Origin of the sequence: Rhizobium sp. ERR 942, assembly GCF_007828395.1 — a bacterium.
GTDB lineage: Bacteria > Pseudomonadota > Alphaproteobacteria > Rhizobiales > Rhizobiaceae > Rhizobium > Rhizobium dioscoreae.
Genome location: NZ_VIUA01000005.1, coordinates 513,574 through 571,244, shown reverse-complemented (window position 1 = coordinate 571,244; position 57,671 = coordinate 513,574). Strand labels below are relative to the sequence as shown.

Annotated in this window: 47 protein-coding genes (2 of these 47 only partly in view); 14 read left to right on the top strand and 33 right to left on the bottom strand. The window is 60.9% G+C overall.

Annotated elements, in window-relative coordinates; all coding sequences use genetic code 11:
- Nucleotides 1–194: the 5' portion of a (2Fe-2S)-binding protein gene (locus tag FBZ97_RS22775; RefSeq protein WP_113354287.1), read on the bottom strand. The gene continues 295 nt to the left of window position 1, outside the view; only the first 194 of its 489 coding nucleotides appear in the window; its start codon is at nucleotides 192–194; its stop codon lies beyond the left edge, outside the window.
- Nucleotides 195–491: 297 nt separating this feature from the next.
- Between FBZ97_RS22775 and FBZ97_RS22770 the strand changes: the two genes are divergently transcribed.
- The 6 genes from FBZ97_RS22770 (at nucleotide 492) to FBZ97_RS22745 (ending at nucleotide 11,492) form a co-directional block, all read left to right on the top strand.
- Nucleotides 492–791, top strand: a complete 300-nt coding sequence (locus FBZ97_RS22770) for a glycine zipper domain-containing protein (RefSeq protein WP_069612891.1) — start codon at nucleotides 492–494, stop codon at nucleotides 789–791.
- Nucleotides 792–1,093: 302 nt separating this feature from the next.
- On the top strand, nucleotides 1,094–3,019 hold the full coding sequence (locus FBZ97_RS22765; RefSeq protein WP_113354288.1) for an autotransporter assembly complex family protein: 1,926 nt from the start codon (nucleotides 1,094–1,096) through the stop codon (nucleotides 3,017–3,019).
- 65 nt (nucleotides 3,020–3,084) lie between these two features.
- Nucleotides 3,085–7,269, top strand: a complete 4,185-nt coding sequence (locus tag FBZ97_RS22760) for a translocation/assembly module TamB domain-containing protein (RefSeq protein ID WP_145322046.1) — start codon at nucleotides 3,085–3,087, stop codon at nucleotides 7,267–7,269.
- 473 nt (nucleotides 7,270–7,742) lie between these two features.
- Nucleotides 7,743–8,678 carry an arginase gene (rocF, locus tag FBZ97_RS22755; RefSeq protein ID WP_145322044.1) on the top strand — a complete coding sequence of 312 codons (936 nt, stop codon included), beginning with the start codon at nucleotides 7,743–7,745 and terminating at the stop codon, nucleotides 8,676–8,678.
- Nucleotides 8,679–9,043: 365 nt separating this feature from the next.
- A complete protein-coding gene (locus tag FBZ97_RS22750) occupies nucleotides 9,044–9,520 on the top strand; it encodes a chemotaxis protein CheW (RefSeq protein ID WP_095436032.1) in 477 nt (158 codons plus the stop codon).
- Between the two features lie 298 nt (nucleotides 9,521–9,818).
- Complete coding sequence (locus FBZ97_RS22745) at nucleotides 9,819–11,492, top strand: PAS domain-containing methyl-accepting chemotaxis protein (protein ID WP_113354290.1); 1,674 nt, start codon at nucleotides 9,819–9,821, stop codon at nucleotides 11,490–11,492.
- 72 nt (nucleotides 11,493–11,564) lie between these two features.
- On the opposite strand, the gene FBZ97_RS22740 is transcribed toward FBZ97_RS22745, so the two are convergent.
- The 9 genes from FBZ97_RS22740 to FBZ97_RS22700 form a co-directional block, all read right to left on the bottom strand.
- Nucleotides 11,565–13,226 carry an OFA family MFS transporter gene (locus FBZ97_RS22740; RefSeq protein WP_145322042.1) on the bottom strand — a complete coding sequence of 554 codons (1,662 nt, stop codon included), beginning with the start codon at nucleotides 13,224–13,226 and terminating at the stop codon, nucleotides 11,565–11,567.
- A gap of 103 nt (nucleotides 13,227–13,329) precedes the next feature.
- On the bottom strand, nucleotides 13,330–13,596 hold the full coding sequence (locus FBZ97_RS22735) for a formate dehydrogenase subunit delta (RefSeq protein ID WP_113333905.1): 267 nt from the start codon (nucleotides 13,594–13,596) through the stop codon (nucleotides 13,330–13,332).
- Nucleotides 13,586–14,413, bottom strand: coding sequence for a formate dehydrogenase accessory sulfurtransferase FdhD (gene fdhD, locus FBZ97_RS22730; RefSeq protein WP_145322040.1), 828 nt, complete (start codon nucleotides 14,411–14,413; stop codon nucleotides 13,586–13,588). Before fdhD ends, FBZ97_RS22735 begins: the two co-directional genes overlap by 11 nt.
- A gap of 187 nt (nucleotides 14,414–14,600) precedes the next feature.
- Nucleotides 14,601–17,480, bottom strand: coding sequence for a formate dehydrogenase subunit alpha (gene fdhF, locus FBZ97_RS22725; RefSeq protein ID WP_113354293.1), 2,880 nt, complete (start codon nucleotides 17,478–17,480; stop codon nucleotides 14,601–14,603).
- Nucleotides 17,481–17,485: 5 nt separating this feature from the next.
- Complete coding sequence (locus FBZ97_RS22720; protein WP_113354294.1) at nucleotides 17,486–19,042, bottom strand: NADH-quinone oxidoreductase subunit NuoF; 1,557 nt, start codon at nucleotides 19,040–19,042, stop codon at nucleotides 17,486–17,488.
- A complete protein-coding gene (locus tag FBZ97_RS22715; protein ID WP_113354295.1) occupies nucleotides 19,039–19,518 on the bottom strand; it encodes a formate dehydrogenase subunit gamma in 480 nt (159 codons plus the stop codon). Before FBZ97_RS22715 ends, FBZ97_RS22720 begins: the two co-directional genes overlap by 4 nt.
- Nucleotides 19,519–19,678: 160 nt before the next feature.
- Complete coding sequence (locus FBZ97_RS22710; protein ID WP_113333661.1) at nucleotides 19,679–20,575, bottom strand: LysR family transcriptional regulator; 897 nt, start codon at nucleotides 20,573–20,575, stop codon at nucleotides 19,679–19,681.
- A gap of 70 nt (nucleotides 20,576–20,645) precedes the next feature.
- Entirely contained in the window at nucleotides 20,646–20,984 is a 339-nt protein-coding gene (locus FBZ97_RS22705) for a metalloregulator ArsR/SmtB family transcription factor (RefSeq protein ID WP_113354296.1), read from the bottom strand.
- A 102-nt stretch (nucleotides 20,985–21,086) separates the two neighbouring features.
- Complete coding sequence (locus FBZ97_RS22700) at nucleotides 21,087–21,857, bottom strand: SDR family oxidoreductase (protein WP_113354297.1); 771 nt, start codon at nucleotides 21,855–21,857, stop codon at nucleotides 21,087–21,089.
- Nucleotides 21,858–21,954: 97 nt separating this feature from the next.
- Here FBZ97_RS22700 and FBZ97_RS22695 point away from each other — a divergent pair, with 97 nt between their 5' ends.
- Both FBZ97_RS22695 and glpD read left to right on the top strand, forming a co-directional pair.
- Entirely contained in the window at nucleotides 21,955–22,728 is a 774-nt protein-coding gene (locus FBZ97_RS22695) for a DeoR/GlpR family DNA-binding transcription regulator (protein WP_113333658.1), read from the top strand.
- Between the two features lie 114 nt (nucleotides 22,729–22,842).
- A complete protein-coding gene (gene glpD, locus FBZ97_RS22690) occupies nucleotides 22,843–24,354 on the top strand; it encodes a glycerol-3-phosphate dehydrogenase (RefSeq protein ID WP_113421293.1) in 1,512 nt (503 codons plus the stop codon).
- 9 nt (nucleotides 24,355–24,363) lie between these two features.
- Here the strand turns inward: glpD and soxR are convergent, their stop codons facing one another.
- Nucleotides 24,364–24,828 carry a redox-sensitive transcriptional activator SoxR gene (soxR, locus tag FBZ97_RS22685; RefSeq protein WP_113354299.1) on the bottom strand — a complete coding sequence of 155 codons (465 nt, stop codon included), beginning with the start codon at nucleotides 24,826–24,828 and terminating at the stop codon, nucleotides 24,364–24,366.
- Nucleotides 24,829–24,901: 73 nt separating this feature from the next.
- On the opposite strand from soxR, the gene FBZ97_RS22680 reads away from it, so the two are divergent.
- The gene (locus tag FBZ97_RS22680) at nucleotides 24,902–25,477 is read left to right on the top strand and encodes an NAD(P)H-dependent oxidoreductase (RefSeq protein WP_113354300.1); all 576 of its coding nucleotides are present in this window, start codon (nucleotides 24,902–24,904) and stop codon (nucleotides 25,475–25,477) included.
- A gap of 166 nt (nucleotides 25,478–25,643) precedes the next feature.
- Nucleotides 25,644–26,855, top strand: coding sequence for an acyltransferase (locus FBZ97_RS22675; protein ID WP_113354301.1), 1,212 nt, complete (start codon nucleotides 25,644–25,646; stop codon nucleotides 26,853–26,855).
- Between the two features lie 234 nt (nucleotides 26,856–27,089).
- Here FBZ97_RS22675 and FBZ97_RS22670 read toward each other — a convergent pair whose 3' ends face one another.
- Genes FBZ97_RS22670 through FBZ97_RS22660 form a run of 3 tightly spaced genes read right to left on the bottom strand, consistent with a single transcriptional unit; the run spans nucleotide 27,090 to nucleotide 30,879 of the window.
- A complete protein-coding gene (locus FBZ97_RS22670) occupies nucleotides 27,090–28,211 on the bottom strand; it encodes a mandelate racemase/muconate lactonizing enzyme family protein (protein ID WP_113354302.1) in 1,122 nt (373 codons plus the stop codon).
- Between the two features lie 21 nt (nucleotides 28,212–28,232).
- Complete coding sequence (locus FBZ97_RS22665) at nucleotides 28,233–29,732, bottom strand: aldehyde dehydrogenase family protein (RefSeq protein ID WP_113354303.1); 1,500 nt, start codon at nucleotides 29,730–29,732, stop codon at nucleotides 28,233–28,235.
- Nucleotide 29,733: 1 nt separating this feature from the next.
- Nucleotides 29,734–30,879 carry an iron-containing alcohol dehydrogenase gene (locus FBZ97_RS22660; protein WP_113354304.1) on the bottom strand — a complete coding sequence of 382 codons (1,146 nt, stop codon included), beginning with the start codon at nucleotides 30,877–30,879 and terminating at the stop codon, nucleotides 29,734–29,736.
- A gap of 116 nt (nucleotides 30,880–30,995) precedes the next feature.
- Between FBZ97_RS22660 and FBZ97_RS22655 the strand changes: the two genes are divergently transcribed.
- A complete protein-coding gene (locus FBZ97_RS22655; protein WP_113354305.1) occupies nucleotides 30,996–31,895 on the top strand; it encodes a LysR substrate-binding domain-containing protein in 900 nt (299 codons plus the stop codon).
- A 335-nt stretch (nucleotides 31,896–32,230) separates the two neighbouring features.
- Here FBZ97_RS22655 and FBZ97_RS22650 read toward each other — a convergent pair whose 3' ends face one another.
- The 6 genes from FBZ97_RS22650 to FBZ97_RS22625 form a co-directional block, all read right to left on the bottom strand.
- Entirely contained in the window at nucleotides 32,231–32,638 is a 408-nt protein-coding gene (locus tag FBZ97_RS22650; protein ID WP_095436050.1) for a F0F1 ATP synthase subunit epsilon, read from the bottom strand.
- A gap of 77 nt (nucleotides 32,639–32,715) precedes the next feature.
- Complete coding sequence (gene atpD, locus FBZ97_RS22645) at nucleotides 32,716–34,146, bottom strand: F0F1 ATP synthase subunit beta (protein ID WP_069613407.1); 1,431 nt, start codon at nucleotides 34,144–34,146, stop codon at nucleotides 32,716–32,718.
- A gap of 24 nt (nucleotides 34,147–34,170) precedes the next feature.
- The gene (locus FBZ97_RS22640; protein ID WP_015341388.1) at nucleotides 34,171–35,055 is read right to left on the bottom strand and encodes a F0F1 ATP synthase subunit gamma; all 885 of its coding nucleotides are present in this window, start codon (nucleotides 35,053–35,055) and stop codon (nucleotides 34,171–34,173) included.
- Nucleotides 35,056–35,084: 29 nt separating this feature from the next.
- Entirely contained in the window at nucleotides 35,085–36,614 is a 1,530-nt protein-coding gene (gene atpA, locus FBZ97_RS22635) for a F0F1 ATP synthase subunit alpha (RefSeq protein WP_069613405.1), read from the bottom strand.
- Nucleotides 36,614–37,180: a F0F1 ATP synthase subunit delta gene (locus FBZ97_RS22630; protein ID WP_113354306.1), complete on the bottom strand. Its 567-nt coding sequence runs from the start codon at nucleotides 37,178–37,180 to the stop codon at nucleotides 36,614–36,616. Before FBZ97_RS22630 ends, atpA begins: the two co-directional genes overlap by 1 nt.
- 262 nt (nucleotides 37,181–37,442) lie before the next feature.
- Nucleotides 37,443–37,826, bottom strand: coding sequence for a DUF4345 domain-containing protein (locus FBZ97_RS22625; RefSeq protein WP_145322038.1), 384 nt, complete (start codon nucleotides 37,824–37,826; stop codon nucleotides 37,443–37,445).
- Between the two features lie 257 nt (nucleotides 37,827–38,083).
- Between FBZ97_RS22625 and FBZ97_RS22620 the strand changes: the two genes are divergently transcribed.
- Entirely contained in the window at nucleotides 38,084–39,139 is a 1,056-nt protein-coding gene (locus FBZ97_RS22620; RefSeq protein WP_113390815.1) for a nucleotidyltransferase domain-containing protein, read from the top strand.
- 2 nt (nucleotides 39,140–39,141) lie between these two features.
- On the opposite strand, the gene FBZ97_RS22615 is transcribed toward FBZ97_RS22620, so the two are convergent.
- Genes FBZ97_RS22615 through FBZ97_RS22605 form a run of 3 tightly spaced genes read right to left on the bottom strand, consistent with a single transcriptional unit; the run spans nucleotide 39,142 to nucleotide 43,537 of the window.
- The gene (locus FBZ97_RS22615) at nucleotides 39,142–41,373 is read right to left on the bottom strand and encodes a primosomal protein N' (RefSeq protein WP_113354309.1); all 2,232 of its coding nucleotides are present in this window, start codon (nucleotides 41,371–41,373) and stop codon (nucleotides 39,142–39,144) included.
- Nucleotides 41,374–41,430: 57 nt separating this feature from the next.
- Nucleotides 41,431–42,567, bottom strand: coding sequence for an AAA family ATPase (locus FBZ97_RS22610; protein WP_113354310.1), 1,137 nt, complete (start codon nucleotides 42,565–42,567; stop codon nucleotides 41,431–41,433).
- Between the two features lie 25 nt (nucleotides 42,568–42,592).
- Nucleotides 42,593–43,537, bottom strand: a complete 945-nt coding sequence (locus tag FBZ97_RS22605) for a 1-acyl-sn-glycerol-3-phosphate acyltransferase (RefSeq protein WP_113354311.1) — start codon at nucleotides 43,535–43,537, stop codon at nucleotides 42,593–42,595.
- Nucleotides 43,538–43,784: 247 nt separating this feature from the next.
- Between FBZ97_RS22605 and FBZ97_RS22600 the strand changes: the two genes are divergently transcribed.
- Both FBZ97_RS22600 and FBZ97_RS22595 read left to right on the top strand, forming a co-directional pair.
- A complete protein-coding gene (locus FBZ97_RS22600; RefSeq protein WP_113354440.1) occupies nucleotides 43,785–44,720 on the top strand; it encodes a tyrosine recombinase XerC in 936 nt (311 codons plus the stop codon).
- Between the two features lie 148 nt (nucleotides 44,721–44,868).
- Nucleotides 44,869–45,960 (top strand): TraB/GumN family protein, encoded by a 1,092-nt coding sequence (locus tag FBZ97_RS22595; protein ID WP_113354441.1) that lies wholly within the window; start codon nucleotides 44,869–44,871, stop codon nucleotides 45,958–45,960.
- Here the strand turns inward: FBZ97_RS22595 and FBZ97_RS22590 are convergent.
- The 10 genes from FBZ97_RS22590 to FBZ97_RS22545 all read right to left on the bottom strand — a co-directional run.
- Nucleotides 45,944–46,450 (bottom strand): DUF2867 domain-containing protein, encoded by a 507-nt coding sequence (locus tag FBZ97_RS22590; RefSeq protein WP_186449532.1) that lies wholly within the window; start codon nucleotides 46,448–46,450, stop codon nucleotides 45,944–45,946. The two genes, FBZ97_RS22595 and FBZ97_RS22590, sit on opposite strands and share 17 nt — an antisense overlap.
- Before the next feature lie 101 nt (nucleotides 46,451–46,551).
- Nucleotides 46,552–49,413 carry a M16 family metallopeptidase gene (locus tag FBZ97_RS22585; protein WP_145322036.1) on the bottom strand — a complete coding sequence of 954 codons (2,862 nt, stop codon included), beginning with the start codon at nucleotides 49,411–49,413 and terminating at the stop codon, nucleotides 46,552–46,554.
- A gap of 112 nt (nucleotides 49,414–49,525) precedes the next feature.
- On the bottom strand, nucleotides 49,526–50,932 hold the full coding sequence (gene lpdA / locus FBZ97_RS22580; protein ID WP_145322034.1) for a dihydrolipoyl dehydrogenase: 1,407 nt from the start codon (nucleotides 50,930–50,932) through the stop codon (nucleotides 49,526–49,528).
- Between the two features lie 28 nt (nucleotides 50,933–50,960).
- On the bottom strand, nucleotides 50,961–51,599 hold the full coding sequence (locus tag FBZ97_RS22575; protein ID WP_113354314.1) for a LysE family transporter: 639 nt from the start codon (nucleotides 51,597–51,599) through the stop codon (nucleotides 50,961–50,963).
- 17 nt (nucleotides 51,600–51,616) lie between these two features.
- Complete coding sequence (locus tag FBZ97_RS22570) at nucleotides 51,617–52,372, bottom strand: SDR family oxidoreductase (protein WP_069613392.1); 756 nt, start codon at nucleotides 52,370–52,372, stop codon at nucleotides 51,617–51,619.
- Nucleotides 52,369–52,896, bottom strand: a complete 528-nt coding sequence (locus FBZ97_RS22565; RefSeq protein ID WP_233788636.1) for a hypothetical protein — start codon at nucleotides 52,894–52,896, stop codon at nucleotides 52,369–52,371. The genes FBZ97_RS22570 and FBZ97_RS22565 overlap by 4 nt, the downstream gene beginning before the upstream one ends.
- Complete coding sequence (locus FBZ97_RS22560) at nucleotides 52,893–53,642, bottom strand: DUF4241 domain-containing protein (RefSeq protein ID WP_113354315.1); 750 nt, start codon at nucleotides 53,640–53,642, stop codon at nucleotides 52,893–52,895. The genes FBZ97_RS22565 and FBZ97_RS22560 overlap by 4 nt, the downstream gene beginning before the upstream one ends.
- A 15-nt stretch (nucleotides 53,643–53,657) precedes the next feature.
- Nucleotides 53,658–54,905: a 2-oxoglutarate dehydrogenase complex dihydrolipoyllysine-residue succinyltransferase gene (gene odhB / locus FBZ97_RS22555; RefSeq protein WP_069613390.1), complete on the bottom strand. Its 1,248-nt coding sequence runs from the start codon at nucleotides 54,903–54,905 to the stop codon at nucleotides 53,658–53,660.
- 24 nt (nucleotides 54,906–54,929) lie between these two features.
- Nucleotides 54,930–55,256: a YciI family protein gene (locus FBZ97_RS22550; RefSeq protein WP_113354316.1), complete on the bottom strand. Its 327-nt coding sequence runs from the start codon at nucleotides 55,254–55,256 to the stop codon at nucleotides 54,930–54,932.
- Nucleotides 55,257–55,267: 11 nt separating this feature from the next.
- Nucleotides 55,268–57,671, bottom strand: partial view of a 2-oxoglutarate dehydrogenase E1 component gene (locus FBZ97_RS22545; protein WP_069613388.1) — the 3' portion only. It continues 581 nt past the right edge of the window; 2,404 of the gene's 2,985 nt are visible here — the last part of the coding sequence; its start codon lies off the right edge, out of view; its stop codon occupies nucleotides 55,268–55,270.

Here is a 57,671-nt window from a genome sequence, read left to right as displayed (position 1 = left end):
ACGGCCAGGATGGAACAGCTCTTCACCGACTTGCCGTCCATGTGCACGACGCAGGCGCCGCACTGGCTGGTGTCGCAGCCGACATGGGTTCCGGTCAGGCCGAGTTTTTCCCTGATGAAATGGACAAGCAGCGTGCGATCCTCGCACTCGCCGCTGACCGAACGGCCATTCACCGTCAAAGTCACTTTTGCCATATTTTCCTCCTCGCCTCTCCTCCAGAGGCAAGGAGCATCATTTGACTTTTTCGCAATCCAATCAACCTCTACTTTAGAGAGGAGGCTGATTTTATGCTCGCAAAGGACTGTTTTACTCTCCAGGCGCAAGGCCGCCTTTATTCAGCAATAAAAAAACTGACGTCCGCCAATAGACAATCATATTTTGCACGATATTTTCTATCATTGCAGGACTGTAAAGACAGCCCATCGTGGTGGAGCTGAAGAATTGGGACGACGTTGGCCGGGGTTCGGCTTAACTAACGTTGGAGAGAGTAAATGAAGAAAGTTCTTATGCTCGCATTGGTCGGCTTGTCTATCGCAAGCTGCACACCGACAGAACAGGGCGCAGGCATCGGCGCGGCATCCGGCGCGATCATCGGCGGCGCGGTCACCGGCAACGTCCGCGGCGCGGCAGTCGGCGCAGCGATCGGTGGCGTTTCCGGCGCCGTCATCGGCAGCGTCCAGGAACAACCCGGCCAGTGCTACTACCGCGACCGCTACGGCCGTCGCTACATCGACGATTGCCCGCGCGGCGGCTATCGCGGTGGTTATGGCGGCGGTTACGGCGGCTATTGATCGGTTTTTCATAGAATTTCGGAGATCCCGGGCTACAAGTCCGGGATTTTTTTGTTCGGGCTGCAAGACCTTTGATGTCGGTCCCGCTGTCGAAGAATGGCTCCAACCCGCTTTTTTTAGCTCGACTGAACAGGTGGAATTTCGCCGCGAAACGTGGGCTTTTTGCCCGCAAGAGGTTATCTTTTCCCCGTTTTTGACTCCAAAACGGTACACCTGAGGGACTTTTGCCTCTATGGTGGCCGCGCGTTAACTCCCGGGAAACGTCAAACTGAGTAAGTTCTCATGTAACCGTAAAGCGGCGTATGCATAAAAGAACTGAACCGAGAAAGAGTATTGCGTATCGGCGGGCAGGAACCGTGGCAGCGGTTGCGGCAATGCTGGCGCTCGGTCCGGTGTGCGCCAAAAATGCCTTTGCATTCAAACTTTTCGGCATCAAGCTCTGGGGTGAAGACGAAACGGCGGATCAGGTTTCCGATCCCGTCCGCTACACGGTGGATTTCAAGTCCGATAATCTCGACAAGGACCTCAAGGAAGCATTGAGCGATAGCTCGATGCTGATCTCCGACGAAAAGAAGCCGGTATCCGGCGACCTTGGCGTCGTCGTCAAGGCGCGCGACGATCGCGACCGGCTGATAGCAGCGCTTTACGAAAAGGCCCGTTACGGCGGCGTGGTCACCATTGCCGTCAACGGCACGCCTCTCGACGCCTTACCGCCGACGCCGACCTTCAGCCGCGCCAAGCCCGTTGCCGTCACCATCAGCGTCGATCCCGGCCCGGTCTTCAAACTCGGCAAGATCAACCTGCTTGGCGACGCCGCGAGGCTGGACCCGGCCAATTATGGCCTCGTGCGGGGCGGCGATGCCGGCTCATTGACCATTCTGAAGGCAGGCGACAAGATGGTCGTCGACTTCAAGAACGAAGGCCACCCACTCGCTAAACTGGACGAGCGCCAGGTCGTTGCCGATCATTCGACCAATACCGTGGATGTCTTGCTGAAGGTCGAAAGCGGCCCCGTCGCTCCTTTCGGCAATGTCGGCGTTACCGGCCAGAAGTCGGTCGATCCAGACTTCATTAAGCGCTATGCCCGCATCAACGAAGGCAAGCCCTACTCGCCCGACGAGCTGAAGAAGGCCTCGGACCGCCTGAGAAAGCTCGGCGTCTTTTCAAGCGTTACCATTCGCGAGGCCGACAAGCTGGCGCCGGATGGCAGCATCCCGACGACCATCGAGGTATCGGAAGGCAAGCAGCGCTTCTTTGGCGTCGGCGCCCAATATTCCACCATCGACGGCTTCGGGCTGCAGGGCTATTGGGGACACCGCAATCTCACGGGGCGCGCGGATTCGCTGCGCATCGAGGGCTCCATCTCCCGCATCGGCGAAACGACCGATGTTGGCCAGTTCGATTACACGGCCGGCATCACCTATGTCAGACCTGCGACTTTCTATCCTTCGGCGACCTTCACGGCCGGCCTCAAGATGCAGAGCCTGCATCCGGACGCCTACGACGCCAACACTGCGACGGCAAGCGGCAGCCTTGCCTATGAAATCAACGATCAGGATACGGTATCTGCCGGCGGCGAGGTGTCCTATGAATCCGATACCACCGATGCTTTCGGAAAACATAATTACCTGACGGTCGCGATCCCGCTCGAATACATCAGGGACACGCGCGACAACAAGCTGGATCCGACCGAAGGTTATCGTGCCTCCATCAGCGCCAAACCGAGCTATGAAGCAATGGGCGGCACGGTTTTCAGCTCCTTCGAAGGTTCGATCACCGGTTACAAGGGCATAGGCGCCAACAACAACGTGGTCTTCGCCGGCAAGCTTGCCGCAGGCTCGTTGCTGGGGGCAAACAGCATCGAGGACATTCCCGCGACCCGGCGTTTCTATGCCGGTGGCGGCGGCTCGGTGCGTGGTTACAGCTATCAGGAAATCTCGCCCTATAACTCCCACGGCGACGAAACCGGCGGACGCTCCTACGTGACCGCCTCCTTCGAAGCGCGGGTGAAGATCACAGACACGATCGGCGTCGTGCCTTTCGTCGATATGGGTAGCGTCACAGACAGCGTCTTGCCCGACGCGTCCGATCTGCGCATTGGCGCTGGCGTCGGCTTGCGCTACGCTACGCCCTTCGGTCCGATCAGGCTCGATGTCGCCGTGCCGTTGAAGAAATATGACAATGGCACATCTTATGGCATCTATGCCGGCATCGGTCAGGCCTTCTGATAAAACGCAGAGTTGTCGCGGGCCTTTCAGCACACGGTTACGAAATTGAGGTTACTGTCGCTTTCATGAGCATATTGATTCGAATCCTCGGGAAATTGGTGCGCTGGATCGCCTATGCGGTCGTGGCAATCCTTTTGCTCGTGATCGCGGCTGTGCTCGTCGTCGGCCTCGTACCCTCCGCAACCGGTTATGCCGTCGATCAGGTGGCAAAGCTTGCATCTACGCCGGATCGTACCATCGCCATCGCCGCGCCCTCAGGACTGCTGAACGGCAATCTGAGGGTCGGTTCGATCACTGTCTCCGACACGAAAGGCCCCTATGCCAAGGTGCAGAACCTTGCCATCGACTGGTCTCCCCTGTCCTTGCTGACTGGCACCTTCCATGCCGATCGCGTCGCAGCCGACGTTGTCGACTTCGAACGGCTGCCGGTTTCGACGGTCGCACCCGCACCGGCAACGCAGCCGGCAAGCTCCAGCGGTTTCTCCCTGCCCATCGCCATCGATATCGGCGCCATCGCCCTGCCTGATCTTCGCATCGGACAGGCCGTTGCCGGGCAGGACTTCGTTCTCGCCGCCGACGGCAGCGTCAAGGCAAACAACAGCAGCATGGGCCTCGTGATCAATGCCAGCCGCCATGACGTGCCCGATGCCAAGCTTTCCGCCGATATCGCCTTTGCTCCGGCCGACAATCAGCTGAAACTGAAGACACAGATCTCCGAGCCGCGCGACGGCATGCTGGCCGGGCTGCTGCACCTGCCGGGCGGCCCTGCCGTCAATATCGATCTTTCCGGCGATGGCCCTCTCTCCAACTGGGCCGGCAAGCTGCAGGCGTCACTCGATGGCAAGCCGACAGTCGCCATCAGCGGTCACCACAGCCTCTCCAACGACGGCCTGCACCACATCGATGTCAAAGGCGGCGGCGATGTCGATTCCCTCCTGCCGCCGACCATGCGCGCGCTCTTTGCCGGCCAGACCACCATCGATCTCTCCGCAACCTTCGACGGCAAGGGCAAGATCGATATCCAGACTGGCAATCTCGCCACCGGCAGCGCCGTGCTTGCCGCATCAGGCACACTCGATCCCGCCGGCAACAACAGCCTCAATGCCAATCTCATCGGCACCTCCGGCCCCGTCGATTTCCGCTGGCCTATGGAAAACGGCGAGGTCCGCGCCCTGATTTCGCGGGTTGACATCGCGCTGACGGGTGCGGCCCAATCGGTGAAGATCGACGCAAAAGCTGCTCTCGACAGCGCCAGCACGCCGCAGGGCGATATCGGACAGATCAATCTCAGTGCCCGCAGCGATGCCTTCAATCTCACCGGTATGTCCGGCCCGCTGCAGCTTCGCCTGGTTGTCGGCCAGACGGCCTTCGTGAGCCCCGACCTCAATCGCCTCATCCGCGCGCCGATTGCGCTGACTGCGCCGCTGCAGCTCTCGCCCGATACGATCGGCTTCAACAATACGACATTGGAAAGCGCCAGCATCGGCGGCACCGTCAACGGCAAATATACGCTGTCGTCGAAGGCGCTGACGGGCAATTTCAAGCTTTTCGCCCTGCCCGGCGTTCTGCCGGATGGTGTCTCGGACAAGTTCGAAGGCACGATCTCCCTGGAAGGCCAGGTCGCCGGCACGGTGCCGACCAAGATGACGCTCTCCAATCTTGCGGTGAAATCCAATGTCGCCGAAATCAATGGCAATGTCGCGCTCAACGACCAATCGCTGACCACAGATCTATCCGGCAAGGTACTCGACCTTTCCAAGCTCGTCCCGAACGCACAAGGACAGGCCGATATCGGTCTCAAGGCCAAGGGACCGCTCTCTGCACTCGGCATCGACGCGACCGTCAAGGCCGTCAATGTCAAGCTGGCGGGACGGCTGCTCGATACGCTCGATATCGGCGTGACCGGTACCGCCAATCCCAAGGCACCACAGGCAAATATCCAGGCAAATGGGGCAATCGACGGCAAGCCGATCCGCATCACCGCCGATGCCGTTTCCAAGGATGGCCGCACCAGTATCCCATCGCTGGCAGCCGAAATCGGCACCAACAAACTGCAAGGCAAGCTGGATCTGTCACCGAGCTTCGAGCCGACAGGCGCGCTGACCTTCGACCTGCCGGATCTCAGCCTGCTCGCAGCCCTAGCCGGGCAGAAGGCCGAGGGCGACCTCAAGGGCTCGCTCGACATCGCCAGCACCGGCGGCAAGATCGGCCTGAAAGTCAATGCAAACGGCAGCGGCATCCGCCGCGACGATCTCGTCATTAGCAAGCCGGCCGTCGCACTTGCCGTCGATGATCTCAAGGCCCTCTCCGCAAATGGCACCATCCGCGCCGATACGATCGCCTCCGGCGCCAACCGCATCGCCGATCTTAACCTGACCTTCACCCAGCAGGGCAGCCGCACGGATTTCGATCTGAAATCCACATACGACAACGCGCCGCTGACGACACACGGCAGCGTCGAAACGGCTGGCGGCCAGACGACGGTGAGCCTCGACTCGTTTGCAGGCGCGCCGCGCACGATACCGGTGAAGCTCGCATCGCCGACGAAGATCGTCATCAAGGACGGCATCGCCTCTCTGAACGGCCTGACCCTTCAGACCGGTGGCGGTTCAGTGACCGTTGATGGCACCGCCGGGCAGGTCCTGAACATCAATGCGAAGATAGCCAACCTGCCCGCGAGCCTGGCCAATGTCTTTGCGCCGACGCTTGCGGCAGAAGGCGTCATCTCGGGCACGATCGCGGTCACCGGCAAGGCAGCCTCGCCGGCCGTTGTCTTCCAGACCAACTGGTCGGGAGCAGCAACAAGCCAGACGAAATCCGCCGGCCTCGCCGCGCTCGGCATCAAGGCCGACGGCAAGTTCGCCGATAATGTCATCACCATCAACACCAACCTGACCGGCCAGAGCGGCCTGGCGTTGAATGGCGGCGGCACCGTCGCCATTGCCGGCAACAAGGCGATGGCGCTGAGGTTTACCGGTAGTCTGCCGTTCGACGCCTTGGCAGGCCAGCTGGCCGCCCAAGGCCTGGTCATGACGGGTACGGCGAAAATCGACATGCAGATCGGCGGCACGACGGCAGCACCCGCCATTACCGGCTCGATCACCACCGACGGCGCCAAGCTGGTCGATGTACGGCGAAATCTGACCCTCAACGGCCTCGCCGTCACCGTAACACTCGACGGCAGGCAGGCCGTCATCTCGCGGCTGAGCGGCAACCTCACGAGCGGCGGCAGCGTTTCCGGCAGCGGCACGGTCGGCATTACCCCGGATAGCGGCTTCCCTGCCGATATCCAGATGAAGTTCAACAATGCGACCTATGTCGACGGGACCCTGGTCACCGCGACGGTCAACGGCACGCTCGGCATCAAAGGACCGCTGATGACCGCGCCGATGCTGACGGGCAATCTTAGGATCAACAAGGCATCGATCACCGTGCCGCAGAAGCTGCCGGCCTCGCTGTCTGAGATCAACATCAAGCACAAGAATGCGCCGGCTGCGGTCAATGCCCAGTTCAAGGATCAGAAACCGGAGGCGCCGCGCAGCAAATCGACCACCCTCGGTATCGATCTGCAACTCGAGGCACCCTCGCAGATTTTCGTGCGCGGCCGCGGCATCGATGCCGAACTCGGCGGCAACATCACGGTGCGCGGCACGGCAGCAGAACCAATCGTGTCCGGTGGATTCACCATGCGGCGCGGGCGCCTGACCATCTTGAGCCGTCGGCTTGACTTCACCGATACCAGCAAAATCACCTTCGGGGGCGATCTGACGCCGGCGCTCAATATGGAAGCGACGTCGACGGCAGGCTCCACCACCATTACGGTCGACGTCACCGGGCTGGCGACCGACCCGCAGATCGGCTTCTCCTCATCACCGGCCCTACCGCAGGACGAGGTGCTGGCACAGCTGATCTTCGGCCAATCCATGTCGAAACTATCGGCCATGCAGATCGCCCAGCTCGCCGATGCGGCAAGCCAGCTGGCCGGCGGACGCTCCACCTCGCTCTTCGAAGGCCTGCGCAGCCATCTTGGCGTCGACGATCTCGACATCTCGACGGATGCGAACGGCCAGGCACAGGTTGGCGCCGGCAAGTATATCAACAAGCGCACCTATATCGAACTGCAGCAGGGCGCTTCAAACAACACCAAGGCCATCATCAATTTTAACGTCGGTCGCGGCGTGAAGCTGCGCGGTGCGGCGGGATCGGACGGCGCCGGGGAAGCCGGCGTCGTCTATGAGCATGAATATTGAGAAGATCTCGCGCTTTTCTGCTCAGGCCAATGCGCGGCCACCTCGCCCTTCGAGGCTTTGCCGCTTTCGCCGACGCTCAATCGTCAAAGCACCTCAGGGTGAGACGGGGAGAGTTTTGCCGCCACGCATAGAAGATCAGCCCATGCTGAGGTGCGTAGGCTCCTGAGTCCGTCCAAGGGCTGTAGCCTCGAAACACGAAGCATCTCGTCGAACAAGGCGAGATTGCATTAAGATCGTCCATGCGCTTGTCATTCTGCGCAATCGGATTGATCAATCTGTCGAAACCCAGTCGATTTTGGACAATTTTTCATCTTTTTGCTGTCATCCAGACAATCGATAATGCGCGCCAACATAATTCAGACCGGTTCGGCTCTTCATGGATTCTCCGAACTGGTCTATCTCATTTTCATGCCGTCCCGGGCAAAGCCGCTACTGGCTCTTCCGGAAGCGCTCTAACCCTCGGAGCAATGCCGATGAATACGCAATCCACTCCCGTTACCCTGATCGGCGTCCCCCTGGAAGAAGGGTCCGGCCGCCACGGCGCCGGCATGGGTCCGACGGCGCTTCGCATCGCAGGTATCGAAACCACACTGACCGAACTTGGCCATCGCGTCACGGATAGCGGCGACCTGCATCCTGTTCCGGCAGCGGATCTTCCGGACCATCCCCACGCTCACAATCTGAAGATTGTCGGCGCCTTCACGCGTGCGCTGGAAGCGAAGGTCTATGATGTCGCATCGTCTGGCGGCTTCCCGCTGATCCTCGGCGGCGACCACAGTCTCTCCATGGGCAGCGTCTCCGGCATGGCCCGCCATGCGGCGGAGGTCGGCCGCCCGCTCTTCGTGCTCTGGCTCGACGCCCACTCCGATTTCAATTCGCCCGCCACCTCCCCCTCGGGCAATATTCACGGCATGCCCGTTGCATTCTTCTGCGGCGAAGCCGAGATCGAGGGTGTTCTGCCGGCCGGGCGGCCGCTGGTCGACCCGACGAAGGTCTTCCAGGTCGGCATCCGCTCCGTCGACCCCCGCGAGCGCGAGGAAATCCGCGAACACGGCGTCAACGTCTTCGACATGCGTTCGCTCGACGAGCAGGGTGTCGCCGCCATCATGCGCAAGGTGCTCGATACCGTCAGCGAAGCCAACGGCCTGCTGCATGTCAGCTTCGATGTCGATTTCCTCGATCCGGATATCGCGCCGGGCGTCGGAACCACCGTGCCGGGCGGCGCGACCTATCGCGAAGCGCATCTCATCATGGAGATGCTCTCCGACAGCAATCTCGTTTCGTCGCTCGATCTGGTCGAGCTCAACCCGTTCCTCGATGATCGCGGCAAGAGCGCCCGCGTGCTGGTGGAAATGGCCGCAAGCCTCTTTGGCCGGCGCATCTTCGATCGACCGACCCGGGCCGCCTGAGGCGCTGTCCGGCCGGCAGAGAAATCGAACACGCTTCGCCAATGAGCGAACCAGTCCTCACTGGGGCCACCCTCGTCCTTCGACAAGCTCAGGATGAGGGTGGAGTGAGCCCTTCGCTGATAGAGGTACGTTCTTTGGCAGCAAAGGGAGACGATCAGCCGTCATGATGAGGTGGCGCGTGAGCGCCCTCGAACCACGGGGCGGGTGGCCGCTCTCCCTTTACAACCTCCATACTTCCAGCATCTGGCTTTGCCAGCCAATACTATCGAAACCGCTTGCATAGGTTTAGGTTTAAGCAATCTTCTTTCGCTATCGTGCCAATAACGCGCCGCATCGGCGTCACGGGTTCAATGGGAAGAACGTTCATGGCCACGATCAATTCCACCAGCTTCAGCGGCGATACTCTGGAGATCATTGCCTTCCGGCTGCATGATCAGGAATTCTGCGTCAAGACCACCACGATCCGCGAAATACGCGGCTGGGCACCCTCGACGCCGATCCCGCACGCGCCGGCCGATGTCATCGGCGTCATGAACCTGCGCGGTTCGGTCATCCCGATCATCGACCTTGCCTACAAGCTCGGCATGCAGAGCACGGTCGCCAACGAACGCAGCGCCATTGTCGTCGCCGAAGTGCATAACATGGTCATCGGCATGCTGGTCGACCGCGTCTCCGACATCCTGACGATCGCCTCCAGCCAGGTGCAACCGGTGCCGGAAGTGACCGCCTCCTTCGATCGCGCCTATTGCGAAGGCATCATCGCCACGGAGAATGGCATGATCTGCTTCCTGAACCTCGCCAAGATGTTCAAGGAAAACGAAACAGACGAGCTCGCCGCTTAACTTCGCCGCATAGTCCTTTTTAAGAAACCGCCGCTCTCTTGCGGCGGTTTTTTATTATCTCCTAATTTTAGCCAGTTATATTTTATTTAAATTATAATTTCTAATGAGCTAATTTTTACCTAAAATTAAAGGAGGAAACTCCATCATCGATTGTGAAGCGAGGAAAGAAAATACAATCTATACATTCCGACCATCCCTTGCGGAACGTCGTCCTTCGGCGTGCCGACGAGCGCGGCCGCCCGCTTCGAAGCCATTAATCGACGCCCGACAAAGGCGAGCTTTCTAAGAGGGAATGGGAATGTTCAGTCTATCATCCGATGCCAGCCGCATTCTTTCCGCCGTTTCCAAATCGCAGGCCATCATCGAATTCGACATTCAAGGTAAGGTTCTGACCGCAAACGAGAATTTCTGCCGCACGCTGGGCTATGAGCTGAAGGAAATCGTCGGCAATCATCACCGGATGTTCTGTGATCCCTCCTATGTCACAACCCCTGCCTATCAAGATTTCTGGGCGCGTCTCGGCCGCGGCGAACATGATGCCGGCACCTACAAGCGTCATGCCAAGGGCAATCGCGAGATCTGGATACAAGCCTCCTACAATCCTGTCTTCCGCAACGGTAAGCCGATCAAGGTCGTAAAATTCGCTGTCGATGTCACCGAAGCCAAGAAGAAGGCAATCGACGATGCGGGCAAGCTAGAGGCGCTCTCGCGCTCGCAGGCCGTCATCGAATTCCTGCCGACCGGCGAAATTCTGACCGCGAACGAAAACTTCTGCAGCGCAATGGGCTATGCGCTCGGCGAGATCACAGGCAAGCATCACAGCATCTTCTGTGATCCTTCCTATGCCCGCACCGAGGAATACAAGCGCTTCTGGCAGCGCCTAGCGCAGGGCGAGTTCATCGCCAACGAATTCGTCCGCTACGGCAAGGGCGGCAAGGAAATCTGGATCCAGGCGGCCTATAACCCCATCGTCGACGCCGACGGCAAGGTCTACAAGGTCGTGAAATTCGCCACGGACGTTACCTCGCGCATGAGCGCCATCAACGAAATCGCCGGCGCCCTTCGCAGCCTGTCGGAAGGCGACCTGACGAAGACGCTCCAGCGGTCCTTCGTGCCATCCATGGAGCAGCTTCGCCACGATTTCAACGCAACGATCGAGAAGCTTTCCGAAACGCTGACCACCGTCGGCCACAATGCTAGCGCCATTGCCGCCGGCTCGCGCGAGCTCGGCCACTCAGCAGAAGCCTTCTCAAGGCGTACCGAACAGCAGGCTGCATCGGTGGAAGAGACGGCGGCGGCTCTGGAGGAAATCACCACGACGGTCACCGATTCCAGCCAGCGTGCGGAAGAAGCAGGGCGTCTCGTTGCCGAAACCAAACGCGGCGCCGAAGAATCCGGCACAGTGGTCCGCAATGCCGTCGCCGCCATGGATCAGATCGAGAAATCCTCGCGCGAGATCACCAACATCATCGGCGTCATCGATGATATCGCTTTCCAGACCAATCTTCTCGCATTGAATGCCGGTGTCGAAGCCGCCCGTGCCGGCGAGGCGGGCAAAGGCTTCGCCGTCGTGGCGCAGGAAGTGCGCGAGCTTGCTCAGCGTTCGGCCAGTGCCGCCAAGGAGATCAAGGCGCTGATCACGACATCGAGCCAGCACGTCAAGAATGGTGTCGGCCTGGTCGGTCAGACAGGCAGGGCGCTGGAGCATATCGTTACTCAAGTCGCCGATATCAACACCAACGTCGCCGCCATCGTCAAGGCTTCGAAGGAACAGACGATCGGCCTTCGGGAAATCAATTCGGCGATCAATTCGCTGGATCAGACCACTCAGCAGAACGCTGCCATGGTCGAGGAAAGCACGGCCGCAAGCCTCCGGCTCGCAAACGAAGCGGACGCGCTACATACGCTGCTTGCGCAATTCCGCCTCGCCGACTCGATGATCCGCGATATGGTGATGCGGCGCGCAGCTTGACCGCCAAACTTGCTGAAAAGCACGAGGCCGCCCCGAAATTCGGGGCGGCCTCGTCGTCTTACGGAGGATCGTTTAGCCAAACAATGCGTAAGTGCTCTTGATCGTCACCCATACGCCCCAGAGGAGCGGAATGCCGACGAGTGCCCAGGCGATCAGCGCCTTTCCATCGAAACCGCCCGTGCCGATGCCGAAAGAGCCGGTGGGGCCGGCATTGGCGGCGGCGGTCTTTGCCTGCAGCGCCGCCACCTCCTCGTCCGACATGAACCATTTATCCGAGAGCGGCTTGACCAGCGAATTGGCGATCAAGCCCAGAGCCAGCATGCCCGCAAGAATATACATGGTGAAGGTGTAAAGCTGGGCGCCTTCCACGCCTGCCGCCTTCTGCGCCTCGCGGATATAGTTGACGACGACAGGCCCGATGATCCCGGCCGTCGCCCATGCCGTCAGCAGCCGGCCATGGATCGCACCTACGAACTGCGTGCCGAAGATATCGGCAAGATAGGCGGGAACGGTAGCGAAGCCGCCGCCATACATCGATAGGATGATGCAGAGAGCGCCGACGAACAGCACTTTGCTATGGATACCGGCCGCCCAGGGAGCCAGGACATAGAGCGCAATGCCGATGACGAAGAAGCAATAGTAGGTGTTCTTGCGGCCGATCTTGTCGGAGAGTGACGCCCAGAAAAAGCGGCCGCCGATGTTGAAGAGCGACAGCAACCCGGCAAAGCCGGCGGCAATGGCAGCGATGGTGGCGATCTGATCCTTGCTGAGGTCGGCAAATTTCAGATCCGGCAGGCCGATGAGGGCTCCGCCGAAAATCTCCTGCAGCATGGGCGAGGCCATGCCGATGACGCCGATGCCGGCCGAGACATTCAGGCACAATACTGCCCAGATCAGCCAGAACTGCGGGGTTTTGTGGGCATCGCGGAGATGCACATGCTTGGTGGTGATCATCGAGCTCTTGGCCGCGGGCGCCGTCCAGCCCTCAGGACGCCAGCCGGCCGGCGGCAGGCGATAGCCGAAGGCGCCGCCCATCATGAAGACGAAATAGATCGCCGCCATGACGATGAAGGTCTGCCAGACGCCCACCGATCCATCAGTGCGGAAGTGGTTCATCAGCAGGCTCGCAAGCGGCGCCCCGATCATCGCGCCGCCGCCGAAACCCATGATCGCCATGCCGGTCGCCATGCCGCGCCGATCCGGAAACCATTTGATCAGCGTTGACACGGGTGAAATATAGCCGAGACCAAGCCCAATACCGCCGATGACGCCGGCGCCGATCCACATGATCCAGAGCTGATGGAAAATGACGCCAACGGCCGCGATTAGGATACCGCCGCACCAGCAGCAGGCAGCGACTACGCCGGCCTTGCGCGGCCCGACTTTCTCGAGCCACCCGCCCCAGATGGCGGCGGAGGAGCCGAGCAACACGAAGAACAGCGTATAGATCCAGCCGAGATCGCTTACGCGCCAGTCGCAGCTCGTCGTGAACAGGGCGGTCAGAAGATTGAGGCTGGCGCATTCTGCAGGGGCTGGAGTCGGCGTACCGAGCGCCTTGGAGAGCAGCAGCCAGAAAACGCTGAATCCATAGGCCATGCCGATGCAGAGATGGATCGCCAATGCCGCCGGCGGCACCAGCCACCGGTTGAAGCCCGGCTTGGCGATAATTCGCTCACGGTCGAGCAGACCCGCCGTCGCCGTCCCTCGGGAAATATTCGTATCCGCAGCCGTCATGAACAACTCCTCCTTGCTTCAAAGACCGGCACCCTTCCTCAAAGGAACCGCATTCGACGATAGAGCCTCCACTCTCCATCCCAATGCGCCATCTGTGTTAGTATTAAGCCGACTTAATTTCCTCGGCCGGCGCCGGCCTGTGGATCAGCGAGGCCGCCTCCAGGACCAAAGGATTCAGCCCACTGTCGCCATGATCGATGATCGCGAACAGCTGTCTCCGCATGCGCGGCTCCCAGAATTTGTTGATATGCGTAGCCACACCCTGCACCGCCTCGCCCGCCGGCTGTGTCTTGAAGAAGGTGGCGATCTGATTCGCCATATAGATAAGCTTGGTCTCGGTCTTGCCATGAGGTGTTTCGTCAGGCGACATCGGCGATGCTCCCCGTGATGATGCGATGCGGATGGGTGAAAATCTCGAAATCGTCGTCGCGCACCAGCGCCACCAGCGTCATGCCGGCCTCCTCGGCCGTACGGATCGCAAGCGCCGTCGGCGCGGAAATCGCTACAAGGACGGAACTGCCTAATATCGCTGCCTTCTGCACCATCTCGACGGAAAGGCGACTGGTGACGGCGACCACGCCATCCGCGCCCTTATGACCGGACCGAATGACCGCGCCGCATAGCTTGTCGAGCGCATTGTGCCGGCCGACATCCTCGCGCACGGCAAGCAGACCCTCGGACGGAATATAGAAGCCCGCGCCATGCACGGCATGCGTCTCGCGATGCAGCAGCTGGGCATCATTGAGGAGAGCGATGGCGCGGACGATATCCCTCTGCGTCGGCTTCAAAGCAACTTTCGAGACATCCGGCACCTTGCGAACTGCCTGCTCGATCGATTCGATGCCGCAAAGGCCGCAGCCGACGGGGCCCGCCATATGGCGGCGACGCAGCCGCAGGGCATCCGCAGCATCATCGACGAGCGTGATCTGCACATCGATCCCCTGCCCGTCCTCGATCGGCTCGATCGCAGCAATCTCACTCATATCGGTGATGATGCCCTCGGTGAGGCTGAAGCCGACAGCGAAATCCTCGATATCGGCGGGCGTACCCATCATGACCGCGTGCGAGGTGCCGCCATAGGAAAAAGCGATCGGTACTTCCTCGGGGACAATTCGGGAGCCGGACCGCACCAACCCGTTGCGGCGGGCGGTCTCGGGGACGAGGGTGGTGGGCGTGAATTTGGTCATTATCCGGTCTCCCCTTCTCCCCCTCGGGGAGAAGGTGGCGCGAAGCGTCGGATGAGGGGAGCGAGGAGCGACGGCTCCGAGCGTCCTGAGCGCGAGCGAAGGCCCATTCTTCCCGCGCGAAAAGACCCCCTCATCCGCCCTGCGGGCACCTTCTCCCCAAGGGGAGAAGGAGAAAGCATCCTCAAACTCACTCCGCAGCCTCCATCTTCCCAACGATGCGCCGGGACTGCCGGGCCTGTTCATCATACTCGACCTGCCACTGCGATGGACCATTCGAGGGCGAGACCTGCACGGCCGTCACCTTGTATTCCGGGCAGTTCGTCGCCCAGTCGGAATAATCCGTGGTAATGACGTTCGCCTGCGTGTCCGGATGATGGAACGTCGTATAGACCACACCGGGCGCGACGCGGTCGGTAATCAACGCCCGAAGCGTCGTGTCGCCGGATCGGCTGCTGAGCCGCACCCAATCGCCCTCGCGGATGCCGCGCTGCTCGGCATCGTGTGGGTGGATTTCCAGGCGATCCTCCGCGTGCCAGACGACATTCTCCGTGCGCCGCGTCTGGGCACCGACATTGTACTGGCTGAGGATACGCCCGGTCGTCAGTAGCAGCGGGAAGCGCGGGCCGGTGCGCTCGTCGGTCGGGACATATTCCGTGCGGATGAACTTGCCCTTGCCGCGCACGAAGCCATCGACATGCATGATCGGCGAGCCGAGCGGCGTCTTCTCGTTGCAGGGCCACTGCACCGAGCCCATCTTTTCCAGATAGTCATAGGAGACGAGCGCGAAGCTCGGCGTCGTCGCGGCGATCTCGTCCATGATTTCGGACGGATGCGTATAGTTCCAGCCGAGACCCATGGCCTGCGCCATCTTCTGTGTCACTTCCCAATCGGCATAGCCGTTGCGCGGGGTCATGACCTTGCGCACGCGGTTGATGCGGCGCTCGGCATTGGTGAAGGTGCCGTCCTTTTCCAGGAAGGTCGAACCGGGCAGGAAGACGTGGGCGTAGTTGGCGGTCTCGTTCAGGAAGAGGTCGTGGACGACGACGCATTCCATCGCAGCAAGGCCGGCCGCAACATGCTTGGTGTCCGGATCGGACTGGAGAATGTCCTCACCCTGGATGTAGATGCCCTTGAACGTGCCTTCGACGGCGGCATCGAGCATGTTCGGAATACGCAGGCCCGGCTCGTTGTTGAGCTTCACACCCCAGAGCTTTTCGAAGATATCGCGGGTCGCATCGTCAGAGATGTGGCGATAGCCCGGCAGCTCGTGCGGGAAGGAGCCCATGTCGCAGGAGCCCTGCACGTTGTTCTGTCCGCGCAGCGGATTTACGCCGACGCCCGGACGGCCGATATTGCCCGTCACCATGGCAAGGTTGGCGATCGCCATGACGGTGGTCGAGCCCTGGCTGTGCTCGGTGACGCCGAGACCGTAATAGATCGCGCCATTGCCGCCCTTGGCAAACAGACGAGCAGCACCGCGTACGAGTTCCGGAGAAACGCCGGTGTATTTTTCCGTTTCCTCCGGGCTGTGCTGCGGTTCGGAAACGAAGGCAGCCCAATCCTCGAATTCGGACCAGTCGCAGCGCTCGCGGATGAATTTCTCGTCGAACAGGCCTTCCGTCACGATCACATGCGCCAGTGCCGTCAGAATGGCGACATTAGTGCCTGGCTTCAGCGGCAGATGATAGCTGGCTTCGACATGCGGCGTGCGCACAAGATCGATGCGGCGCGGATCGATAACGATGAGCTTGGCGCCTTGGCGCAGCCGCTTCTTCAGGCGCGAGCCGAAGACCGGATGGCCATCCGTCGGGTTGGCGCCGATGACGATGACGACGTCGGAATGCTCGACGCTGTCGAAATTCTGCGTGCCGGCGGAGGTGCCGAACGCCTGGCCGAGGCCGTAGCCTGTGGGAGAATGGCAGACGCGGGCGCAGGTATCGACATTGTTGTTGCCGAAGCCTGCGCGCACCAGCTTCTGCACCAGAAAAGTCTCTTCATTGGTGCAGCGCGAGGAGGTAATGCCGCCGATGGAATCGCGGCCATACTGATATTGCAGCCGCTTGAACTCGGTGGCGATATGGGCAAAGGCCTCATCCCATGTCACTTCACGCCAGGGATCGCTCACCTTCTCGCGGATCATCGGGTTAAGGATGCGATCCTTGTGGGTCGAATAGCCATAGGCGAAGCGGCCCTTGACGCAGGAATGGCCGCGATTGGCCTGGCCGTCCTTCCAGGGCACCATACGCACCAGCTCCTCGCCGCGCATCTCCGCCTTGAAGGAGCAGCCGACACCGCAATAGGCGCAGGTGGTGACGACCGAATGCTCCGGCTGGCCGATCGAGATCACAGATTTCTCGGTCAGTGTCGCCGTCGGGCAGGCCTGCACGCAGGCGCCGCAGGAAACGCACTCGCTGTCGATGAAACTCTCATGCATGCCGGGCGAGACCCGCGAGCCGAAGCCGCGGCCCTCGATCGTCAGCGCAAACGTGCCCTGCACTTCCTCGCAGGCGCGCACGCAGCGCGAGCAGACAATGCACTTCGAAGGATCATAAGTGAAATAGGGGTTCGACTCGTCCTTCGGCATCCATTTCAGATTGATGTCGCCGTTGTTGCGCGCCTTGACGTGGTTGTCGCCCTCATAGCCGTAGCGCACATCGCGCAGGCCGACGGCGCCAGCCATGTCCTGTAGCTCGCAATCACCATTGGCGGCGCAGGTCAGGCAGTCGAGCGGGTGGTCGGAGATATAGAGTTCCATCACGCCGCGGCGGATGTCCTTCAGCCGGCCGGTCTGCGTGTGAACGACGAGGCCGGGTGCCACAGGCGTCGTGCACGAGGCCGGCGTGCCGTTGCGGCCTTCGATCTCGACGAGACAGAGGCGGCAGGAGCCGAAGGCATCGACCATATCGGTGGCGCAGAGCTTCGGCACCTGAATGCCTGCTTCCATCGAGGCGCGCATGATCGACGTACCCTCGGGCACCGTGATCTGGCGACCGTCGATGGTGAGCGTCACCATGGTTTCGGATGTGGAGGCCGGCGTGCCGTAATCGATTTCTGGAACGAGGGACATGGGTCTTACTCCGCCGCTTCAATCAAGGGAGCCGGAGAAAAATCCTCCGGAAAATGGGTCATCGCGCTCATGACGGGATAGGGCGTGAAGCCGCCGAGCGCGCAGAGCGAACCGAACTTCATGGTGTTGCAGAGATCGGCAAGCAGCACCCGGTTTTTCTCCGGCTCGATCCCTCGCGCGATCTTGTCGGCCGTCTCGACGCCGCGCGTCGAGCCGATGCGGCAGGGCGTGCACTTGCCGCAGCTTTCGACCGCGCAGAATTCCATGGCGAACCGCGCCTGCTTCAGCATGTCGGCGGTATCGTCGAAGACGACGATGCCGGCATGGCCGATGAGACCGTCCTTGGCCGCGAACGCTTCATAGTCGAACGGTGTGTCGAACAGGGCGCGCGGGAAATAGGCTCCCAGCGGACCACCCACCTGCACGGCCTTGACCGGCCGCCCTGTCGCTGTGCCGCCGCCGATCCGGTCGACGATATCGCCGAGCGAAAGACCGAAGGCCGTCTCGTAGAGGCCGCCATGCTTGACGTTGCCGGCGATCTGCAGCGGGATCGTGCCGCGCGACCGGCCCATGCCGAAATCGCGATAGAAGGCAGCACCCTTGTCCATGATGACGGGGACCGAGGCGAGCGAGATCACATTGTTGATGACGGTGGGACAGTTGAACAGGCCCTTATGCGCCGGCAGCGGCGGCTTGGCACGCACGATGCCACGCTTGCCCTCGAGGCTGTTCAAGAGCGCCGTTTCCTCGCCGCAGACATAGGCGCCGGCGCCGGTGCGGATTTCCATGTCGAAGGTTTTGCCTGAGCCGAGCACGGATGCGCCGAGAATACCGGCCTTGCGCGCGATTTCCACGGCTTCCGTCATCGCGGCGATCGCATGCGGATATTCCGAACGCGTATAGACGAAGCCCTTGGTCGCGCCCGTCGCGAGGCCTGCAATCGCCATGCCCTCGATCAGCACGAAGGGGTCGCCTTCCATGATCATCCGGTCGGCGAAGGTACCGCTATCGCCCTCGTCCGCGTTGCAGACGATATATTTGCGTGTCCCCGGCGCATCGAGCACCGTCTTCCACTTGATGCCGGTCGGGAAACCCGCGCCACCGCGGCCGCGAAGGCCGGAATCGGTCACTTCCTTGACGATATCGCCAGCAGCCATGCCGGTGGCGCGGCGCAGACCTTTCAGGCCGCCGTGCGCTTCGTAATCCTGAAGCGAAAGCGGGTCGGTGATGCCGCAGCGGGCAAAAGTCAGGCGGGTCTGTTCCTTGAGGAATGGGAGGCTTTCGACCTCCCCAAGACAGAGCGGATGCTCGCCGCCTTCGGCGAGCCCGGCATCGAATAGTGCGGGAACATCCTTGGCCTTCACCGGTCCATAGCCGATGCGCTTGCCGTCGATCTCGACTTCGACCAGGGGCTCGAGCCAGAACATGCCGCGCGAGCCGTTGCGCACGATGCGCGCATCGAGCCCGCGCTTGGCAATCTCCTGCGTGACGGCTTGCGCCACCTTTTCCGCACCCAGCGAAAGGGCGGCGGCATCGCGGGGAATATAGATGGTGATCGTCATTGGCGCGCCTCCTTGACAAGGTCTTCGGCGCTTTCGTCGTCGAGCCGGCCATGCAGCTCGCCGTCGAGCATCGCAGCCGGAGCGCAGGCGCAAAGCCCGAGACAGTAGACCGGTTCCAGCGTGACACTGCCATCGAGCGTGGTCTGATGGAAATCGACGCCCAGCAACTGCTTGACGCGCTCCGCCAGCGCATCGCCGCCCATCGACTGACAGGCCTCGGCGCGACAGAGCTTCAGAACATGGCGGCCTGCCGGATGATCGCGATAGTCATGATAGAAGGTCATGACGCCGTGCACTTCAGCGCGGGAAAGGTTCAGTGCCTTGGCGATCAGCGGCAACGCATCCTGCGGCACATAACCGAATTCTTCCTGGATCCCATGCAGGATCGGCAAAAGCGGCCCCTCCATCGATTTCATGCTATCGATGATGGTGCCGGCCCGGGTTGCGACATCGCCCGCGGCCTGATTCAAGCTCATTAGCAGCCTCCCGCGCATAGCTCCGAAGATCGAAGGCGAATCTTCGGAAAAGGCCTATGCGGCATTTCCTCCTGGCGCGCGATCGACACGCCATGCCGTTAAGGTCGCAGGGAGAAGGCTGGGGATCAATAAGGCAGTCTCGTTGCTCGATAGAAAATTTCTATCGATTCTCGTCCTCTTCCGCGAGCAGTCTCGCCTCATGCAGCAAGGCAGAGACGAGCGGCGTAAAGGGCTCGCGATGCGTGGCGACAAGGCCGACAAGGTGCTCGGCGTCAGGTTCAGTGATTGGGATCTTATGAATATCCGCCGGAAAACCGAAGGAATCAGCGATATTCTTCGGCATGATGCTCGCCCAGCGCCCGGTCTGCACATGCGAAAACAGCACGATCATCGAATTGGATTCCAGCGTCGGCCTCGCCGTTGCGCCTGCCTCGGCAAGATGCCGATTGATTATGCGGCGATTCTGCATGTCAGCAGTCAATAGACAAAGCCGAAGATCGCCGACTTCCTTCCAGGTGACGGTCTTGCGCTCGGAAAACGGGCTGCCCGCCGCGGTGATCAGGTGATAGCGCTCGGCATAGAGCGGCACGCTGGTGACGCGGCCGAGCGGCTCGTTCTCCAGATAGGTGATGCCGGCATCGATCTCAAGATTTTCCAGCAGGCTCAGAACCTGCAGCGAATTGCGCGACAAGATGGAGAAGGTGACATCGGGATGCCTTTCCTGGAAAGGCGTAGTGATTTTCTGCACCATGGCAAGCGCCGTCGGAATGGCGGCGATCCGGATATGGCCGGCAAGGCCCTTGCGCGCCGCGCGCATCTCCTCGCGCATCGTGCGGCTGTCGCCGACGATGCGACGGGCCCATTCCAGCACGCGCTGTCCCTCGGGCGTCAGTCCCTGAAAGCGCGAACCGCGGCTAACAAGCATCACGCCAAGCTGGTCCTCCAGCTGGCGGATGGCCGCAGACAGGGTGGGCTGCGTCACGCCACATTCTTCCGCGGCGCGGCCAAAATGCTTCTGATTCGCCAATGCTATGAAGAATTCCAGCTTGTCGATCATCCCGCTCTCCCGCGACGAAAGAGTTAGACCGACAGCATGGCGAGCGCAACATACAAAGCGGCCTCAGGGTTCAGCGATCGGTCTGACAAAACGCCTTCTGCAGCGACTCAACGACGGCGCAGATTTCCGACCGCGCGACGGCATAATGGATGAGTCGCCCTTCGCGGCGCGTATCGACCAGCTTGTCCAGGCGAAGGCGTGCCAAATGCTGCGACACGACGGCCTGCGGCAGATCAAGAAGAGCCTCGAGCTCCATCACCGTTTTCTCGTGCTTGGCAAGCGTGAAGAGAATTGCCAGGCGGGTCTCATGCGATAGTGCTTTCAGCAGGGCGCTCGCCTTTCGCGCCGTGTCAGTCATTTCCTCAACATCACGTTCCGCTGCACCGCCCTGCGGTAGAGACGACGACATATGACAGCCTCTAGTAAGAAATCCCCCAGAGGTATGCTTATAATATTATCAAATCAGAAGCTGATTCAAAAAGACACGGAAAACCAAAAAAGGTCCGTTTTATCAGCAGATAAGCTGCCCGCCATTGATCTCGAGCACCTGCCCGGTGATGTAGCCGGAAAGCAGGGGCGCTGCGAGAAAGAGATAGGCGGGCGCGCAATCTTCGGGCGTTCCCAGGCGCTGGAGTGGGATCGATTTGCGCGTCTGCTCCAGCTTCTCTCTCGAGGAATAGCGCTCATGAAAATCGGTTGATATCGTGCCGGGAGAGACGCAATTGACCCGTATGCCATCAGGTGCCAGTTCGCGCGCCAGTGCTTTCGAGTAGGTTGCGACAAAGGCCTTCGAGGCGGAATAGATCGCCGATCCCGGGCTGCCGCCGGTCAGTGCCGAAATCGAAACCGTATTGACGATCGCCGCCTGCCCGGCTGCCCGCAGCAGCGGCAACAGTCCTCTCGTCACCTCCATCACGGAAGTCTGATTGAGATGAACGATCTGCTCGTATTGTTCGTCCGTAAGCTCGCCGGCTGGGAATCGCCCGACCATGGTGCCGGCATTGTTGACAAGCACGTCGATGCGGTCGAAACGCTCGCCGGCAGCGCTGACGAAATCGCGCGTGCCATTGCGGGCGGCGAAATCGCCGGCAATGAGAAAGGCGCGGCGCTCGGCTTCCGCTTCCATCAGAAAATCAGGCAAATCGCGACTGCCATCGCGGCCAACATGAACAAGGACATGGGCTCCGCAATCGAGAAACTGGCGCGCGACCTCCAGCCCGATGCCACGGCCGGCGCCGGTGACCACGACGTTGCGATTTTCGAATAGCTTCGGATGAAACACGATGACCTCCCAAACCGCACTATTCGCGCGCCGGTAATTGCGGAATTTTCACTTTATCATATGATGACGAAAAAACGAAAGAAAGGGAGCGAAAACCATGTTCCTGTCCGGGCGTCAGACAGAGATCCTCGAAATCGCCAAGGCGGAGGGCCGCGTGCTGGTGGAAGAGCTGGCGATGCGCTTCTCGGTCACGCCGCAGACCATTCGCAAGGACCTGAACGACCTCTGCGACGGCCGCGTGCTATCGCGCGTGCATGGCGGCGCGATCTTTCCCGGCGGAACCGAGAACGTGAAATATGAGGCGAGACGCTCCATCGCCGCGCCCGAAAAACAGGCGATCGGCCGCGCCGCAGCAAGCCTGATCCCCAACAACAGCTCGCTTTTCATTAATATCGGCACAACGACGGAAGCCGTCGGCGAGGCACTCCTTGGCCACCACGAACTGATGGTCATCACCAATAATATCAACGTTGCCAATAAGTTACGTATTTTCCCATCCATCGAAGTCGTGATTTCCGGCGGCGTCGTGCGCGGCTCGGATGGCGGTATCGTCGGTGAAGCCGCCGTCGACTTCATCAAGCAGTTCAAGGTGGATTACGCTGTCATCGGCGCCTCCGCGATTGACCCCGACGGCGCGCTTCTGGATTTCGATTTTCGCGAAGTGAAAGTCGCGCAGGCCATCATCGCCAATGCGCGGCACGTCATTCTCGTCGCCGACAGCACCAAATTCGAACGAACCGCTCCGGTTCGCATCGGCCATCTATCGCAGGTTCATACCTTCGTAACGGACGAATGCAGCATCGAATCCGTGCGCTCCATCGCCGCGGAACATGACGTGCATCTTGTTGAAACCTCTCGCAGACCAGCTTGATCGGCGCGCTTTCCGTCAAGAAACGTTCGTTTGACATTCGTATCTGTTTCGCTTTAGATGGATTAGTTTCGATTTTCCATCTTCAGGGGATGGCTGACCTTTGCGGAGGGGCGGGTGAGCGAGCAGGTCTACGATATTTTCGTTATCGGCGGCGGCATCAATGGCTGCGGCATTGCCCGCGATGCCGTTGGGCGCGGCTATAAGGTCGCGCTCGCCGAGATGAACGACTTCGCCTCCGGCACGTCGTCGGGCGCCACCAAGCTCATCCATGGCGGGTTGCGCTATCTCGAACATTACGAATTCCGTCTCGTGCGCGAATCGCTGATGGAGCGCGAAGTGCTCTGGGCGATGGCGCCCCATATCATCTGGCCGATGCGCTTCGTCCTGCCCTATCACAAGGGTGGCATCCGCCCGGCCTGGCTGATCCGCCTCGGCCTTTTCCTCTACGACCACCTTGGCGGACGAAAGCTGCTGCCACCGACCGCGACGCTGGACATGAAGAAGGATCCCGCGGGCAAGCCGCTGAAGGCGCTCTTCACCAAGGCTTTTGAATATTCCGACGGCTGGGTCGACGATGCCCGCATGGTGGTGCTGAATGCGCGCGATGCGGCCGATCGCGGCGCAACGATCATGCCGCGGACGAAAGTGATCTCCGCGCGCCGCGAAGGCGCGGTTTGGGCGATCGAAACGGAGAATACGATCAGCGGCGAGAAGCGCCAGTTTCGTTCGCGCATGCTGGTCAATGCCGCGGGTCCCTGGGTCGATCAGGTGCTCGCCGGTGCCTTCGGCAAGAACCAGGTACACAATGTCCGCCTCGTCCAGGGCAGCCATATCGTCGTGCGCAAGAAGTTCGATGATCCCCGCGCCTATTTCTTCCAGAACCCGGACAACCGCATCATCTTCGCCATCCCCTACGAGCAGGACTTCACGCTGATCGGCACCACGGATCGCGACTACAAGGACGATCCGAAGGATGTGAAGATCACGGCAGAGGAGACGTCCTATCTCTGCAACGCCGCCAGCGAATATTTCAAGGAGCCGGTAAAGCCCGAGGATATCGTCTGGACCTACTCGGCCGTCCGCCCGCTCTATGACGATGGCGCATCGAAGGCGCAGGAAGCCACGCGCGATTACGTGCTGAAGGTCGAAGGCGAAGAAGGCCAGGCACCGCTGCTCAATGTCTTTGGCGGCAAGCTCACCACTTATCGCCGCCTCGGCGAACATGCGCTGGAGAAGATCGGCGAGGCCATCGGCCTGAAGGGTACGCCCTGGACTGCCGGCAGTTCGCTGCCCGGCGGCGACTTTCCGGTTCGCGGCTATGAGGCCGAAGTCTCCAAGCTCAAGTCGCGCTATTCTTTCCTTGCCGATCCGCATGCCCGCCGCCTCATCCGCCGCTACGGCACACGCGCCGCCATGATCCTTGGCAACGCAAAGACGGTCGCCGATCTCGGCCGCTATTTCGGAAGCGATCTCTACGAGGCGGAAGTGCGCTACCTGATGGAACAGGAATGGGCGTATAACGCCGCAGACATCTTGTGGCGGCGCTCCAAAAAGGGTCTTTATCTATCGAAGGAAGAAGCCGCAGCTCTCGACGGCTATATGGCAGAGAGCCACGTCCACGCCTGAGTCGCCAATTCACTCTCCGGGATCGAGCAGCCGCGGGCCTGCGCCTTCTTCGGAAAGCACATCCCACGGATTGCGCAAGGGACAGCTATCGAGCGAAAGGCAGCCGCAACCGATACAGCTGTCCAGCTGATCGCGAAGTCCCTGCAGGCGCTTGATGCGAGCGTCGAGATCGTCCTTCCACCGCTCCGAAAGCGCCTTCCAGTCGGACGCGGTCGGCGTGCGCCCCTGCGGCAGCGATTGAAGAGCCGCCTGAACCTCGGCAAGCGGAATACCGACGCGTTGGGCCACCTTGATGATGGAGACTCGCCGCAGCACTTCGCGCGGATAGCGCCGTTGGTTGCCGCGGCTGCGATGGCTCTCGATCAAGCCTTTCGCCTCATAGAAATGCAGCGCCGATACGGCCACGCCGCTGCGCGCCGCCACCTCGCCAACAGTCAGCAGCTTCGGAAATTGAGCCGGATCGATTTTTCCCATTTTCGCTATTGACCTCAACTTTACTTGAGGTTTTATAACCCTGGCTCCGAACCGCGTAAAGCAGGAGCAAGACATGACAGAAAGAACCCGGCTGGCGATCATCTACGGCAGCACGCGTCCCGGCCGGCTGTGCGACCGGGTGGTCAATTGGGTTGCCCGCGAATTGGCACACTATCCGCTTATAGACATCGATCTGGTCGATCCCCTCGAATTCGATCTGCCTTTCGCACACAATCGCGAGCATCCGGGCGTCGCGGCCCTATCGGAGCGGCTTTCCGATGCCGATGCCTTCATCGTGGTCACGCCGGAATACAATCACAGCTTCACGGCCTCGCTGAAATTCGTCCTCGATCTCGTCTATGAGCCCTGGCATGGCAAACCTGTCGCCTTCGTTTCCTATGGCGGAGTTTCCGGCGGCCTGCGCGCGGTCGAACAGTTGCGGCTCGTCTTTGCCGAACTCCATACCGTCACCGTGCGCGATACTATCAGCTTCGCCAATCCGTGGGGCAGATTTGCCGAGGATGGCACATTGGAAAACCCGCTCGATGCCAGAAAATCGCTCGTTGTCATGATCGCGCGGCTGACTTGGTGGAGCAACGCCCTGAAACCGGCGCGCGCCACGCGCCCCTATCGCTCCGCCGCCGCCTGATCCTTATCCCAGTAATCCGATCTCTCGTTTCTGGCAGGTGCGGGAGATCGGTCCGACGCCCGGACCCGGCACCACGGGTCCGGGCGTCCTGCCTTCAAGGATCACGCTTGCCGAAACCGTCGCAATGACCTAACCCAATAGAAGGAGATCTCGGGCGGATACGCGAATGGAGAACGCCAAGCGGCTGGGAGGAGCGGATTTCGTGCGCGCTGTCGCATGTCTGATGGTGCTTGTTCACCATCTCGTGCTCCGAATGAATTTCTACAAAATCCCGCCGGATCTGGACATGACCTTCATAATCGCGCGCTTCGGCAATCACGGCGTCTCGGTCTTCTTCGTCCTCAGCGGTTTCCTTCTTGCACGTCCCTTCTGGCTGGCACTGGATAGAGCTCAACCCCTACCTTCGCTGAAGATCTATGCCATGCGCCGCGCCGCACGCATCCTGCCGGGTTTCTGGTTTGCCCTGACGTTCGGCTTCGTGATCAGCTTCACCATCTACGGCTTTCCGCTCGATGCAGAACTGGTCGGCCGCTATATCGCCGGTTTCTTCCTGATGAGCCAATGGCACTGGCGCACCTTTTTCCCGGTGCAAGGCGATGGGCCGCTATGGTCGATCCCCTTCGAGACGACCTGCTATGTTCTCATGCCGATCGGCTTCCTGCTGTTGTTTCATCCGAAACTGAGAACCCGTTCCATTCTTGTCAGCCGTGCGCTCTGGATCGGCATTATCGCAATATCTCTGGTCGGCCATTGGCTCGTGGTCACCTATCTTCCAACCGACAATGTCGGGCGCGGATGGCAATATGGCTTCCAGGGCGGCGCCAAGGAATGGATGCCGCGCTACAACCCGATCGGCTTCTTTGCGATATTCGCGATCGGCGCGCTCGCCGCCGGCATTCAGACACTCCTCCCAGCCCGACGCTCAGCGATCTATGACATCATCGGCGCACTCGCGATCATCATGGGCGCGTGGCAGTTGCCGCAGTCGATCGGCGGTGCTGCGGAGGGCTACGCCTGGCTCGGCATTCCCTATCAATTCCCGCTGCTTCCCCTGGCGGTCGCGATTGCGCTTTGCACGCTTCCCCAATCGCTGCTGCTGGCAAAGCTGCTCGACAATCCTGTCAGCCGTTATGTCGCCACCGTCTCCTTCGGCGTCTACATCTGGCAGGATATCGTGTTGACCTTGATGCCGCAGCTCTTTCCCTCATCCTTCGGCGCAGGCTCGGATGACGTGCTGGGCGGCTGGATCGTCTCAAGCCTGGTTGCAACCACCGTCATCTTCGCCATCGGCACGCTGAGCTATGTCCTGCTCGAACGCCCCGTCATCCATTGGGCACGGACACGGGAAAACAAACAAATGCAGCCCGTAGCTGCGTGATATAGGGCAATCGCATGTGAGGTGCGTAGACACCACAAACTCCTTCTCCCCTCGGGGAGAAGGTGGCCCGAAGGGTCGGATGAGGGGGGCGACCGATTTGGATGCGGGGATTTTCGTGCTCTTGGCAACACCCCCTCATCCGCCTGACGGCACCTTCTCCCCGAGGGGAGAAGGGGGGCGCGGAGCCCATGCACCTCACAAGCCAGGCCTTGCCGCCTAATTCCGTAGGCGCCTTCAGATGCGCGTCGCCTTCAGCCGCTCCTCATCGAGAACGATGCCGAGGCCTGGTGCGACGCCGAGATCCAGCCAGCCGGCCTCGTGCTTGAGCGGCGACGCCATCGGATAGTCGCGACGAGCTTCGCTCCATTCCGGATTATCGTAGGGATATTCGAGCCAGGCTGCATCGGCAACGCCGGCGGTCAGATGCGCATTGGCGAGAACCCCGATGCCGTTCGTCCAGGAATGCGGCGTGAATTGCACGCCCGCCTCGCGCGCCTGATAAGCCAAACGCCGGCAACCGGTAATACCGCCGACAAGCGCGACATCGGGCTGAATGACATCGAAGGCACGCTCCTCGATAATATCGCGAAACTCGTAGAGCTCGCGCGTCATTTCGCCGCCGACGATCCTGACCGACGTTGCCTGTTTCAACTCTTTCATACCCTTGCGGTCGGAGCGGTGAAGCGGCTCTTCCATCCAGTAGACGCCGAGCCGCTCCAGCTCTTTCGCAACAGCAAGCGCATCCTTGAAGGTCCATGGCAAGGTTGTATCCCAGGGCATGCGCCAACCCTGATTGCAGTCGACCATCAGCTCCAGCCGGTCGCCGACGCGGGCGCGGGTCGCTTCCAGCGCCTTGACGTCCTCGCGCCAGCCGCCGCGACCGCCCGAGGACGAGGAGAAGCGCACCTTCATGGCCGGGAAGCCCTCGTCGATATAACGCTCGGCCTGATCGGCCATGGCAGATGGCTCGCGCAACACGCCGGAGGAGGCATAGAGCCGCACGCGGCTGGCGCGGCCACCGAGCATCCGCCAGACAGGCTCGCCGGTGATCTTGCCGGAGAGGTCCCATAGCGCCAGATCCATTGGCCAGCAGCGGCCATAATGGAAATTGATGTGCGACAGGACTTCATAATGCCGTTCGACATGCCGGGGATCCTGCCCGATGAACAGATCCTCATGCCCCTCGAAACCCTTCATCAGGTCGCCGGAGCCGATGCCTTCGCGACCCTCATCATCCCTGACGCGCACAATGGTCGCATCGAAATGCCGGCGCGGACGGCCATCCCAGCTCGCCTTGAACGCCGGATCGAGCGGCAGGCGGTGATGGGTGATCTCGATGGAAACGATCTTGCTCATGGTCATGCCTCCCCGCGAACCTCAACCGAACTGCTGCCAGATCGTCTTGTAATCGCAATATTTGTCGATCGCATGCACCGAACGGTCCCGGCCGAAACCGGACTGCTTGAAGCCGCCGAACGGCGTCGCGAAATTCGACATGTCATAGGTGTTGATCCACACCGTACCCGCATGGATCTCTTCGGAAAAGCGGTGGGCACGATCCATGTCCTTGGTGAAGACGGCGCCGGCAAGCCCATAGATCGTGTCATTGGCGATCTTCAGTGCCTCCTCCTCTGTATCGAAGGGGATGGCGGCGAGCACGGGGCCGAAGATTTCCTGCCGCGCGAGGCTCATGTCGTTGGTCATGTCGACGAAGACGCCCGGCGAGACATAATAACCGCCGGTCTCGCTCAGGACACGCTCGGCGCCGAAGGCACGCCGCGCCCCCTCCTTCTCGCCGGCCGCGATCATCGCCAGCACCTTGTTCATATGCTCTTCCTCGATCAGCGCACCAATCTGTGCCGAAGGATCGAGCGGATGCTTGAGCGAGATGTCCGAGCGGGTGACAGCCTCGATCTTCGCGATCAACTTGTCCTGCACCGAGCGCTGCACGATCAGACGGGTCGAGGCATGACAGGTCTCGCCGGAATTATAGAAGCAGCCCCAGGCAGCGGCGACGGCAGCCGCATCGAGATCGGCATCTTCGAAGACGACCAGCGGTGACTTGCCGCCAAGCTCCAGCGCCACGCGTTTGACGTTCGATTGCGCCGCATAGCCCATAATCAGCTTGCCGACTTCAGTGGAGCCGGTAAAGGCGATCATGTCGACATCCATGTGCAGCGCCAGTGGCTTGCCGGTCTCTTCGCCATAACCCGTGACGACGTTGAAGACGCCAGCCGGCAGGCCGGCTTCGATCCCAAGCTCGGCAAGACGGATCGCCGAAAGCGAGGATTGTTCGGCCGGCTTTAGCACGACGGAATTGCCGGCAGCGATAGCCGGTCCCAGCTTCCAGGCATCGATGATCATCGGATAGTTCCAGGGCGTGATCGCCCCGACGACGCCGAGCGGCACCTTGCGCACCAAAGCCCGCGCATTCGGGCCGGTCGGCGCAATCTCGTCATACATCTTGTCGATCATTTCGCCGTAGAACTGGATGCCGTCGGCGCAGAGCCGCACATCGACACCAAGCGACGCCATGACCGGCTTGCCGACATCGATCGTCTCGAGCATGGCGAGTTCATCGCCATGGGCGCGGATGAGCTCCGCCCATTTCAGCATGATCTTCTTCTTTTCGAGCGGCTCCTTTTTGCGCCAGACGCCGCTTTCGAAGGCAGCGCGGGCTGAGGCAACGGCAGCATCGACGTCAGCGGCATTGCCGCGCGCCAGCTCGGCACCGGGCTTACCATCCATCGGCCGGATGCGAATGAAAGTTTCGCCTGAAGCGGCGGCACGATGTGAGCCATTGATGAAGTGACGACCTTCTGGCTTGAGGTCGGACAGAACGCTTTCCCAATAATCGCGCGTGTAATTCTTGGTCATCTCAAATTCCTTTCGGCAGCGCCATGACGGCGGCGGCAAAGCGGTCGATATCGGCATCCGTCACGTCACGGATCGTCGAGCCCCGCATGGGCTGGTTTTCGGTTGCGCGCATCTCGCGGGCGAGATCGGTTTCGTCGAACGGTTTGAACGCAGCCGGCAGCGCGCGCACGATGCCGCAGCGATCCATCCAGTCCGAGACGAAAGCGGGCAGATCGGCGGCGCTCTCGAGGCCGCAAGCATTGGCCGCTGCATTCAGATCTGCGGTATCCGCTTCGACGAGCCATGGCAGCGTCACTTCGAAGCCGAGCGCCGTCGCAAGCCCGTGATGGACAGGGCCGAGGCCTGCCAGCGCATGGCTGATATTGTGCGCGATCGCCGTGCCGCAATTGTCGATCGCAATGCCGCCGAAGCAGGAGCCAAGCAGCACGTCACCGCGAGCTGCCATATCGTCGGGCTGCTTGACGGCCGTCTCCAGCGCATTGGCCAGCAGCCGCAGCGCCTGATGCGCGTAGAATTGTGCGCCGAGATGCGTGTTGCGGTTCGTGGCTGCTTCAAAAGCATGGATGAAGGCATCGAGGCCGCACCATGCCGTCAGGCTGGCGGGCAGGGTCTTCGTCAGCGTGGGGTCGAGGATGACGAGATCGGCCTTCGTTTCCGGTCCCCAGATCCAGAGTTTCTTGCCCTCCAGCCCGGCAAAGATATTCGTCGCCGATGTTTCCGAACCTGTCCCCGCAGTGGTCGGGATCATGATCTTCTTCAGCGGGTTCTTTGGTAACGGATTGGCGGCAAGCGCGTAGTGCATGGGATCCTCGCCGGAGGCGATGCAGCAGGCAACGATCTTGCCGATATCGAGCGCCGAGCCGCCGCCGATGCCGATCACCATGTCGGCGCCCTGCCCTGCAGCGATCGCCGCATGCAGATGCGCAAGCTTCGGCTCACCAGCAAAATCCGAAAAGACCTGCGTCTTCACGCGCGCTTCGGCAAGCTCGGCGCTGACCTTGGCAGCAAGGCCCGACTGCGCCAGGAAGGCATCGACCACCAGGAGAACGGTGCTGACGCCATCGAAGGATTTGACCGCAGCGGGAAGGCCGGAGAGCGCCCCCTCGCCGAAATGAATGTCTGGGATGGCGGAAATGGAAAAGGACACGCAGGATCACCTTGGAGAAGCGGCTGATTTGATGTCATAATCCTGCATCACAATTTCAGATCTTCAAATCCGGGCAATTATCGGGAATATTGATGATCTGAAGTTATGGAGAGCCGATGCTAGAAAAAATCCCGCTTGAGGCCTTCCGCGTGTTCGATGCGGCCGCGCGCGCCATGAATTTTTCCCGCGCCGGCCGCGAGCTCAACATCACCCAGGCCGCCGTCAGCCGCCGCATCAAGGGATTGGAAGATCATCTCGGCGCGACGCTCTTTACCCGGCGCGGCCGAAATCTGGCGCTGACACCGGACGGCGAGCGGCTATTCCAGCGCGTCCGCGCCACGCTGGAATATCTGGAAGAAAGCCTGGAGCCCTTTCGCACAGGAACAGGCGAAATCATCTCGATCGCGGCCAGCGGCTCGATCTCCCATCTCTGGCTCGGGCAGCGGCTACGGGATTTCGGCAAGGAGAGCCCCGGCATCTCGGTCCGCCTGCTGACGACGGATGTGCACTCCGAACTCGCCTCGGAGAACAACGATCTCATCATCATCTATTCCACCGGCGAACACCCGCGCTGGAACCTGACGCCGCTCTTGAAGGAAGTGCTGGTGCCGGTCGCCTCGCCGGATTACCTGGCGGCCCGCGGTCTCGACCCGCAGGCACTGACGGCGGTCGACATTGCCGGGCTCGATCTCATCGACTACGAACGCGCCAATGCCCATTGGATCAGTTTCCGTCAATGGTTCGGCCGCGTCGGTGACCCCTTGAAGGGCAAGCTGCCGCGACCGCGCCTGTCCTTCTCGACCTACATCATGGCGGTGGAAGCAGCACTCAGGGGCGAAGGTATCGCGCTCGGCAGCCTCGGTCTCATAGAGGAATATCTACAAGCAGGCACCCTCGTCACCGTCGGCAACGACCGTGTCGAGAGCGGCTTTGGGTATTATCTCGGCGCACCGCGCTTCCGTTCGTTGTCTCCCGAGGCGGCGCAGCTGCACCGATATCTGCTGGAAGGGCAGTAGGTCTGATGCGGCTTCGGGGGAATCGCCTCAATGCCTTCGCGTCGAGAAATGACAGATGTGGTCGCACACCATCCGTCCTCTTGGTTCGAGGCTGCAGCTCATTCGACAAGCTCATGGGGGCTTTCGCACCTCACTCACCATGAGGACTGATCTTGCGTGGCTCTCCACGGGGCTCTGGCGTGGCTCGCTGCGTGCTTGCTCCACCTCATGGTGAGGTGCAGCGCCGTTAAGCGGAGCGAAAACGGTGATGCCTCGAACACGAGGTGGCCCTGCCCTCCAACAAAAAAGCGGCCCATAGGACCGCTTTCATCTCAATCATCACTATTCGGATCTCATCAATCCTGCGGGATCGAGCCGCGCAGATGCGAGAGTTCCATGATGAAGTGCTCCAGGCGCGACTTGTGCTCATGATGCTCGGCATCTTCAAGCTCGGCCTTGGCGGCATTGATGCGGCGGTCCAGCTCGTCGCGACTCATGTCTTCGACCGGAACGGCGGATTCGGCGAGCAGCGTGCAGCCGGTCGGCAGAATGTCAGCGAAGCCGCCGAAAACCACGTAGTCCTGCTTCTTGCCCGAAGCCGAATGCACCTTGACGACACCAGGCTTGATCGTGGTCATGGTCGGCGCATGGTTCGCCATGACGGTCATCTCGCCTTCGCTGGCGGGGATGACGACATCGATGACCTGTTCCGACAGCAGCAGACGCTCCGGAGAAACCAGTTCGAAATTGAAATTGTCAGCCATGGCCCGTCACTTCTCGATTGTCTTATTCGCAAGGCAAGGGCGCGCGGACAATGCCGCGCGCCGATGGATTGGCCTGATTAGGCGGCCAGCTTCTTGGCCTTTTCGATCGCTTCGTCGATCGAGCCGACCATGTAGAAAGCAGCTTCCGGCAGGTGGTCGTATTCGCCATTGACCAGGCCCTTGAAGCCTTTGATCGTGTCTTCGAGAGCGACGAGCTTGCCCGGCGAACCGGTGAAGACTTCGGCGACGAAGAACGGCTGCGACAGGAAGCGCTCGATCTTGCGGGCGCGGGCAACAGCCAGCTTGTCGTCTTCGGACAGCTCGTCCATGCCCAGGATGGCGATGATGTCCTGCAGGGCCTTGTAGCGCTGCAGCGTCGACTGAACCTTACGGGCAACTTCGTAGTGCTCTTCGCCGACGACCATCGGGTCGAGCATGCGCGAGGTGGAGTCGAGCGGGTCGACGGCCGGGTAGATGCCCTTTTCAGCGATCGAGCGCGACAGAACGGTCGTTGCGTCCAGGTGGGCGAACGAGGTTGCCGGTGCCGGGTCGGTCAAGTCGTCGGCCGGAACGTAAATGGCCTGAACCGAGGTGATCGAGCCCGTCGTCGTCGTGGTAATGCGTTCCTGCATCTGGCCCATGTCGGTTGCGAGCGTCGGCTGATAGCCCACGGCCGAAGGAATACGGCCGAGCAGAGCCGACACTTCCGAACCAGCCTGCGTGAAGCGGAAGATGTTGTCGACGAAGAACAGAACGTCCTGACCTTCATCGCGGAAGTTTTCAGCAACGGTCAGACCGGTCAGAGCGACGCGAGCGCGGGCGCCCGGCGGTTCGTTCATCTGGCCGTAAACGAGCGCAGCCTTGGAACCTTCGCCACCGCCGTGCTTGTTGACGCCCGATTCGATCATTTCGTGGTAAAGGTCGTTGCCTTCGCGGGTACGCTCACCCACGCCTGCGAACACCGAGTAACCACCGTGCGCCTTGGCGACGTTGTTGATCAGTTCCATGATGAGAACGGTCTTGCCGACGCCGGCGCCGCCGAACAGGCCGATCTTGCCGCCCTTTGCATAAGGGGCGAGCAGGTCGACGACCTTGATGCCGGTGACTAGGATCTGCGCTTCCGTGGACTGCTCGACGTAGGACGGAGCTTCCTGGTGGATGGCGCGCTTCTTGGAGGTGTTCAGCGGACCTGCTTCGTCGACCGGCTCGCCGATGACGTTCATGATGCGGCCGAGCGTCTCGTGTCCGACCGGAACCGAAATCGGTGCGCCCGTGTCCTTGACCGGCTGACCGCGAACCAGACCTTCGGTCGAGTCCATGGCAATGGTGCGGACGGAATTTTCGCCGAGGTGCTGTGCGACTTCGAGAACCAGACGATTGCCGTTATTGTCGGTTTCAAGCGCGTTCAGGATCGCCGGGAGCTCGCCGTCGAAAGCAACGTCCACAACGGCGCCGATAACCTGAGTAACCTTACCGACAGAACCTGCGGGGGTAGCTGCGTCAGCCATATTCTTACCCTCTTTTCCCTAACCTCAGAGCGCTTCCGCGCCCGAAATGATTTCAATCAATTCCTTGGTGATCTGTGCCTGGCGCTGACGGTTGTAGTTCAGCGTCAGCTTGTTGATCATCTCACCAGCGTTGCGCGTCGCATTGTCCATCGCGCTCATCTTGGCGCCCATCTCGCCGGCGACGTTTTCGAGCAACGCGCGGAAGATCTGGACGGAGATGTTGCGCGGGATCAGGTCCGCGAGGATCGAAGCCGCATCCGGCTCGTATTCGTAGACGGCGCCCTTGTGGGCTGCATCTTCTTCGACGACGGCGGGAGCCGAAGCCGGAATGAGCTGCTGTGCCGTCGGGATCTGGCTGATCACCGACTTGAATTCGGAATAGAACAGCGTGCAGACATCGAATTCGCCGGCTTCGAACATCTCGATGATGCGCTTGCCGATGGCGTCGGCATTGTCGAAACCGATGCGCTTGACGTCACGCAATTCCTTGCGCTCGACGATCAGCGATGCGTATTCGCGGCGAAGGACGTCATAACCCTTCTTGCCGACGGTGAAGATCTTTACCGTCTTGCCTTCCGCCAGAAGCTTGCGGGCATGGTCACGGGCAAAACGCGAAATCTGCGAATTGAAACCGCCGCACAGACCACGCTCGGCCGTGCAGACGACGAGCAGATGCACATCGCTCTTGCCGGTTCCGGTCATCAGCAGCGGCGCGCCGTCAGCATCGCTGACGGCAGCCGAGATGTTGGCCAGAACAGCGGCCATGCGCTGCGAATAAGGCCGGGCGGCCTCGGCCGCCTCCTGCGCACGCCGAAGCTTCGCCGCGGCGACCATTTTCATCGCCTTGGTGATCTTCTGCGTCGCCTTGACGGAGGCGATCCGGTTTTTCAGATCCTTGAGTGAAGGCATCCTTGGTCCGTCCTAGAGCTTGGGCCCGATTACGCGAAAGACTTGGCGAAGCTGTCGAGAGCAGCAGTGAGCTTACCCTTCGTCGCGTCGCTGATGGCCTTTTCGGTACGGATGGTATCGAGGATGTCCTTGCCTTCCGAGCGGAGGTACGACAGCAGGCCCTGTTCGAACTTGCCGACCTGAGCAACAGGCAGCTTATCGAGATAGCCGTTGACGCCAGCGAAGATCACCGCAACCTGCTCTTCCGTCTTCAGCGGCGAGAACTGCGGCTGCTTCAGGAGTTCGGTCAGGCGAGCGCCACGGTTCAGCAGGCGCTGCGTTGCGGCATCGAGGTCGGAACCGAACTGGGCGAAGGCGGCCATTTCGCGATACTGGGCGAGTTCACCCTTGATCGAGCCTGCAACCTGCTTCATCGCCTTGATCTGAGCCGACGAGCCGACGCGCGAAACCGAAAGACCGACGTTAACGGCAGGACGGATACCCTGATAGAACAGGTCGGTTTCGAGGAAGATCTGGCCGTCGGTGATCGAGATCACGTTGGTCGGAATGAAGGCCGAAACGTCGTTACCCTGCGTTTCGATGACCGGGAGAGCGGTGAGCGAACCAGCGCCCTTCTCGTCGTTCATCTTTGCAGCGCGCTCGAGGAGGCGCGAGTGCAGATAGAAAACGTCGCCCGGATAAGCTTCGCGGCCCGGCGGGCGGCGCAGCAGCAGCGACATCTGACGGTAAGCAACGGCCTGCTTGGAGAGGTCGTCATAGCCGATCAGGGCATGCTGAGCATTGTCACGGAAGTATTCACCCATGGCGCAGCCGGCAAACGGAGCCAGGAACTGCATCGGAGCCGGATCGGAAGCGGTCGCCGCAACGATGATCGAGTACTTCAGGGCGCCGCGCTCTTCGAGCACCTTGACGAACTGGGCAACGGTGGAGCGCTTCTGGCCGACAGCGACGTAGACGCAGAAGAGCTTTTCGCTATCCGGACCGTTATCCTGAATGGACTTCTGGTTCAGGATCGTGTCGAGGATGATCGCAGTCTTGCCGGTCTGGCGGTCGCCGATGACAAGCTCGCGCTGGCCGCGGCCAACCGGGATCAGAGCGTCGATGGCCTTGAGGCCGGTCGACATCGGCTCATGAACCGACTTGCGCGGAATGATGCCCGGAGCCTTGACGTCGACGCGCGAACGGCGGGTCGCATTGATCGGGCCCTTGCCGTCGATCGGGTTGCCGAGCGCGTCGACAACGCGGCCGAGAAGTTCCGGACCGACCGGAACGTCAACGATCGCGCCGGTGCGCTTGACGGTGTCGCCTTCCTTGATGTCACGGTCGGAGCCGAAGATAACGACACCGACATTATCGGCTTCGAGGTTCAGCGCCATGCCGCGGATGCCGCCGGGGAATTCGACCATTTCGCCGGCCTGAACATTGTCCAGACCGTAGACGCGGGCGATACCGTCACCGACGGAGAGAACCTGGCCGACTTCGGAGACTTCAGCTTCCTTGCCAAAGTTTTTGATCTGATCTTTCAGAATTGCGGAAATTTCCGCGGCGCGGATATCCATCAGCCGACCTCTTTCAATGCAAGCTTAAGGGTGGAGAGTTTGGTGCGAAGGGACGTATCGATCTGACGCGAACCGACCTTGACGATCAGGCCACCAAGGATCGACGGATCGACGGTGACGGCAATCGTCACGTCCTTGCCGGTGACGCCCTTCAGCGCCGCCTTCAATTCATCTTCCTGCGCAGGAGTGAGCGCATGGGCCGAGGTGACCTCGGCGGAAATCTCGCCGCGATGCTGGGCGGCGATGATGCGGAAAGCCTTGATCATGCCCGGCAGCGCAAACAGGCGCCGGTTGCTGGCCACAAGCTTCAGAAAATTGGTGACATAGGCGCCGAAGCCGGCCTTCTTCGCCAGCACTTCGATCGCGCCGACCTGCTCTTCAGCCGAAAAAACCGGGCTGAGGACGAAGCGCTTCAGATCGTCGCTTTCGTCGAGCATGGCTTGGAACCGATCGAGATCGGCTGCCACTGCCGGCACGGCACCCTCTTCAAGAGCCAATTCGAACAGCGACGAGGCATATCGTTCTGCAACGCCAGAAACATGCTGGGATGTGTCTGCCACGGGCACAAAATTCCCTGATTTCAACCCAAGAACCAAACTTCCGGGTGACGGAAGCGATATGCCCTTGAATTCGTTTTGATTTCCCCCAGAAATCAGCAGGAGCGCGCTCCTGCCTCATCCGAAATTCGGGGTTCGTCTAACATAGGATATTGAGACTCGCAACACGCGTATTCGACGAATACGCCATTCGGGCGAATTTATGATGGCAAAATTTAAAAAGCATGGGGATAGCACAGGCAAAAATGGCCGCGCCGGAGCCGTTTTCGGCTCAAATATAGCCAAGACCATAGAGAAAAGGTAGCGCCGCAAGAATCGCCTGCACAACCAGAAGGAGAAGGCTCAAAAATACACTGCCCCGATCGGACATGAGCGACAGGATGCGACCGAACGCCGCGACACTGAAGGAGGCGCCGAGCGCGAGATAGATCATCGGCTGCGCTAGGAGGATCGCCACCAGCCCGAAACCGACCATGAAGCCACCGGCCGAGCGCGCTTCCGCATGGGCCTCCGACCGGCCCTCCTTCACCTGCAGCTTGAGGAAGCGGTAGGTGTAGCCTGGTGCGAACATGAGGAAAAGGCCGATCAGTGCAGTAACGGCAGCCGAACAATAGGCAAGCCGCTCGCCGAATTCTGTCGGAAAATAAAGCTCCATCGGTTTTCCTCAAGTCAGTCAAATCAAATCAATCACAAGGAGAAATCGACATATGACATGAAGCGCGGCGAGAGGGAATACGGTACGAAATGCGCGGGATGAACATGTATAAATATCGCAATTATATGAAAATATTTACATTATCCCTATTTTATATTATTTTTGGCTGAAAAGGGATAATCCGGCATCGTTGCCAATTTCTTTGCTGGAAATGAGCTTATCCCTTTTCAAGAGAAAAATTTTTTGAAAGGGATAAATTGTTTCATTTCAGTGAATTAAAGAGCGATCAAATAAGACAGACCATCGATACGGAGCAGGTATTCGAAACCTGGCTCGCCGTAAATGCCGAGCTGTCTCATCGATTTGCAGGCGCCATGGCATGGAAAACGGTTTCCGGACGCGACTACCTTTATCGCAAGGCAAAGACTGCATGGAAATCACTTGGCCCGCGCTCTTTCGACACTGAGCAAACTTACCACCAATTTCATGAGGGCAGAAACGAACGTCGACAGCGCCTGGCCGCATTATCAACCAAGCTCGACGAAATGGCGGCCATCAATCGGGCTATGCGACTTGGCAGAATGCCATTAACAACCTCGCGCATTCTGCGGGCGCTCAATAGGGCCGATCTTATCGGTAGCGCTCTGGATATTGTCGGCACGAATGCGCTTTTTCTCTATGAGAGACTTGGCGGCATCAGGATCGACAGTGGCCTTCTCGCAACCGGCGACATCGATCTGCTTTTCGACGCGCGAACAAACCTCAATCTTTTGCGAAGGAATATCGGCGCGGAAGGGTTGATGGGTATCCTACGCACTGCCGACAAATCGTTTCATTCACTTGGTAAGCGGAGTTTCCGCGCCGCAAATAAGGATGGATATCTTGTCGACTTGATCGGCCCCATGCCATCGCATCCCATCAGCAATTCAAGGCCCGCCAGTATTGGTCAGAATGAGGATGATCTGGCCGCCGTCGAGATAGAGGGCCTGCAATGGCTGGTTAATAGCCCTAAGGTGGCAGCTATTGTCCTTGATGAACGCGGCTACCCCGTACAATATACCTGCCCCGATCCTAGAAGTTTTGCCTTGCACAAGCTTTGGCTTTCACGCCGGGAAGATCGCGACCCCTTGAAGAAACTCCGCGATGAAGCGCAGGCTCATGCGGTCGCAAACATGATAGGCCGTTATCTGCCGCACCTTCGATTTGACGACCCCGTACTCGGCGCTATCCCGAAGGGCCTGCGAAAGCTGTCCCATGAGTTGGAACACACAGCGTCGAAGTCGCCAGACGATAAAATCGAACCGAATTGGTAACTTCATAAGAAGCTTTGCGGATCGATATCGAGCTGCACTTGCACGGAGCCGCGCTCTTTCGGTGATTGCGCCAGCATCGCGCGCAGAAAGCCCTGCATGTCGGAATTGCGCCTGCCATGCACCAGCAGTCGGAAGCGATGGCGGCCGCGTACCAGCGCGATCGGCGCTTCGGCAGGACCGAGCACCGAAATACCCGAAACCTGCGGCGCCGCATTGCGCATGCCGCGCGCATGGGTCTCGGCATCCTGCCTACTGTCGGCCGAAACGATGATCGAGGCAAGCCGGCCGAAGGGTGGCAAGATGGCCCTCTCCCGCTCCGAAATCTCGCGCTCGTAAAAGGCGGTGGCATCGCCGGATACGATCGCCTGCATGACGGGATGCTGCGGCTGGTAGGTCTGCAGCAAGCCATGGCTCTTGAGGCCGGTTCGCCCGGCGCGTCCCGTCACCTGCGACAGGAGCTGGAACGTCCGCTCAGCGGCGCGCGGATCGCCATTCGCCAGGCCGAGATCGGCATCGACGATGCCGACCAGCGTCATCAGCGGAAAATTGTGCCCCTTGGCGACGAGCTGCGTGCCGATGACGATATCGGCCTCGCCCTTGGCGATGGCGTCGAGCTCCAGCCGCAGCCGCTTGACGCCGCCCATGATGTCGGAAGAGAGCACGATCGTCCGCGCCTCGGGGAAATGCCGCTCCACCTCTTCGGCAATGCGCTCGACGCCCGGCCCGCAAGCAACGAGATGGTCGAGCGTGCCGCATTCGGGACAGGCCTCCGGCGTGCGCTCGGCATAGCCGCATTGATGGCACTGGATCTGATTGCGGAAGCGGTGCTCCACCAGCCAGCTCGAACATTGCGGGCACTGGAAGCGATGGCCGCAGACGCGGCAGAGCGTCAACGGCGCATAGCCGCGCCTGTTGAGGAACAGCAGCGCCTGCTCGCCCTTGGCAACCGTCTTGCCGATCGCGCGGATCATCACGGGCGAAAGAAAACCGCCGCGCTCCGGCGCATGCCGGCGCATGTCGATCAGATGCAGATCTGGAAGGGCCGCATCGCCATAGCGCGTCGGCAAGTGGATTGTCGTGTAGCGCCCGCTCTGGCCATTGACCTGGCTCTCGACCGAAGGCGTCGCCGACACCAGCACGACCGGGAAATCGCCGATGCGGCCGCGCACCACAGCCATATCCCGTGCATTATAATAGACGCGATCCTCCTGCTTGTAGGCCGGGTCATGTTCTTCATCGACGATGATGAGCCCTAGATCCTCGAAAGGCAGGAACAGCGCTGAACGCGCCCCGGCCACGACCCTGACTTCGCCGGTAACGGCCTGGCGCCAGACCTTTTCTCGCATCTTCGGCGCAAGATCGGAATGCCATTCAGCCGGCTTGGCGCCGAAGCGATCCTGAAAGCGCTCCAGAAAACTTGCCGTCAACGCGATTTCCGGCAGCAGGATCAGCACCTGCTTGCCACGTCTCAGCGTTTCGGCGATGGCCTCGAAATAGACCTCCGTCTTGCCGGAACCGGTGACGCCGTCGATCAGGGAAACCGCGAACTCGCCCTTGCGCACATCGGCCAGGATCTCATCGGCAGCATCCTTCTGCGGCCCTTGCAACCGTGACGCGGTGAATTCCGGATCGGGCTTGGCGACGACGGGTGGCGGCGGCAGAAAGATCGTCTCGAAAATGCCCTGCGCAATTAGCCCGTCGACGACGCTGGTGGAGACACCGGCCGCATGCGCCAAGCCGAGCCGCGTCCACGAAAGCCCGTCGGCGGCAATCTCCATTACCTTGGCGCGCGCCGGCGTCATCCGTTCCGGCTGCCTGCCGATGAATCGCAGTCCCTCGACCATCGGTTCGGGATCGAAGGCGGCCGGCGCTCTCAGCGCCATGCGCGCCACCAACCCCGGCGGCGACAGCGTATAAGCGGCAACCCAATCGATGAAATCGCGCATATGCTTGCCGAGCGGCGGGCAATCGAACACATGGCTGATCGGCCGAAGCTTTTTCGGATCGACACCACCATCATCCTCGCCATCCCAGACCACGCCGATCACCTGCCGCGGCCCGAGAGGCACCTGCACGACAGAACCAGGCTCGACCGCCATGCCCTCGGGCACCGCATAGGAATAGGCCCGCGGCGCCGGCATCGGCACGAGAACGGGCACGGTACGGCTCATCACAGGCTTTGCAGGCGCCGCCTCGAAAAGCGCACCGAACAGATCGGAAGAATCTTTGCTCATTACGCCAGACCATGCCCCGGACGGACGCAAAAGAAAACCCGGATTGCCGGATTGCCGCTACTCATCGCCCTCATCAATCTCACCAGTCAGCCGCATGCCGTCGATCCAGGTGGAGCCGTCCTCACGGATCACCCGGCGCGGCTTCGCGCCGCAGCGCTCGCGCACGGCTTCGGCCAGACGTTCTGAATGGGTAACGATCCAGATCTGGCTCGTCTTTGCAGCCTCAGCGATCATGTCGGCAAGCGGCACCAACATATCTGGATGCAGGCTCGCCTCCGGCTCGTTGAGCGCGATCAGCGGCGGTAGGCGGTAGGACATCAAGGCGGCGGCAAGGCCGAGAAAACGGATCTGGCCATCGGAAAGCTCACGCGGCTGGAAGACGCGGTTCGGAAACTCGGGCAGCATCAGGCCGAAATCCGCCGTTTCCTGTGGCTCCGGCACGACGAGCCTGGCGCCGCCAAGCGCTGCGGCAAGAACCCGGTCCAGCTCCACGGTGTCTTCGCGCGTATGGACGAGGGTTGCGAAAACGGCGGCGATATTGGCGCCATCCTCATCCAGCATGGGAGAGGTCACAGCAAGACAAGGCGCACGCAGCGGCGAGCCGCGATCTGTGCGGAAGCCATGGTAGAATCGCCAGGCGTCGACGGCGCGCCGGAACGTGCCAACCTCCGGAAAATGACCGGCATCACCGAGTAATGCGACCGCGGTTTCGGAGGTCAGGGCGTTCTCGGGATGCGCCTGCATGCGGCCGCTCTCGCCGCGCACGGAAATGCCTGGCCCCTCGCGCTTCATCATCGTCACCGGCCGCCGCCCGGTCTCGACGGAAAGTTCCTCGGCCTTGACCTGCGGCTCCAATGGAAATCCGGCGGAGGCACAAGGCGGCCGCATGCCCGCTTCGATCCAGTAGCGAAAGGTCGCCGCCCGCTCCATGTCGAGCAGCTCGACATCGAAGCGGATGCGGGGGGACTCATGCGAACGCCGCTTGCCCGACCACATGGCAGAGAACATCCCGCCTTCGCTCGATATCTCGTGCGCCAGCCGCCCACGAACAGCAGCCTGCACCAGCTGCAGGGAGCGATAGAGATTGGACTTGCCGACACCGTTCTCGCCGATGAACAGATTGACATCCGAAAGATCCATGCGGATCGAGCGCAAGGAGCGATAATTGCGGGCAAACATGGAGCGAAGCTGCATGCGGAGGGTTTAGCCGATTCCGATATTAAAGAGAATGCGAAACCAGAGGCTCGTCCTGGTTCGGAGGGACGAGCGGCGAGAAGGTTGCGTTTCCATCCGCCGCAAGATCGAAGACGGTGTGCCTCTCCAGCACCTTCGTCACTTCGTTGACATCGCCGTCCAGATGCTCAACCGGGATGAGATTGCCGACAAGGAAATCGAACCGGTCGCCGCGCTTGTTGAGCAACTCGTGAAAGACCGTCATGTCGCGCAGCTCGGTCGACCATTTGGCGAACCAGTAGAACAGGCCGGAATTGCGTGCCGTCAGATGCACGGGCAGGATCGGCAGATTGTATTTACGTGCCAAGCCCACGGCCGAGGTCTTCCACGGGCGTTCGTTCAGCCTGCCGTTCGCCCAGTAGGCGATGCGGCCGGACGGGAAGAGCACAGTCACCTTGCCCTCCGCCACGGCGCGGTTGGTCAACTGAAGCGTCTCGCGCGTCTTCGGCTTGCTCTTATATTCCTCGCGCCACTCCACAGGGATGATCATCTCGGCAAAGCGCGGGTTGACGCGTACCGCATCGCGATTGGCAAAGATCATCATGTCGGGCCGGCGCGACTTCAGAAGATCGAAGACCGCAACGCCATCGGCGATGCCTGTGGGATGATTGCTGACGAGAATGAAGCCGCCCTTAGCCGGGATACGATCGGCATGGGTGACGCCGATGTCGAGCCGCAGCAGATCGCTCATATATTCGAAGCACTGAAAGCCGGAGAGCTTGGCGACATCGTCGGCGAATTCGATCGCCTTGTTGTAGCGCAGCAGCGTGTAGAGAAATGGGCGCATGAGCGGCCAGAGCGGATTACGCACGATCTTTTGCCCGCGCTCGGCGATGAGAGTATCGACAATATGTCCGGGCTGGCCCTGAGACACCAAAGCGATCGCTTCTGCAAGTTGTCCCAGTGCAGTTATCGAGCCGCGGCGCGCCATGAAGTGTCCTGAATGGTTGGGAGATATTCTATCGCAATCGAATATGATCGAAGCATGACAAGCGCCTCGCATATGGAAGGCGAACCATCCGAGATCCGGAATCGACCCATATGCAGTTTCATTGAAGTCCAGCTACTCCCCGCAGCACGAAGGGAAAACGCGCCGGAAGCAGCGGGAAAATTAGCGATTCCATAACCTTCCTTCCTTCAAAGTGGCAGAAGGAATCCGAATTTCAAGGGGTTTTCCACTGAACGAATTATTGATCATCGCCGACTCCAGGTTGATGGCAGAACGCAACCGCTGGCTAGATGCGCTTGGTCAGGAGCGGCGGCTCGCCGCCCACACGCTGAATGCCTATGAACGAGATACGCGGCAATTCTTGACCTTCCTCACCGGCCATCTCGGCGGTCCGGCAACGATCGAGGATATTCATGCGCTCCGTCCCGCCGACTTTCGTGCATTCCTTGCCGCCCGCCGCAAGGACGGCGCGGGCGCACGTTCGCTCGGCCGCAATCTTGCCGGGCTTCGCTCGCTGTTGCGCTATCTTGAGAAGAAGGGCCTTGTGAATGCCGCGGGTGCCGCTGCGGTCCGCTCGCCGAAACAGCCGAAATCGCTGCCGAAGCCCCTTTCCGACAAGCAGGCGATCACCGTCGTCAGTGACGAGGCGCAGCTGCACGAAGAACCATGGATCGCTGCGCGCGATGCCGCCGTGCTGACCCTGCTCTATGGCTGCGGTCTGCGCATTTCCGAAGCGCTGGATCTGAAACCGCAGGACTTTCCATCAGGAGCGACATCGCTGCGCATCACCGGCAAGGGCAACAAGACGCGACTGGTGCCGTTGCTTCCGATCGTTATCGAAGCGATCGATCAATATCGCAAGCTCTGCCCTTATCATCTCGAAACTGATGGCGCCCTCTTTCGTGGCGCGCGTGGCGGCAAGCTGCAGCCGGGCATCATCCAGCACGGCATGCAGAAACTGCGCGGCGCCTTCGGGCTGCCGGATACAGCAACACCGCACGCGCTCCGTCATTCCTTTGCCACTCACCTCCTGGCTGGCGGCGGCGATCTCAGAACCATCCAGGAACTGCTCGGCCACGCCAGCCTCTCGACGACGCAGGTCTATACCGGTGTCGACTCCTCGCGCCTGCTCGAAGTCTACGACCGCGCCCATCCCCGCGCGTAAGGCCGTTCGCGCGCATAAGAAAAGATTAACCTCTCGCGTTAAGGGAATTTCCGCCTCCCTCGCGTAAAGCAGAACCATGTCCCGGCATGCCCTCCGAAAGCCGCTTTCCGGCATTAGCGGTCATGCTCTCTGCGAATGGAAGATTCTGATGATTTCTGCCCTCGGATCCAAGACGATGCGGTCGATGAAGCCGACGCTTGGCGATATGCTGCTCTGGCTTGTAACCGCCCTTCCGCTGATGCTCGCAGTGCTGTTGGTCGCGACTATGCTGACGCTGCAGCCGGCTCATGCAGAAGGTGCAGTGTCCGACAGCTGCGGCGGCAAGGATCTGATGGCCGAACTTCAAAAGAACGATCCGGCGAAATACGCCTCCATCATCGCCGCCGGCGACAAGGTGGAGAATGGCAAGGGCATCTTCTGGAAGATCGAGAAGCCCGGCTTGAAGCCGTCCTGGCTGCTGGGCTCCATGCATGTTTCGGATTCGCGCGTGCTCACCATGCCGAGGGGCGCTGCAGACGCCGTTGCATCAGCCGATACGATCGTTGTCGAATCGGATGAGATCCTTGACGACAAGAAAGCCGCCGCTGCCCTTTTCGCCAATCCTTCGCTCACCATGCTCACCGACGGCTCGACCATCAGCCAGCATCTGTCGCCCGAAGACAATGCCCGGCTGGAAGCGGGCCTGAAAGCGCGCGGCATTGCGCTCGCTGCGGTTTCCCGCATGCAGCCCTGGCTGATCTCGAGCTCCTTCGAGATGACGGGCTGCGAGGTTCGCCGCAAGACGGCCGGTGCGAAATTCCTCGACCAGAAGCTGGCGGGCGATGCCGCGGCCGAGGGCAAGAAGGTCGTTGGCCTCGAAACGCTGGCAGAGCAGGCCAAGGCCATGAGCGATCTGCCGATCGCGCTTCATCTGAAATCGCTGATGCAGACGCTCGAACTGGGCGACAAGATCAACGACGTCAACGAAACGATGACAGGCCTCTATCTCGCCGGCAATATCGGCGCGATGATCCCGATGCTGAAGGTGATCGAACCGGACCAGAAGATCACCGATGCCGATACCGCCGCCTTCGAGCAGCGCATCATCCTCGACCGCAACAAGGTCATGGCCGAGCGCGCCGCGCCGGTTCTCGACAAGGGCAATGCCTTCATCGCCGTTGGCGCGCTTCACCTCGTCGGCGATCAGGGCCTCGTGGCGCTGCTACGCAAGCAGGGCTTTACTGTCACGGCGGTAAACTGACCGCTCGCAACCGCTTGCCGAGATCGGCAAGCATCGTCGCGACGATCAGGCGGTGGAATGGCGTGATGATGGCGAGATAGATCCGACCCAGCAATATGTTCCGCCGGACGAGCGTCGTGGCATCGACCAGCCGGCGCCCCTGATCGTCATCACGCACGTCGATAACGACCCGAAAATCGAGATGCCGATCATCGAAGCCGAGCACGACCTGATTGTCGGACTTGCTGACGACGGGAAAGAAGCCGATCTTTTCCAGCTCCTGTGCCCGAAGGTCGCTGCTGGATTTTAAGCCGAACAAACTGGTTATCGCATCGCGCACTCGTATCAGCAGCCGCGCCCAAATCGGAAAGCGGCTCAGCATCGATCGGGCGGCGGCGATGGCCGTCAGATCCGAGTTCGGGATACTCAGTTCGTAGCAGTCAGCCCAATCGGCATCCGGCAGCGCTGGATGCGGCATTAGGGGCTTCACCATCAAAGGCCTTGCAGACATGATTTCATCCGCCTTTATTCGACGGCTGCAGACTACCACACATTGCAATGCTACCCGACCAACAAAAGCCGGCTGCGGCAATTTGGCCGGCAGATAATGGCCTAACGCACGGCCGATCCATCCGCCGGCAATATCTTCAGCCGCCAGGAGGCATCAGGCTTCAGATAGGTTGTTGCGATGGCGCGGACATCCTCGGCGGTCACGGCTTCGTAGCCGCTGATGCTCCTGCGGATACGGTCGAGACGCCGAGGATCTCTCTGAGCATCGCGAAGATTCTGAACCCAATAGCCGTTGGTCTGCTGCGAACGCTTCACCGCTTCGATGATCGGAACCTTGGCCCGCGTCAGCTCATCAGGCGAAACATCTCCCTGACCGAGATCGGCGGCGATCTTATTCACCAGCTCAAAGAAGTGATCCACCTTGGCGGGTGTGGTTTCGACATAGAGATAGGCAAAACCATAGCCGGGGATCGACCTCGACAGATCGACCTCGCCCTGAGGGCTGTAGGTGGCGCCCTCGGCGATACGGAACTGGTCGATTAGGCGGTTCTGCAGGATCGCCCCGGCGACATTGGCAGCTGCGGCGCGCGGCAGATCCGAAAGGAAATCGCCGATCGGCATGGCGACGGCTGCACCGGCGCTGTCGCTGCGCCCATCGTGAAGGCGCACGACCGGATCGGCCGTCGGTGCCGGAAAATGCACGCCGGAACCGTCACTCTGTTTCCCTTCGTCGCCGCGAACCGGCAAGGCGCCAAAGGTCTGCGCGGTCAAGCGAATGACGTCATCGGCCTCGACATCGCCGGCGATGATGACCTCGATCGGTCCCTTCGAAAGAGCGGGCTGCAGGAGGCCCTCGAAATCTTCCAGCTTCGCATCCATCAACTGCGTCCGGTCCGGAAATGCCCAGCGCGGATCGCCGGAATGCAAGAGGCCCGAAAGGTCGCGGCCGACCACGCTGCCTGGCGTCGCCTGAAGCTGGGGAAGCATGTTCAGATAGGCTTGCTGGACCCGTTTGAAGACATCCGGACGATAGGCCGCATCGGAGACGTACGCCGTCAACAGCTGCAATTGCGTTTGCAGATCGCGCGGCTGCGTCGTACCTTCGAATTTGAAAGCGGCATCCTGAATGGCGAAATCAATGCTCACGACCTTCGCGGCAAAAGCCTTCTGAATGTCGTCGTAGCTGATGGCTTTCAGGCCGGATAGCGGCAGAGCCGGCGCCGCCCAAATCGGCAGCGGGCGATCGTTCGGCAGGTCCAGCCGGCCACGGCCGACTTCTGCGCGCACCAAAATCTCGTCAGCGCGATATTTCGTCGGCTTAACGGTCAGGCGGACGCCATTGGCGAAACGCACCATCGTAACGCCGAGATCATCGACCGTACGGCGTTCGACGATATCGCCGGGCTTGCCGAAATCGGTGTAGGGCCACGCGACCGAAGCCGCCTGTTCCGGTGCCTTTACCGCCACGGCGCGCGATTCGGCATAGGCTTTCTCGACAGCGGCATCGCCGCCTTCGGGCGTTTGCGGGATTTGCAGGACCAGCTGCGGGCCATTGCCGGTAAAGACGCGCTGAAGAACCTGGTTGACCTCTTCCGCCCGCAGGTCTTTCATCGCGGCATCAAACAGCGCCAGATCTTCCGCAGGCGAGGTGAAAACCATGTTTTCGCCGACGCTCCAGTTGAGCGAACCGGCAATATCCGGGCTCGTGCGCGTCGCGGCACCGCTCGCGGCTGCCTGGAGGGTGGAGCGATATTCGGCGATTTCCCTGTCGATCTCGCTCTGGTCGGCACCGAACTGCGCTAGGCGGCGCTGCTCCTGATCGATAGCGGCCAGGGCAGCCTGCCACTTCGCGGGATCGCTATCGGCGGAAACCATCGCCACATGGGCCGATTTCAGCAGATCCTGCGCACCGGCCTGCGCGCTGACGAAGGGCGGATTGGGCTGCTGTGCCAAAACTGACAGGCGCCGGTTGAGAACGGCGAGGCCGATATCCTCCACCAGCTGCGAGCGGCGCTTGGCAGCCGTATCCGGCGATGCGTCGTAGGCCCGTGTCCAGGCAAGCTGCACGCGGGTCGCGCCACCCGGCACGATGACCGTCCCGACGCGCTCTCCATGGCTTTGGAGAGTGCCGAGATCAGGGTCTGCGGGTGCAGCTGCGGCGGTGACCCAATTGCCGAAGCGGTTGCGGATATCGGCTTCGATGGCGGCCGCATCGATATCGCCGACGACAATCAGAGTGGCGCGATCGGGGCGATAATAGCTGCGGTAGAAATCCCGCAGCAGATCGACCGGAGCGTTGCTGATAATATCGGTCTTGCCGATGGGCGGACGCTGCGGCACACGCTGCCCTGGCAGCAGCTGAGCAAGCAAACCGGTCCCGCCGCGATATTGCGGCGCGTCGCGCAGCTTCTCTTCCGAAAGGATGACGCCGCGTTCGCGGTCGAAGGCGCCGGCATCGAGCGTCAGTTCGCTCGCCGTCTCGCGCATCAGCATCAGGCCGGTCGAAACCGTCTCCGGATTGGCTTCCGGCAGATCCAGCGCATAAACAGTTTCGCCATAGCTCGTCGACGCATTGGTATCCGCGCCGAAGGCAAGACCGAGACGCTGAAGGGTGCGCACCATCTCGCCTTCCGGCACATGGGTCGAGCCCTTGAAGGCCATATGCTCGAGGAAATGCGCCAAGCCCTGTTGGTCGTCGCGCTCCTGCAAGGAGCCAGCGCCGATACGGAAGCGGATCGCCACCTGACCGGCCGGTGTTGCATTGTGCATGACGGCATAGCGCATGCCGTTCGGCAAAGTCCCAAAGCGAATTCCCTGCTCCACCGGCAGATCGCTTGCCGCCTGAGGCCAGCTGGCGACAGGCGTTTCCGCATAGGCGGGAGCCGCAACGGTAACGAGGAGTGCGAGCGCTGTCGCAACGAAAAGTTTCAGGGATAGGCGGCCGGCTGGGTTTTGACGTGACATGCTTGCTTTGTTGGTGAGAACGATTGGATGATGCGATGCACGGGAGCCCGTACATCGCATCATCAGGCAAGCATTGCAATCCCGGCGCTTGTTACCCCGGGACGGTCCGATCTTACATATGGATCGGCTTGAAGAAGGTCGCGAGCGTGGCTTCCTTGACAGCTTCCGACATTGTGGGATGCGCGTGGCAGGTGCGACCGAGATCCTCCGACGAGCCGCCGAATTCCATCAGCACGACGATCTCGTGGATCATCTCGCCGGCGCCGAAGCCGACGATATGGCCGCCGAGCACGCGATCGGTTTCCTTGTCGGCGAGGATCTTGACGAAACCGTCCGTCGCCAGCATGGCGCGGGCGCGGCCGTTGGCGGAGAACGGGAACTTGCCGACCTTGTAGGCGATGCCTGCAGCCTTCAGCTCTTCCTCGGTCTTGCCGACGGAGGCGACTTCCGGCTGCGTATAGACGACGCTCGGGATGACGTCGTAGTTCACATGGCCGGCCTGGCCAGCGAGGATTTCCGCAAGCGCCACGCCCTCATCTTCCGCCTTGTGGGCGAGCATCGGACCCTTTACGACGTCGCCGATAGCATAGATGCCGGCGACGTTGGTCTTGAAGTGACCGTCGATCTCGACGCGGCCGCGATTGTCGAGAGCAACGCCGGCTTCTTCGAGGCCGAGGCCGGCCGTGTAGGGCTTGCGGCCGGTGGCAACGAGAACGACATCGGCGTCAAGCACGACCTTGTCGCCGCCCTTGACCGGCTCGAAGGTGACCTTCGCGCCGTTGCCGGTTTTTTCCACGCCGACGACCTTGGCGCCGAGATGGAACTCAAGACCCTGCTTGGCAAGCATGCGCTGGAACTGCTTGGAGACTTCACCGTCCATGCCGCCGAGGATGGTGTCGAGATATTCGACGACGGTGACCTTGGCGCCGAGGCGCGACCAGACCGAGCCGAGCTCGAGGCCGATGACGCCGCCGCCGACCACGATCATCTTGCCCGGCACCTTGTCGAGCGCGATGCCACCGGTCGAGGAGATGATGACCTTCTCGTCGATCTCAAGCGGAACGCCCGGAATGCCGGCAACGTCGGAGCCGGTGGCGATGACGATATTCTTGCCTTCGATCTCGGTCACCTTGCCATCTTCGGCCGTGACGGAAACCTTGCCGGCCGAAACGATCTTGCCGGTGCCCTGGAAGGCATCGATCTTGTTTTTCTTGAAGAGGAAGGCGACGCCATCGACGTTCGACTTCACGGTCGCATCCTTGTGCGCCAGCATCTTTTCAAGATTGAGCTTCGGTGCGCCGACTTCGACGCCGAGCGCATCCATGCCATGGCCGGCATGATGGAACACTTCGGAAGCGTGAAGCAGCGCCTTGGACGGAATGCAGCCGACATTGAGGCAGGTGCCGCCATACGTCGCGCGCTTTTCGACGACCGCGACCTTCAGGCCGAGCTGCGCTGCTTTGACTGCGCAGACATAGCCGCCGGGGCCGGTTCCGATAATGATCACATCGTAGGACATGTTTTAATTTCCTTGTTTTGTATCTTTGTTAGTCAGTCGCCCGTGCCAAGGCGAGGCGGATGCCGAAGCCGACAAGCGCCGCTCCGGTGACGCGGTTGAACCATTTACCCGATGCTATGAAACGATCGCGCACCGGCTTGACGGTGAAGAAGGTGGAAACGCCGGCAAACCAGGCGACAAGCGCCGTTGCCATGCCGATGCCGTAGCTGAACTGGATGAGCGCCGGCGTATCGTGATGGACGAGCGTCGAAAACAGCGACAGGAAGAACAGCACCGGCTTCGGGTTCAGCGCATTGGTGATGAAGCCCGTCGCCAGGCAGCGCCAGACGGAAACCGGCTTGCAATCTTCCTCGGTGATCTCGACATCCTTCACCTGAAAGCCGGATTGGCGGAAGGACTTGAAGCCGAGATAGACGAGATAGGCCACGCCTGCCCATTTGATCAGGCTGAACAGGACAAGCGACTGCGACACGATCAAGCCAAGGCCGAGAATGGTGTAGCTGATGTGGAAGAGCAGCGAGAAGCCCATACCAAGGCCTGTCATCATGGCGGCGCGGCGGCCATGCACGATGCTCTGGCGCAGGATCACGGCAAAATCGGCGCCCGGAATGACGATGAAGATCGAGAACACCGCCATCAGGCCGAGGAATTCGAGAATATATGGCATCTATCGTCCCTTTCCGATCAGCGACCGCCGCTCACGTCGAGCACGGCACCGGTTATATAGGATGCATGCGGGCTCAGCAGGTAGAGGATGGCATCCGCGACCTCATCAGCCGTTCCCGAGCGCTTCATCGGCAATTGCGGCGCGATATCGCGCGCCCGATCCGGCAGTCCGGCGGCCGCGTGGATATCGGTATCGATGATGCCGGGCCGCACCGCATTCACCCGAATGCCTTCCGCCGCCACCTCGCGTGCAAGCCCGACAGTGAACGTATCGATCGCGCCCTTGGAAGCGGCATAGTCGACATATTGCCCGCCACCGCCAAGCGTCGCCGCCATGGAGGAGACGTTGACGATCACTCCGCCCTTGCCGCCATGCCGGGTCGACATGCGGCGCACGGCTTCGGCCGCCGCCAGCATCGAACCGGTGACATTGATGCGAAACATGCGGTCGATCCGCTCCGGCGTCATTTCATCCAGGCGCTGGATGACATCGACGATGCCGGCATTGTTGACGAGCCCGTCGATGCGGCCGAAATGCGCGTCGACCTTGGCGAAGATGGCTTTGATATCCTTGGGCTTGCCGACATCGCCGGCAACTGCGATCGCCTGGCCGCCGGCGTCAACGATCGTCCCCACCACAGCCTCGGCCGCATCCTTGTTGGACGCATAATTGACCGCAACTGCCCAGCCATGCTGAGCGGCTGCCAGACAAACCGCGGCACCGATGCCGCGGCTGCCGCCGGTCACGAGAAGAACAGGTGTGTCGTCGGTCATTGATTGCATCCTTTCAGACTAAGGACATCCCAGGGTGCGACAGTTGCCTTGCCCTTGCCCCAGAGGGACGACTTCTGGATCGAGGGGCCGAGCGCCGGCAGGAACAGCCGATCCGCCGCGCTCTCGCCTTCTCCCGGCAATGCACGGATATGGCCTTTCAGATCCGAGGCATAGACCATGCCCTGCCACACGGTGCAGGCCCTGAGGTCGGCTCCCGTTACATCCCCTTCAGGACATTCGAACATGATCCGCCCATCGGCGCGCAGATGGTCGTCCGTGCGCATCACGATCCCATCGGCCACGATATTGGTGTTGCGCACTGCGAGCTTGAATCTGTTGCTGACGGATGATTCCGAGCCCATGGGCTCGAAGCGCAGCTCATAGGCATTGTCCATATCGACATAGACAGCCTTTTCCTGCACGCATTCTTCCGCATAGGCAGGCACGGGATTGACCGCGCAGGCCACCATTATCCAAGGCATCGAGGCCAGTCGGATCATCGCGGTTGCGATCGGCATCGTCATTGCCCTCCCGGCTCGCGCCGGCCGTCGGCATTTTCCATGACGCCGAAATCGGTGAACAGAACCAGCGGCCTGCCGGCGGCATCCAGCCCCCAAAAAACCGGATAGAAGCCATCACCCCAGCCGCTCGAGAAGATGGCGACGTTGCCGCGCTTGTCCGATATCGGCCGATGTAAGACGTAGTCGTCGTTATTCGGCTGCAGCTCGGAGGCCAGAACGTCATCATAGTAGTTGATATCCGACGATGACTTCCCTGCCTGGACCTGCTTTTCGCGCTCCTGGATCAGCGCGAAGGTGTCGGCATCCATGTAGCAGCCAAGACCAGCATCGACCGGATAACCGAAGAACTCATCATTCTTCAACGAGTTGATATCCTGGCCGGGGACCACGGCCAATTCCCAGCGCACCGGCTTGCCCTCGGCAAAACGCATGCTGGCGGCAGCGATGCGGCCGAAGGCTTGATACAAGGTAACGGGATAATCGCCGGGAGAAACGGTGCGAGTAAATGCGGCGCGGTCAGGCCCGACGAGCGGGTCGCTGGCGACGATGCGCCCGGAGATCAGTTCCACCTTACCGATGTGCAGGACATTGATCGAGCGGGCGGCAAGATCGGCGTCGCCAAGCGACGCCAGATCGAGATTGCTGCTGAGTTTGGAAATGTCGAGCTCCGCCGCGCCGGCGGAGGATGGCACCCATGCGGCGACGGCGCATAGCAATCCGCGCAGCGTCCGCATGGGCCATGTCGACATGATCCAACGCTCCCCTTAGAGATCGAGAACGAGACGTTCCGGATCTTCCAGGCTTTCCTTGACACGCACGAGGAAGGTTACCGCTTCCTTGCCGTCGACGATGCGGTGATCGTAGGAGAGCGCCAGATACATCATCGGACGGATGACGACCTGGCCGCCGATGGCGACAGGACGCTCCTGGATCTTGTGCATGCCGAGAATGCCCGACTGCGGCGCATTCAGGATCGGCGAGGACATCAGCGAACCGTAGACGCCGCCATTGGTAATGGTGAAGGTGCCCCCCTGCATGTCGGCCATCGCCAGCGTACCGTCGCGAGCCGCCTTCGCCAGACGGCCGAGTTCCTTCTCGACTTCCGCGATCGACATCTGGTCGGCGTCGCGGATGACGGGAACGACAAGACCCTTGTCGGTGCCGACAGCCATGCCGACGTGGCAGTAGTTCTTGTAGATGATGTCGGTGCCGTCGATCTCGGCGTTGACAGCGGGCAGTTCCTTCAGCGCATGGGTGACGGCCTTGGTGAAGAAGCCCATGAAGCCGAGCTTCACGCCATGCTTCTTCTCGAAGATGTCCTTGTACTTGTTGCGCAGGTCCATGACGGCCTTCATGTCCACCTCGTTGTAGGTGGTAAGCATGGCAGCGGTATTCTGCGCATCCTTGAGGCGCTTGGCGATCGTCTGACGCAGGCGCGTCATCTTGACGCGCTCTTCGCGGTTGACGTCCTCGACAGCGGTCGGCGCGCGGGCAGCAACCGGTGCTGCCGGTGCGGCGGCCGGCGCCGATGCAGCCTTGGCAACGGCAGCGATCACATCGCCCTTCAAGACCTGGCCGCGCTTGCCGCTGCCTTCGACCTGATCGGCGGAGAGGTTGTTTTCAGCAAGCAGCTTGCCGGCAGCCGGAGCCGGCGGCATGGAGGAAGCCGGAGCGGAAACGGCGGGAGCGGCAACCGGTGCAGCGGCGGCGGGTGCCGGAGCAGCAGCAGCGGCAGCGGGTGCGGCAGCCTGTGCCGGAGCGGCAGCAGCGCCGTTGCCGGCGGAGATCTGGCCGAGCAGCGCACCGAGACCCACGGTTTCGCCGGCCTGGGCAACGATTTCGGAAAGCGTGCCGGCAGCAGGCGCCGGAACTTCGATCGTCACCTTGTCGGTTTCAAGTTCGAGAAGCGGCTCATCGGCCTTGATGGCATCGCCGACCTTCTTGAACCAGGTACCGACGGTCGCTTCGCTGACGGATTCGCCGAGGGTAGGAACGCGGATTTCAGTGGCCATTGTTCAAATCCTGATTTTTCGTCTTTATGAGTTGGATGGAATTCCGGCGACAGAGGACCGGAGAATGAGTGAGGGCATCGGCGAGATTTCGATACGGAAACCGAGCCCGGCGAGTAGGACGGGATCGGCATCGCCAAGCGAATTGGCCGCATCGGCATTCTCGACGTCGACGACAGCCACGCCGAAAGCACCATCGGCCGCGAAGACCGGGCCGACGACAATTGCCGTCCCGGCATTCGCATGTTCTCGCCAATAGCCGGCGTGTTGCTGCATGGCGGCCATCTCCTCCTCCGTGGCGTCATGCGGGAAGCTGGGGCGCGGCGGCACAAGTTTCAGATGAAAATAGGCCATCGCGCAACCCCTCAACCGCCAAGCGCGTCCTCAAGGAACGCCGCAAGCTGCGACAGATGCTTGGACATCAGGCCCGTCGCCGGAGAGGCGGCGGCCGGACGGCCGGTGTAGCGAACGCGCTGGTACTTCGCATCGATATGGGCAAGCACCCATTCCAGATACGGATCGATGAAGGACCATGCGCCCATGTTCTTCGGCTCTTCCTGGCACCAGACCATTTCCGCATTGCGGAAGCGGCTGAGCTCGTTGATGAGCGCCTTGGCCGGGAACGGATAGAGCTGTTCGATGCGCAGCAGGTAGATATCGTCGATGCCGCGCTTCTCACGCTCTTCCAGCAGATCGTAATAGACCTTGCCCGAGCAGATGACGACGCGACGGATCTTGTTGTCCTTCTGCAGCTTGATCGGGCTGTCCTTGATCAGCTCCGCATCATCCCAGAGCAGGCGATGGAAGGAGCTTTCGCCGGCCATCTCCGCAAGGGTCGATACGGCGCGCTTGTGGCGCAGCAGCGACTTCGGCGTCATCAGGATCAGCGGCTTGCGGAAGTCGCGCTTCAGCTGACGGCGCAGAATGTGGAAGTAGTTCGCCGGCGTTGTGACGTTGGCGACCTGCATGTTGTCTTCGGCGCAGAGCTGCAGATAGCGTTCCAGGCGAGCCGAGGAGTGTTCCGGACCCTGGCCTTCATAGCCATGCGGCAGCAGGCAGACCAGACCCGACATGCGCAGCCACTTGCGTTCACCCGACGAGATGAACTGGTCGAACACGACCTGCGCACCATTGGCGAAGTCGCCGAACTGGGCTTCCCAGAGGGTCAGCGCGTTCGGACGGGCAAGCGAGTAACCGTATTCGAAGCCGAGAACCGCCTCTTCCGAGAGCATCGAGTTGATGACTTCGTAACGGGCCTGGGTCGGCGAGAGATTGGCGAGCGGAATGTAGCGCTCTTCGGTCTCCTGATCGTAGAGAACCGAGTGGCGCTGCGAGAAGGTGCCGCGTTCGCAGTCCTGACCGGACAGGCGGATCTTGTGGCCTTCGACCACGAGAGAACCGAAAGCCAGGGCCTCCGCCATCGCCCAATCGATGCCCTCGCCGGTCTGCACCATGTTAGCGCGGTTTTCCATGAAGCGCTGGATGGTGCGGTGCGCATGGAAGCCGGCCGGGATTTCCGACAGCTTGCGGCCGATTTCCTTCAGCGACTTCATCGGCACGGCGGTCTTGCCGCGGCGCTGCTCGTCGGCATTGTCGGCCGTGTGCAGGCCGGACCACTCACCGTCAAGCCAGTCGGCCTTGTTCGGCTTGTAGGACTGGCCGGCCTCGAATTCCTGCTCGAGATGAGCGCGCCAGTCGGCCTTCATCTTCTCGACTTCGCCTTCGGTCAGCACGCCTTCGCTGATCAGCCGCTGCGAATAGATCTGCAGTACCGTCTTGTGGGCGCGGATGACCTTGTACATGTTCGGCTGCGTGAAGGACGGCTCATCGCCTTCATTGTGGCCGTAACGGCGGTAGCAGAAGAGGTCGACCACGACCGGCTTGTGGAACTTCATGCGGAATTCGGTCGCGATCTTCGCGGCATAAACAACCGCTTCCGGATCGTCGCCGTTGACGTGGAAGATCGGCGCCTCGATCATCTTGGCGACGTCGGACGGATAGGGCGACGAGCGCGAGAAGGCCGGATTGGTGGTGAAACCGATCTGATTGTTGATGATGACGTGCATCGTGCCGGCAACGCGGTGGCCGCGCAGACCGGAGAGGCCGAGGATTTCGGCAACGACGCCCTGGCCGGCGAAAGCCGCGTCACCATGGATGAGCAGCGGCACGACCTTGGCGCGTTCGGACAGCGGTATGATATCGCCGTCCCATTGGGTGGCGCCCATATCCTGCTTGGCGCGGGCCTTGCCCATGACCACCGGGTTGACGATTTCGAGGTGCGACGGGTTTGCCGTTAGCGACACGTGCACCTTGGCGCCGTCGAAATCACGGTCCGAGGAGGCCCCGAGATGGTACTTCACGTCGCCCGAGCCTTCGACTTCGTCCGGCGCGTAGGAGCCGCCCTTGAACTCGTGGAAGATGGCGCGATGCGGCTTGCCCATGACCTGGGAGAGCACGTTCAAACGGCCGCGATGGGCCATGCCGAACACGGCTTCGCGAAGACCGAGCTGGCTGCCGCTCTTGAGGATCTGTTCTAGCGCCGGGATCAGCGACTCACCGCCGTCGAGGCCGAAGCGCTTGGTACCCTTGAATTTGACGTCGAGGAACTGCTCATAGCCCTCTGCTTCGATAATCTTCTGAAGGATGGCCTTCTTGCGCTCGGGATTGAAGGCGATGCCCTTGTCCGGACCTTCGATGCGCTCCTGAATCCAGGCCTTTTCCTCCGGATTGGAGATGTGCATGAATTCGACGCCGAGGGTGGAGCAGTAG

Bases quoted from the DNA above. Each gene is read 5' to 3' on its own strand.
- FBZ97_RS22770 (WP_069612891.1), top strand. From the start codon at position 492: ATGAAGAAAGTTCTTATGCTCGCATTGGTCGGCTTGTCTATCGCAAGC.
- FBZ97_RS22765 (WP_113354288.1), top strand. From the start codon at position 1,094: ATGCATAAAAGAACTGAACCGAGAAAGAGTATTGCGTATCGGCGGGCA.
- FBZ97_RS22760 (WP_145322046.1), top strand. From the start codon at position 3,085: ATGAGCATATTGATTCGAATCCTCGGGAAATTGGTGCGCTGGATCGCC.
- rocF (WP_145322044.1), top strand. From the start codon at position 7,743: ATGAATACGCAATCCACTCCCGTTACCCTGATCGGCGTCCCCCTGGAA.
- FBZ97_RS22750 (WP_095436032.1), top strand. From the start codon at position 9,044: ATGGCCACGATCAATTCCACCAGCTTCAGCGGCGATACTCTGGAGATC.
- FBZ97_RS22745 (WP_113354290.1), top strand. From the start codon at position 9,819: ATGTTCAGTCTATCATCCGATGCCAGCCGCATTCTTTCCGCCGTTTCC.
- FBZ97_RS22740 (WP_145322042.1), bottom strand. From the start codon at position 13,226: ATGACGGCTGCGGATACGAATATTTCCCGAGGGACGGCGACGGCGGGT.
- FBZ97_RS22735 (WP_113333905.1), bottom strand. From the start codon at position 13,596: ATGTCGCCTGACGAAACACCTCATGGCAAGACCGAGACCAAGCTTATC.
- fdhD (WP_145322040.1), bottom strand. From the start codon at position 14,413: ATGACCAAATTCACGCCCACCACCCTCGTCCCCGAGACCGCCCGCCGC.
- fdhF (WP_113354293.1), bottom strand. From the start codon at position 17,480: ATGTCCCTCGTTCCAGAAATCGATTACGGCACGCCGGCCTCCACATCC.
- FBZ97_RS22720 (WP_113354294.1), bottom strand. From the start codon at position 19,042: ATGACGATCACCATCTATATTCCCCGCGATGCCGCCGCCCTTTCGCTG.
- FBZ97_RS22715 (WP_113354295.1), bottom strand. From the start codon at position 19,518: ATGAGCTTGAATCAGGCCGCGGGCGATGTCGCAACCCGGGCCGGCACC.
- FBZ97_RS22710 (WP_113333661.1), bottom strand. From the start codon at position 20,575: ATGATCGACAAGCTGGAATTCTTCATAGCATTGGCGAATCAGAAGCAT.
- FBZ97_RS22705 (WP_113354296.1), bottom strand. From the start codon at position 20,984: ATGTCGTCGTCTCTACCGCAGGGCGGTGCAGCGGAACGTGATGTTGAG.
- FBZ97_RS22695 (WP_113333658.1), top strand. From the start codon at position 21,955: ATGTTCCTGTCCGGGCGTCAGACAGAGATCCTCGAAATCGCCAAGGCG.
- soxR (WP_113354299.1), bottom strand. From the start codon at position 24,828: ATGGGAAAAATCGATCCGGCTCAATTTCCGAAGCTGCTGACTGTTGGC.
- FBZ97_RS22680 (WP_113354300.1), top strand. From the start codon at position 24,902: ATGACAGAAAGAACCCGGCTGGCGATCATCTACGGCAGCACGCGTCCC.
- FBZ97_RS22675 (WP_113354301.1), top strand. From the start codon at position 25,644: ATGGAGAACGCCAAGCGGCTGGGAGGAGCGGATTTCGTGCGCGCTGTC.
- FBZ97_RS22670 (WP_113354302.1), bottom strand. From the start codon at position 28,211: ATGAGCAAGATCGTTTCCATCGAGATCACCCATCACCGCCTGCCGCTC.
- FBZ97_RS22665 (WP_113354303.1), bottom strand. From the start codon at position 29,732: ATGACCAAGAATTACACGCGCGATTATTGGGAAAGCGTTCTGTCCGAC.
- FBZ97_RS22655 (WP_113354305.1), top strand. From the start codon at position 30,996: ATGCTAGAAAAAATCCCGCTTGAGGCCTTCCGCGTGTTCGATGCGGCC.
- FBZ97_RS22650 (WP_095436050.1), bottom strand. From the start codon at position 32,638: ATGGCTGACAATTTCAATTTCGAACTGGTTTCTCCGGAGCGTCTGCTG.
- atpD (WP_069613407.1), bottom strand. From the start codon at position 34,146: ATGGCTGACGCAGCTACCCCCGCAGGTTCTGTCGGTAAGGTTACTCAG.
- FBZ97_RS22640 (WP_015341388.1), bottom strand. From the start codon at position 35,055: ATGCCTTCACTCAAGGATCTGAAAAACCGGATCGCCTCCGTCAAGGCG.
- atpA (WP_069613405.1), bottom strand. From the start codon at position 36,614: ATGGATATCCGCGCCGCGGAAATTTCCGCAATTCTGAAAGATCAGATC.
- FBZ97_RS22625 (WP_145322038.1), bottom strand. From the start codon at position 37,826: ATGGAGCTTTATTTTCCGACAGAATTCGGCGAGCGGCTTGCCTATTGT.
- FBZ97_RS22615 (WP_113354309.1), bottom strand. From the start codon at position 41,373: ATGAGCAAAGATTCTTCCGATCTGTTCGGTGCGCTTTTCGAGGCGGCG.
- FBZ97_RS22610 (WP_113354310.1), bottom strand. From the start codon at position 42,567: ATGCAGCTTCGCTCCATGTTTGCCCGCAATTATCGCTCCTTGCGCTCG.
- FBZ97_RS22605 (WP_113354311.1), bottom strand. From the start codon at position 43,537: ATGGCGCGCCGCGGCTCGATAACTGCACTGGGACAACTTGCAGAAGCG.
- FBZ97_RS22595 (WP_113354441.1), top strand. From the start codon at position 44,869: ATGATTTCTGCCCTCGGATCCAAGACGATGCGGTCGATGAAGCCGACG.
- FBZ97_RS22590 (WP_186449532.1), bottom strand. From the start codon at position 46,450: ATGTCTGCAAGGCCTTTGATGGTGAAGCCCCTAATGCCGCATCCAGCG.
- FBZ97_RS22585 (WP_145322036.1), bottom strand. From the start codon at position 49,413: ATGTCACGTCAAAACCCAGCCGGCCGCCTATCCCTGAAACTTTTCGTT.
- lpdA (WP_145322034.1), bottom strand. From the start codon at position 50,932: ATGTCCTACGATGTGATCATTATCGGAACCGGCCCCGGCGGCTATGTC.
- FBZ97_RS22575 (WP_113354314.1), bottom strand. From the start codon at position 51,599: ATGCCATATATTCTCGAATTCCTCGGCCTGATGGCGGTGTTCTCGATC.
- FBZ97_RS22570 (WP_069613392.1), bottom strand. From the start codon at position 52,372: ATGACCGACGACACACCTGTTCTTCTCGTGACCGGCGGCAGCCGCGGC.
- FBZ97_RS22565 (WP_233788636.1), bottom strand. From the start codon at position 52,896: ATGACGATGCCGATCGCAACCGCGATGATCCGACTGGCCTCGATGCCT.
- FBZ97_RS22560 (WP_113354315.1), bottom strand. From the start codon at position 53,642: ATGTCGACATGGCCCATGCGGACGCTGCGCGGATTGCTATGCGCCGTC.
- odhB (WP_069613390.1), bottom strand. From the start codon at position 54,905: ATGGCCACTGAAATCCGCGTTCCTACCCTCGGCGAATCCGTCAGCGAA.
- FBZ97_RS22550 (WP_113354316.1), bottom strand. From the start codon at position 55,256: ATGGCCTATTTTCATCTGAAACTTGTGCCGCCGCGCCCCAGCTTCCCG.